This window comes from Rhodoplanes elegans (genome assembly GCF_016653355.1).
In the GTDB taxonomy this organism is placed as follows: domain Bacteria; phylum Pseudomonadota; class Alphaproteobacteria; order Rhizobiales; family Xanthobacteraceae; genus Rhodoplanes; species Rhodoplanes elegans.
In genome coordinates, this window is record NZ_NHSK01000074.1 from 106,602 (window position 1) to 160,494 (window position 53,893).

The 53,893-nt window shown below is 68.7% G+C and carries 64 protein-coding genes and 2 tRNA genes (2 of these 66 only partly in view); 44 read left to right on the plus strand and 22 right to left on the minus strand.

Features of this window, described 5'->3' with window-relative positions:
• The 9 genes from CCR97_RS08445 to CCR97_RS08485 all read left to right on the plus strand — a co-directional run.
• Window positions 1–979: the 3' portion of a phage major capsid protein gene (locus CCR97_RS08445; protein WP_111355244.1), read on the plus strand. It extends 284 nt beyond the left edge of the window; 979 of the gene's 1,263 nt are visible here — the last part of the coding sequence; the start codon falls outside the window, past its left edge; it ends in the stop codon at window positions 977–979.
• Between the two features lie 73 nt (window positions 980–1,052).
• On the plus strand, window positions 1,053–1,475 hold the full coding sequence (locus tag CCR97_RS08450; protein ID WP_111355245.1) for a hypothetical protein: 423 nt from the start codon (window positions 1,053–1,055) through the stop codon (window positions 1,473–1,475).
• Between the two features lie 77 nt (window positions 1,476–1,552).
• On the plus strand, window positions 1,553–2,926 hold the full coding sequence (locus tag CCR97_RS08455) for a class I SAM-dependent methyltransferase (RefSeq protein ID WP_111355246.1): 1,374 nt from the start codon (window positions 1,553–1,555) through the stop codon (window positions 2,924–2,926).
• A gap of 15 nt (window positions 2,927–2,941) precedes the next feature.
• On the plus strand, window positions 2,942–3,208 hold the full coding sequence (locus tag CCR97_RS08460) for a hypothetical protein (RefSeq protein ID WP_111355247.1): 267 nt from the start codon (window positions 2,942–2,944) through the stop codon (window positions 3,206–3,208).
• On the plus strand, window positions 3,201–4,424 hold the full coding sequence (locus CCR97_RS08465; protein ID WP_146618613.1) for an SGNH/GDSL hydrolase family protein: 1,224 nt from the start codon (window positions 3,201–3,203) through the stop codon (window positions 4,422–4,424). The genes CCR97_RS08460 and CCR97_RS08465 overlap by 8 nt, the downstream gene beginning before the upstream one ends.
• 44 nt (window positions 4,425–4,468) lie before the next feature.
• Window positions 4,469–4,684: a hypothetical protein gene (locus CCR97_RS08470; RefSeq protein WP_111355249.1), complete on the plus strand. Its 216-nt coding sequence runs from the start codon at window positions 4,469–4,471 to the stop codon at window positions 4,682–4,684.
• Between the two features lie 2 nt (window positions 4,685–4,686).
• A complete protein-coding gene (locus tag CCR97_RS08475; protein ID WP_111355250.1) occupies window positions 4,687–5,328 on the plus strand; it encodes a phage head-tail connector protein in 642 nt (213 codons plus the stop codon).
• Window positions 5,325–5,765 (plus strand): hypothetical protein, encoded by a 441-nt coding sequence (locus tag CCR97_RS08480; RefSeq protein WP_111355251.1) that lies wholly within the window; start codon window positions 5,325–5,327, stop codon window positions 5,763–5,765. The genes CCR97_RS08475 and CCR97_RS08480 overlap by 4 nt, the downstream gene beginning before the upstream one ends.
• Window positions 5,762–6,121, plus strand: coding sequence for a hypothetical protein (locus CCR97_RS08485; protein WP_111355252.1), 360 nt, complete (start codon window positions 5,762–5,764; stop codon window positions 6,119–6,121). The genes CCR97_RS08480 and CCR97_RS08485 overlap by 4 nt, the downstream gene beginning before the upstream one ends.
• A 4-nt stretch (window positions 6,122–6,125) precedes the next feature.
• Here CCR97_RS08485 and CCR97_RS08490 read toward each other — a convergent pair whose 3' ends face one another.
• Complete coding sequence (locus CCR97_RS08490) at window positions 6,126–6,425, minus strand: helix-turn-helix domain-containing protein (protein ID WP_244670326.1); 300 nt, start codon at window positions 6,423–6,425, stop codon at window positions 6,126–6,128.
• A gap of 148 nt (window positions 6,426–6,573) precedes the next feature.
• On the opposite strand from CCR97_RS08490, the gene CCR97_RS08495 reads away from it, so the two are divergent.
• The 4 genes from CCR97_RS08495 to CCR97_RS08510 all read left to right on the plus strand — a co-directional run bounded on the left by CCR97_RS08495 (window position 6,574) and on the right by CCR97_RS08510 (window position 9,534).
• A complete protein-coding gene (locus tag CCR97_RS08495) occupies window positions 6,574–7,359 on the plus strand; it encodes a hypothetical protein (protein WP_146618614.1) in 786 nt (261 codons plus the stop codon).
• Window positions 7,352–8,248: a hypothetical protein gene (locus CCR97_RS08500; RefSeq protein WP_146618615.1), complete on the plus strand. Its 897-nt coding sequence runs from the start codon at window positions 7,352–7,354 to the stop codon at window positions 8,246–8,248. The genes CCR97_RS08495 and CCR97_RS08500 overlap by 8 nt, the downstream gene beginning before the upstream one ends.
• Window positions 8,249–8,414: 166 nt before the next feature.
• On the plus strand, window positions 8,415–9,092 hold the full coding sequence (locus CCR97_RS08505; RefSeq protein ID WP_111355256.1) for a hypothetical protein: 678 nt from the start codon (window positions 8,415–8,417) through the stop codon (window positions 9,090–9,092).
• Window positions 9,093–9,096: 4 nt separating this feature from the next.
• On the plus strand, window positions 9,097–9,534 hold the full coding sequence (locus tag CCR97_RS08510) for a phage tail terminator-like protein (protein WP_111355257.1): 438 nt from the start codon (window positions 9,097–9,099) through the stop codon (window positions 9,532–9,534).
• Here CCR97_RS08510 and CCR97_RS08515 read toward each other — a convergent pair whose 3' ends face one another.
• Window positions 9,535–9,705 carry a hypothetical protein gene (locus CCR97_RS08515; protein WP_170145655.1) on the minus strand — a complete coding sequence of 57 codons (171 nt, stop codon included), beginning with the start codon at window positions 9,703–9,705 and terminating at the stop codon, window positions 9,535–9,537.
• 166 nt (window positions 9,706–9,871) lie between these two features.
• Between CCR97_RS08515 and CCR97_RS08520 the strand changes: the two genes are divergently transcribed.
• The 6 genes from CCR97_RS08520 (at window position 9,872) to CCR97_RS08545 (ending at window position 15,662) form a co-directional block, all read left to right on the plus strand.
• Window positions 9,872–11,335 (plus strand): phage tail tube protein, encoded by a 1,464-nt coding sequence (locus CCR97_RS08520; RefSeq protein WP_111355258.1) that lies wholly within the window; start codon window positions 9,872–9,874, stop codon window positions 11,333–11,335.
• Between the two features lie 121 nt (window positions 11,336–11,456).
• Complete coding sequence (locus CCR97_RS08525) at window positions 11,457–11,666, plus strand: hypothetical protein (protein ID WP_146618616.1); 210 nt, start codon at window positions 11,457–11,459, stop codon at window positions 11,664–11,666.
• Window positions 11,666–12,097: a hypothetical protein gene (locus CCR97_RS08530; RefSeq protein ID WP_201159426.1), complete on the plus strand. Its 432-nt coding sequence runs from the start codon at window positions 11,666–11,668 to the stop codon at window positions 12,095–12,097. Before CCR97_RS08525 ends, CCR97_RS08530 begins: the two co-directional genes overlap by 1 nt.
• 68 nt (window positions 12,098–12,165) lie before the next feature.
• The gene (locus CCR97_RS08535; RefSeq protein ID WP_111355259.1) at window positions 12,166–12,438 is read left to right on the plus strand and encodes a phage tail assembly chaperone; all 273 of its coding nucleotides are present in this window, start codon (window positions 12,166–12,168) and stop codon (window positions 12,436–12,438) included.
• Between the two features lie 6 nt (window positions 12,439–12,444).
• On the plus strand, window positions 12,445–15,228 hold the full coding sequence (locus CCR97_RS08540) for a phage tail length tape measure family protein (protein WP_111355260.1): 2,784 nt from the start codon (window positions 12,445–12,447) through the stop codon (window positions 15,226–15,228).
• A 2-nt stretch (window positions 15,229–15,230) separates the two neighbouring features.
• Window positions 15,231–15,662: a hypothetical protein gene (locus CCR97_RS08545; protein ID WP_111355261.1), complete on the plus strand. Its 432-nt coding sequence runs from the start codon at window positions 15,231–15,233 to the stop codon at window positions 15,660–15,662.
• A gap of 10 nt (window positions 15,663–15,672) precedes the next feature.
• On the opposite strand, the gene CCR97_RS08550 is transcribed toward CCR97_RS08545, so the two are convergent.
• Entirely contained in the window at window positions 15,673–16,107 is a 435-nt protein-coding gene (locus tag CCR97_RS08550; protein WP_201159427.1) for a translation initiation factor 2, read from the minus strand.
• Between the two features lie 70 nt (window positions 16,108–16,177).
• Between CCR97_RS08550 and CCR97_RS08555 the strand changes: the two genes are divergently transcribed.
• The 11 genes from CCR97_RS08555 to CCR97_RS08605 all read left to right on the plus strand — a co-directional run bounded on the left by CCR97_RS08555 (window position 16,178) and on the right by CCR97_RS08605 (window position 24,863).
• A complete protein-coding gene (locus CCR97_RS08555) occupies window positions 16,178–16,702 on the plus strand; it encodes a hypothetical protein (RefSeq protein ID WP_146618617.1) in 525 nt (174 codons plus the stop codon).
• A gap of 173 nt (window positions 16,703–16,875) precedes the next feature.
• Window positions 16,876–17,127, plus strand: a complete 252-nt coding sequence (locus CCR97_RS08560) for a hypothetical protein (RefSeq protein ID WP_146618618.1) — start codon at window positions 16,876–16,878, stop codon at window positions 17,125–17,127.
• The gene (locus tag CCR97_RS08565) at window positions 17,111–17,536 is read left to right on the plus strand and encodes an NlpC/P60 family protein (RefSeq protein ID WP_111355263.1); all 426 of its coding nucleotides are present in this window, start codon (window positions 17,111–17,113) and stop codon (window positions 17,534–17,536) included. The genes CCR97_RS08560 and CCR97_RS08565 overlap by 17 nt, the downstream gene beginning before the upstream one ends.
• Window positions 17,537–17,594: 58 nt before the next feature.
• Window positions 17,595–20,195 carry a host specificity factor TipJ family phage tail protein gene (locus CCR97_RS08570; protein ID WP_201159428.1) on the plus strand — a complete coding sequence of 867 codons (2,601 nt, stop codon included), beginning with the start codon at window positions 17,595–17,597 and terminating at the stop codon, window positions 20,193–20,195.
• 1 nt (window position 20,196) lies between these two features.
• Window positions 20,197–20,883, plus strand: a complete 687-nt coding sequence (locus tag CCR97_RS08575; protein WP_146618619.1) for a hypothetical protein — start codon at window positions 20,197–20,199, stop codon at window positions 20,881–20,883.
• A gap of 9 nt (window positions 20,884–20,892) precedes the next feature.
• Window positions 20,893–21,282 (plus strand): hypothetical protein, encoded by a 390-nt coding sequence (locus CCR97_RS08580; RefSeq protein ID WP_146618620.1) that lies wholly within the window; start codon window positions 20,893–20,895, stop codon window positions 21,280–21,282.
• A complete protein-coding gene (locus CCR97_RS08585; RefSeq protein ID WP_146618621.1) occupies window positions 21,282–22,253 on the plus strand; it encodes a right-handed parallel beta-helix repeat-containing protein in 972 nt (323 codons plus the stop codon). Before CCR97_RS08580 ends, CCR97_RS08585 begins: the two co-directional genes overlap by 1 nt.
• Before the next feature lie 77 nt (window positions 22,254–22,330).
• Window positions 22,331–23,560 carry a lysozyme family protein gene (locus CCR97_RS08590; protein WP_111355267.1) on the plus strand — a complete coding sequence of 410 codons (1,230 nt, stop codon included), beginning with the start codon at window positions 22,331–22,333 and terminating at the stop codon, window positions 23,558–23,560.
• Window positions 23,561–23,563: 3 nt separating this feature from the next.
• Complete coding sequence (locus tag CCR97_RS08595) at window positions 23,564–24,181, plus strand: hypothetical protein (protein WP_201159429.1); 618 nt, start codon at window positions 23,564–23,566, stop codon at window positions 24,179–24,181.
• A gap of 4 nt (window positions 24,182–24,185) precedes the next feature.
• On the plus strand, window positions 24,186–24,329 hold the full coding sequence (locus CCR97_RS08600) for a hypothetical protein (protein ID WP_170145732.1): 144 nt from the start codon (window positions 24,186–24,188) through the stop codon (window positions 24,327–24,329).
• Window positions 24,330–24,569: 240 nt separating this feature from the next.
• A complete protein-coding gene (locus CCR97_RS08605; RefSeq protein ID WP_111356248.1) occupies window positions 24,570–24,863 on the plus strand; it encodes a hypothetical protein in 294 nt (97 codons plus the stop codon).
• On the opposite strand, the gene CCR97_RS08610 is transcribed toward CCR97_RS08605, so the two are convergent.
• The 4 genes from CCR97_RS08610 to CCR97_RS08625 form a co-directional block, all read right to left on the minus strand.
• Window positions 24,864–24,938 (minus strand) — tRNA-Gln (locus tag CCR97_RS08610).
• A 138-nt stretch (window positions 24,939–25,076) separates the two neighbouring features.
• Complete coding sequence (locus CCR97_RS08615; RefSeq protein ID WP_111356249.1) at window positions 25,077–25,361, minus strand: hypothetical protein; 285 nt, start codon at window positions 25,359–25,361, stop codon at window positions 25,077–25,079.
• A 101-nt stretch (window positions 25,362–25,462) separates the two neighbouring features.
• Entirely contained in the window at window positions 25,463–25,624 is a 162-nt protein-coding gene (locus CCR97_RS08620; protein WP_170145733.1) for a hypothetical protein, read from the minus strand.
• A 33-nt stretch (window positions 25,625–25,657) separates the two neighbouring features.
• Window positions 25,658–25,891, minus strand: coding sequence for a hypothetical protein (locus CCR97_RS08625; protein ID WP_146618679.1), 234 nt, complete (start codon window positions 25,889–25,891; stop codon window positions 25,658–25,660).
• 104 nt (window positions 25,892–25,995) lie between these two features.
• On the opposite strand from CCR97_RS08625, the gene CCR97_RS08630 reads away from it, so the two are divergent.
• From CCR97_RS08630 to CCR97_RS08645, 4 genes are all read left to right on the plus strand, one after another.
• On the plus strand, window positions 25,996–26,136 hold the full coding sequence (locus tag CCR97_RS08630; protein WP_201159430.1) for a ribbon-helix-helix domain-containing protein: 141 nt from the start codon (window positions 25,996–25,998) through the stop codon (window positions 26,134–26,136).
• Window positions 26,133–26,327 carry a hypothetical protein gene (locus CCR97_RS08635; RefSeq protein WP_111356252.1) on the plus strand — a complete coding sequence of 65 codons (195 nt, stop codon included), beginning with the start codon at window positions 26,133–26,135 and terminating at the stop codon, window positions 26,325–26,327. The genes CCR97_RS08630 and CCR97_RS08635 overlap by 4 nt, the downstream gene beginning before the upstream one ends.
• A 496-nt stretch (window positions 26,328–26,823) precedes the next feature.
• Window positions 26,824–27,036: a hypothetical protein gene (locus CCR97_RS08640; protein ID WP_111356253.1), complete on the plus strand. Its 213-nt coding sequence runs from the start codon at window positions 26,824–26,826 to the stop codon at window positions 27,034–27,036.
• Window positions 27,033–27,269 (plus strand): hypothetical protein, encoded by a 237-nt coding sequence (locus CCR97_RS08645; RefSeq protein WP_111356254.1) that lies wholly within the window; start codon window positions 27,033–27,035, stop codon window positions 27,267–27,269. The genes CCR97_RS08640 and CCR97_RS08645 overlap by 4 nt, the downstream gene beginning before the upstream one ends.
• A 49-nt stretch (window positions 27,270–27,318) precedes the next feature.
• On the opposite strand, the gene CCR97_RS08650 is transcribed toward CCR97_RS08645, so the two are convergent.
• A complete protein-coding gene (locus tag CCR97_RS08650; protein WP_111356255.1) occupies window positions 27,319–27,762 on the minus strand; it encodes a hypothetical protein in 444 nt (147 codons plus the stop codon).
• A gap of 168 nt (window positions 27,763–27,930) precedes the next feature.
• Between CCR97_RS08650 and CCR97_RS08655 the strand changes: the two genes are divergently transcribed.
• Complete coding sequence (locus CCR97_RS08655) at window positions 27,931–28,350, plus strand: DUF4189 domain-containing protein (RefSeq protein WP_201159431.1); 420 nt, start codon at window positions 27,931–27,933, stop codon at window positions 28,348–28,350.
• A 134-nt stretch (window positions 28,351–28,484) separates the two neighbouring features.
• Here the strand turns inward: CCR97_RS08655 and msrB are convergent, their stop codons facing one another.
• Window positions 28,485–28,898, minus strand: a complete 414-nt coding sequence (msrB, locus tag CCR97_RS08660; protein ID WP_111360505.1) for a peptide-methionine (R)-S-oxide reductase MsrB — start codon at window positions 28,896–28,898, stop codon at window positions 28,485–28,487.
• A 266-nt stretch (window positions 28,899–29,164) separates the two neighbouring features.
• Between msrB and CCR97_RS08665 the strand changes: the two genes are divergently transcribed.
• Together CCR97_RS08665 and CCR97_RS08670 are read left to right on the plus strand one after the other, a co-directional pair.
• Window positions 29,165–30,484, plus strand: a complete 1,320-nt coding sequence (locus CCR97_RS08665; protein WP_170146097.1) for a DUF2336 domain-containing protein — start codon at window positions 29,165–29,167, stop codon at window positions 30,482–30,484.
• Window positions 30,485–30,665: 181 nt separating this feature from the next.
• Window positions 30,666–31,133, plus strand: a complete 468-nt coding sequence (locus tag CCR97_RS08670) for a nucleoside deaminase (protein WP_111356430.1) — start codon at window positions 30,666–30,668, stop codon at window positions 31,131–31,133.
• A 39-nt stretch (window positions 31,134–31,172) separates the two neighbouring features.
• Here CCR97_RS08670 and CCR97_RS08675 read toward each other — a convergent pair whose 3' ends face one another.
• From CCR97_RS08675 to CCR97_RS08690, 4 genes are all read right to left on the minus strand, one after another.
• Entirely contained in the window at window positions 31,173–32,306 is a 1,134-nt protein-coding gene (locus CCR97_RS08675) for an ABC transporter permease (protein ID WP_111356429.1), read from the minus strand.
• Window positions 32,307–32,526: 220 nt separating this feature from the next.
• Window positions 32,527–33,513: an ABC transporter ATP-binding protein gene (locus CCR97_RS08680; protein ID WP_111356428.1), complete on the minus strand. Its 987-nt coding sequence runs from the start codon at window positions 33,511–33,513 to the stop codon at window positions 32,527–32,529.
• On the minus strand, window positions 33,510–34,313 hold the full coding sequence (locus tag CCR97_RS08685; protein ID WP_111356427.1) for an HlyD family secretion protein: 804 nt from the start codon (window positions 34,311–34,313) through the stop codon (window positions 33,510–33,512). The genes CCR97_RS08680 and CCR97_RS08685 overlap by 4 nt, the downstream gene beginning before the upstream one ends.
• Entirely contained in the window at window positions 34,310–34,885 is a 576-nt protein-coding gene (locus tag CCR97_RS08690; RefSeq protein WP_146618691.1) for a TetR/AcrR family transcriptional regulator, read from the minus strand. The genes CCR97_RS08685 and CCR97_RS08690 overlap by 4 nt, the downstream gene beginning before the upstream one ends.
• A 382-nt stretch (window positions 34,886–35,267) precedes the next feature.
• Between CCR97_RS08690 and CCR97_RS08695 the strand changes: the two genes are divergently transcribed.
• Entirely contained in the window at window positions 35,268–36,125 is an 858-nt protein-coding gene (locus tag CCR97_RS08695) for a DUF1206 domain-containing protein (RefSeq protein ID WP_111356425.1), read from the plus strand.
• Window positions 36,126–36,153: 28 nt separating this feature from the next.
• Here CCR97_RS08695 and CCR97_RS08700 read toward each other — a convergent pair whose 3' ends face one another.
• Complete coding sequence (locus tag CCR97_RS08700) at window positions 36,154–38,304, minus strand: heavy metal translocating P-type ATPase (RefSeq protein WP_111356424.1); 2,151 nt, start codon at window positions 38,302–38,304, stop codon at window positions 36,154–36,156.
• 63 nt (window positions 38,305–38,367) lie between these two features.
• Here CCR97_RS08700 and CCR97_RS08705 point away from each other — a divergent pair, with 63 nt between their 5' ends.
• Complete coding sequence (locus tag CCR97_RS08705) at window positions 38,368–38,814, plus strand: MerR family transcriptional regulator (RefSeq protein ID WP_111356423.1); 447 nt, start codon at window positions 38,368–38,370, stop codon at window positions 38,812–38,814.
• Between the two features lie 196 nt (window positions 38,815–39,010).
• On the opposite strand, the gene CCR97_RS08710 is transcribed toward CCR97_RS08705, so the two are convergent.
• The 5 genes from CCR97_RS08710 to CCR97_RS08730 form a co-directional block, all read right to left on the minus strand.
• Window positions 39,011–40,138: an acyl-CoA dehydrogenase family protein gene (locus CCR97_RS08710; RefSeq protein ID WP_201159432.1), complete on the minus strand. Its 1,128-nt coding sequence runs from the start codon at window positions 40,136–40,138 to the stop codon at window positions 39,011–39,013.
• Entirely contained in the window at window positions 40,135–40,686 is a 552-nt protein-coding gene (locus tag CCR97_RS08715; RefSeq protein ID WP_111356421.1) for an OsmC family protein, read from the minus strand. Before CCR97_RS08715 ends, CCR97_RS08710 begins: the two co-directional genes overlap by 4 nt.
• A gap of 44 nt (window positions 40,687–40,730) precedes the next feature.
• Window positions 40,731–41,558: an ABC transporter permease gene (locus tag CCR97_RS08720; RefSeq protein WP_111356431.1), complete on the minus strand. Its 828-nt coding sequence runs from the start codon at window positions 41,556–41,558 to the stop codon at window positions 40,731–40,733.
• A gap of 47 nt (window positions 41,559–41,605) precedes the next feature.
• Window positions 41,606–42,853: an ABC transporter substrate-binding protein gene (locus tag CCR97_RS08725; RefSeq protein ID WP_111356420.1), complete on the minus strand. Its 1,248-nt coding sequence runs from the start codon at window positions 42,851–42,853 to the stop codon at window positions 41,606–41,608.
• Between the two features lie 63 nt (window positions 42,854–42,916).
• A complete protein-coding gene (locus CCR97_RS08730; RefSeq protein ID WP_111356419.1) occupies window positions 42,917–43,639 on the minus strand; it encodes an ABC transporter ATP-binding protein in 723 nt (240 codons plus the stop codon).
• Between the two features lie 341 nt (window positions 43,640–43,980).
• Between CCR97_RS08730 and acnB the strand changes: the two genes are divergently transcribed.
• Entirely contained in the window at window positions 43,981–46,572 is a 2,592-nt protein-coding gene (gene acnB, locus CCR97_RS08735) for a bifunctional aconitate hydratase 2/2-methylisocitrate dehydratase (RefSeq protein ID WP_244670327.1), read from the plus strand.
• Between the two features lie 121 nt (window positions 46,573–46,693).
• Here the strand turns inward: acnB and CCR97_RS08740 are convergent.
• From CCR97_RS08740 to CCR97_RS08750, 3 genes are all read right to left on the minus strand, one after another.
• A tRNA-Arg gene (locus CCR97_RS08740) sits at window positions 46,694–46,770 on the minus strand.
• Window positions 46,771–46,933: 163 nt separating this feature from the next.
• A complete protein-coding gene (locus CCR97_RS08745; RefSeq protein ID WP_170145751.1) occupies window positions 46,934–48,241 on the minus strand; it encodes a GGDEF domain-containing protein in 1,308 nt (435 codons plus the stop codon).
• A 138-nt stretch (window positions 48,242–48,379) separates the two neighbouring features.
• On the minus strand, window positions 48,380–49,594 hold the full coding sequence (locus CCR97_RS08750) for a GGDEF domain-containing protein (protein WP_111356416.1): 1,215 nt from the start codon (window positions 49,592–49,594) through the stop codon (window positions 48,380–48,382).
• Between the two features lie 245 nt (window positions 49,595–49,839).
• Here CCR97_RS08750 and CCR97_RS08755 point away from each other — a divergent pair, with 245 nt between their 5' ends.
• The 4 genes from CCR97_RS08755 to CCR97_RS08770 form a co-directional block, all read left to right on the plus strand.
• Window positions 49,840–50,967, plus strand: coding sequence for an S-(hydroxymethyl)glutathione dehydrogenase/class III alcohol dehydrogenase (locus tag CCR97_RS08755; RefSeq protein ID WP_111356415.1), 1,128 nt, complete (start codon window positions 49,840–49,842; stop codon window positions 50,965–50,967).
• A gap of 462 nt (window positions 50,968–51,429) precedes the next feature.
• Entirely contained in the window at window positions 51,430–51,873 is a 444-nt protein-coding gene (gene secG, locus CCR97_RS08760) for a preprotein translocase subunit SecG (protein ID WP_201159433.1), read from the plus strand.
• Between the two features lie 238 nt (window positions 51,874–52,111).
• Window positions 52,112–53,740 carry a CTP synthase gene (locus CCR97_RS08765; protein WP_111356521.1) on the plus strand — a complete coding sequence of 543 codons (1,629 nt, stop codon included), beginning with the start codon at window positions 52,112–52,114 and terminating at the stop codon, window positions 53,738–53,740.
• Between the two features lie 61 nt (window positions 53,741–53,801).
• Window positions 53,802–53,893, plus strand: partial view of a hypothetical protein gene (locus CCR97_RS08770; protein ID WP_111356520.1) — the 5' end (the start) only. Its footprint extends 148 nt past the window's final position; only the first 92 of its 240 coding nucleotides appear in the window; it begins with the start codon at window positions 53,802–53,804; its stop codon lies beyond the right edge, outside the window.

Consider the following 53,893-nt stretch of genomic DNA (forward strand, 5'->3'; position numbering starts at 1 on the left):
CGAGAAGAAGGGGCGGGTCGAGACTTGGCTGCGCGCCGCTTGGCGGGCTCATGCCGTCGGCAAGACCAACCTCTCGGCCGATGAGGCCAAGGCCCTCGACGCGGTCGAGACCGAGATGAAGGCCCTCAACGTCGGCACCGACACAGCCGGCGGATTCCTCGCGCCCACCGAGTATGTGCGCGAGATCATCAAGGGCATCACCGATGTCAGTCCGGTTCGCAGTCTCGTCCGGGTGCGCCCAACGGCGAACAAGGCCATCCAGATCCCGGCTCGCCGCGGTCAGTTCGCCGCGCAGCGCGTCGGCGAGCAGGGCACGCGCACCGAGACGACCGGTCTCACCTACGGTCTGGAGGAGATCACCGCGCCGGAGATGTACGCGCTGGTCGACATCTCCCGGCAGATGATCGACGACGCGGCCTTCGATATGGAGGGCGAGATCCGGATGGAGGCCGAGGAGCAGTTCGCCGTGAAGGAGGGCGCCGAGTTCGTCTCCGGCACCGGCGTCGGCCAGCTCGAAGGCATCCTGTCGAATTCGTCCGTCGCCGAGACCAACTCCGGCGCCGCGACGGCGATCGCCGCGGACGGCATGATCAATCTCTTCCACGGCATCAAGACGGCCTACACGCGGAATGCCACTTGGGTCCTCAACCGGACCACGCTGGGCTCGGTTCGGAAGCTCAAGGACACGACGAACCAGTACCTGTGGCAGCCCGGCGTCGCCAACGGCGTCCCGAACTCGATCCTGGGCGCGCCCTATGTCGAGGTGCCGGACATGCCGAACGAGGCGGCGAACGCCTACCCGGTGGCGTTCGGCGACTTCCGGCGCGCCTACACGCTGGTAGATCGCATCGTGATGGAACTGCTGCGTGACCCCTACACGCAGGCCACCAGCGGCAACATCCGCTTCCAGTTCTGGAAGCGGGTCGGCGGCAAGGTCACGCTCGCCGAGGCGATTCGGAAAATGAAGTGTTCGACCTGACGAAGGTCCGGCGCCGTCGGCCCCGGCCGGCGGCGTTCACCTCTCCCGCAATCAGAACTGAGGACAGATCGTCATGGACGACCTCTACAGCTCCCTCAAGGTGACCCGTGTCATCCCGCCCGTCGCGGTCGGCACCACGGGCACCGGCCAGACCGGCAAGATCATTGATCGGCAGGGCTACGTCGGCCCGGTCCTGTTCACCGTCGGCTACGGAGCCATCACGTCGAGCACCGCGGTGTTCACGGTAACGGTGAAGGAGGGCGATGTCACCGGCACGCTCACCTCCGTGGCCGACACCGACCTGATCGGCACCGAGTCCGCGGCCGGCCTCGCCGCCGGCGCCCGCACGTCGAACTCGACCAAGCTGGTCACCAAGAAGATCGCCTACAAGGGCGCCAAGCGGTACGTGCAGTGCAACGTGAAGAGCACTGCCACGGCCGGCACCCCGGTGCACGTCGACGCGTTCCAGCGCGCCGCGTCCGCCCCGGCGAGCTGATCACGACACTTGCCCCGGGCCGGCCCCGAACTCCGGCCCGGGGTTCCTCAGCGTCTCCGAACAGCGCAGGACACGAGATGAGCCTCGACAACGGCGAGCGCCAGGTCGCGCCGACCATCGACGGAATCCGGGCCGACCACGTCGCCCGCTACAGGTGGGCCGCCGAGCGGCTGCCGGCCGGCTCCCGCGTGCTCGACGCGGGCTGCGGCATCGGATACGGCGCCCGCATCCTGGCCGAGGCCGGCCACAAGGTCGTGGCGCTGGACCGCAGCGCCGAGGCGCTCGCCTACGGCCGCGAGCACTACGACCACGAGGGCATCGCCTGGCGCACCGGCGACCTGTCCGACCTCGGCGTGCTGCCCATGCTCGACGCCGTGGTCTGCTTCGAGGCGATGGAGCACCTCGCCGAGCCGATCGCGTTCCTGCGTGAGGCCCGCCGGGTTGCGCCGCGGCTCCTGCTCTCCGTTCCGAACGAGCTCGGCATGCCGTTCGGCCGCCGCGGCTACGCCTTCCACCACCGGCACTACACGCCGGACCAGCTCGGATGGCACCTCGCTCGGGCCGGATTTGAGCCGAGCCTCTGCGGGTGGCAGGCGGACGCGGTCTCGCCAGTCATGGAAGAGTGGACGAGCACCGAGAGCTACCCGCGAACCCTAGTGGTCGACGCCAAGCGCGTCGCCCCGGCGCTGAACCTCGGCCCGGAGCCGGCCACGCCAGAGCGCGCCCCGCGCCACGTCGTCATCCTCGGGCTCGGCCCGTCGCTGGAGACCTTCGTCGACCTCGTGAAGCGCATGGGCGGCGCCTCGGCGCTCTGCGACGAGGTCTGGGGCATCAACGCGGTCGGCGACGTCATCGCGTGCGACAAAATTTTCCACCTTGACGACGTAAGGATCCAACAGGCGCGCGCCGAGGCATCTCCGACTAGCAACATCGCCGCGATGCTGCGCTGGATGAAGCGCCATCCCGGCCCGATCTACACCAGCCGGACCCATCCCGACTTCCCCGGCCTCGTCGAGTACCCGCTTCAGGACGTGCTCAACTCGATCGGGTTCGCCTACCTCAACAGCACCGCGGCCTACGCCGTGGCCTACGCGATTCACATCGGCGTACAGGAGATCGGCCTGTTCGGCCTGGACTTCAGCTACGCCAACAGCCACCAGGCCGAGAAGGGCCGCGGCTGCGTCGAGTTCCTGCTCGGCATCGCACACGCCCGCGGCATCCGGATCGGGTTCCCCGAGACCACCACGCTGATGGACGCGTGCGCACCGAACGACGAGCGGCTCTACGGCTACGACACGGTCCACGTCGACCTCGCAGGCGGCGGCGACGAACCGATCACCGTGGCGCTCCGCGAGCGTGAGACGATCGCGACGGCGGCCGAGATCGAGGCCCGCTACGACCACGCCCGGCCCACCGTGCCGGCCGAGATGCTCGCCAAGGCCGCGGGCTGACGACAGGAGATCTACATGGCGGCTGCGCAACTGATCGCGACCGGGGACACGGCGACGAGCTCGTCCGACCAGACGGTCGCCGATGGCTCGACGCTGACCGTGGCGCTCAAAGGCGTCACGGGGTCTCAGGCCCGCGTCCTGATCGAGCTGAAGGACGACGGCGGCACCTACAACGTGGTTGGCGAACTGAACTCGCTGCAGCCCGCCACTGTGATCGCGGCGCCCGGCGTCTACCGCCTCACCCGCGTCGCCGGCGCGACCTGCGGGGTCTACAGTGGGTAGCCCGCTCCGTCCGGTGCTGCGGCCTCTGTTGAGGAGCCCGCTGCGCGATCCGCTCACCACGGGACAGGGTGTGCGGGTGACCCCCACGTTGCGAAACGTGGCCACGCGGTGCGCGATTCCGAACGTTCTGAGCACGACACTCAAGTATGCGAACGCGCGCCGCGCGCACTACGCTCGGGACGCGATTGCGTCGTTGCAGATCGTCATCCCGAATTTCTACGTCAAGGCGACTGCCGCGACCGGAGAGGCTGGGACCGGCGGCACCGCGACCGTGTCGGCGAGCATCGAGTATCCGCTCGGAACGCGCACACAGGTGCTGTTCTCCGGGGTCGCGACAGGTTCGATCCCGAACAACAGTTACATCGTTTCCGACGCGGTTGCTGTGTCGATTCCGAAGGATGCTCTATTTTACGTCTGGCTGCATTGGGAGAATGCGTCTGGGTTCCCTTATAGGAATTACACCGGTAACAATCCTGGCGTGTTCGCGAGCGACGGCTACGAGTATTCGGCCTCGTCGCTCGCGGACAAGACGATGAGCGGGACGATCGCCAACAATTCTCCAACCAACACCAATGTATTCGGCTGCTGCGCGATTATTGCGATGTCGAAGCGGCCGGCGGTGCTGCTGATCGGCGATAGCCGATGCCTCGGTACGCGGGACTCCAATGTCGCAGGGTTCGGCGACCTCGGTGAGGTGGAGAAGAGCATCGGCCCGTCGCTCGCGGTTGCGAATTACGGAATTTCGTCGCTCACGGCGCAGGGGTGGAACAACTCGCACGCGAACCAAGTCGCGTTGGCCCAGTATTTTCAGAACATCGTCATTCAGATTGGGGTCAACGATCTGTACAGCGGCGCATCGGCCGCAACTCTCATCACCAGAAACACGACGATCGCCGGAAACTTCACGGGAAAACGCATTTTCTATACGACGATCCCGCCAGAGACGACGTCGACGGACAACTGGGCGACGGAAGTAAATCAGACGCCGGTGTCGGTTGAGAACGACACACAGCGGAAATCTTACAACGCCTCGGTTCGGGCCGGGTTGTCCGGAGCGTACGGCTATTTCGAAATCGCCGATGTGGTCGAAAGCGCACGGGATAGTGGCATATGGAAAGCTGGCTACACGCCTGATGGTGTGCACGAAAACGCAACGGCGACGGCCGCGATCAAGGCGAGCGGTAACATCAACGCGACGGTTTTCGCGGCTACCTGACCCACCCACACCCCAATCTCAGTTGTGCCCCATCGCGAGGCAAGATGAAACTCACCATCCTGAAACCCTTCCCCTACGCCGCAGACCACATCAACGCCGTGATGGTCGAGCCCGGAGAGGCCGAGATCGCGGACGACGTGGCTACCGGACTGATCGTCGAGGGCTACGCGCGCGACCCTGCCAAGCCGCAGCCGATCCCGATGCAGCAGGTGCCGGTCGACAAGCCGGCGGCGCCCGCCGCCGAGAAGCGCAAGGCCTGACCATGCTCGTCGTCACCACCGCGGCGGCCCGGACCGATCTCACGACGCTGGAGCGGGTCAAATCCGACCTCCGGATCGAGGGCTCGGCCGAGGACGCCTACCTCCGCGGCCAGATCGCGGTGGCGACCGACCTGATCACGCGGCACCTCGGCGTTGTGCCGGCCGGCCGGTCCCGCACGCTCGGGCGCGAGACCTTGGTCGAGACGCTCCGCCCGGACCGCAGCCGCGAGCTCCTGCTCCTGTCGCGCACCCCCATCGTGTCGATCGCGTCGGTGGTCGAGGCTGACGAGACGGTGGACGCCGCGGAATACGAGATCGAGGACGCCGCGGCCGGTATGGTGCGCCGGCTCGACGCCGACGGCGATCCCGCGCTCTGGGCGACCGGCCGGATCGTGGTGACATACACGGCGGGGTGGCTGATGCCTGGCGATGCCAGCGCCGACCTGCCTGCCGCGATCGAGGCGGCCGCGATCGAGCTCGTCGGCTCGTTCCGCTCGGCGCGCGGCCGCGACCCGCTGGTGCGCTCCGAGAGCGTGCCGGGGCTCGGCGACACCTCGTATTGGATCCAGTCACCCATGGAGGCGGGCGAGCTGCCGCCGTCCGTCGCGACCAAGCTCGCCCCGTATCGGAGGATCGCGCTGTGATCAGCCCGCTCAACCTCGGCGACTCCGTCATCGGCGCAGCCACGGCGGCCGCGGGCGAGGTCATCACGTCTTCGGCCGACATCAACGGCGCGACGCAGGCCTACCTGGAGATCGAGGACGACGTCTCCGCGGTCCTGCTGTCGGTCAACTTCACGTACGGGTCTGGCGGGAGCACCCTGAAGGTCATCGTCGAGACCAGCGTCGACGGTGGCACGACCTGGACCGAGGTCTATCGCGCGGCCTTCACCACGGCGAGCGGCCAGCGCCTCGTCAACCTGTCGGCACTGACCCCGGTGAGCCCCTACACCCCGGCCGCGCTCAGCGACGATGCGGTCAAGGACGGCATCATCGGCCCGCGCTGGCGGGCTCGCAAGATCGTGAGCGGGACCTACGCGGGGAATTCGAGCCTGTCGGTTCGGATGGTGCCGCGGCGATGAGCCCGGAGGCGGCCCGCGCGATGTACGCGCGCCTGATGCAGGGCGGCCAGACCGTCACCATCAGGCGTCGGACCGGCGCCGGGTCGAACCCGCCAACCTTCGAGTTTGCGGTCCGCGGCCGGCATTCCGGCTTCGACCCGGCTTCGTTGGTCGGCGGCATCGTCCAGGGCGACAGTCAGGTGATCATCCTCGCGGAGGATCTTGCCGGCGTCGGGTTCGCACTACCGTTCCGGACGACCTATGACGCCGTGATTATCGACGGGCAAAGCTACAGCATCAAAGCGCCAGTGCCGCGCCGGGCGAGCGACGGGACGATCGTGGCGTACGAACTGCAAGTCACGGGTGGTGGGAAGTAATGGCTCACTCCCGCATCCTGACCCCAGCCCCACCGGTGCGGGTGTCGCCGGGGTCGAGGAAGACAACGCCGCCGCGTTCCAGGGCGCCCTGGATAGCGGCAAGGATCGTGGCGCGGACCGGCGGGACGTCGTCGGTCTGCTCGGTACGGGAAACGGTGGCGTAGGAGACCGACGCGGCCTCGGCGAGCTGGGATGATGTCCACCCCAACAACGCCCGTGCCGCCCGAATTTGCTTCCCCGTGAGCATCGCGGGCGGCTTGTACAGCGCGGCGTGGTGCCGGACAACAGCGGAATTCCTCGGCATTTCTCGGCCTTTCTCGGCAGAAGTGCGACGTTACGTAAAAAATGCGCTTGCAACGTAGCTGAAAGGCGATATCTTGTCACTACCGAGCACGATCGCTCATCAGCACGTCGAGGGTAGAGCGCAGATGCAAACCACTATGGCTGCAGCCATGAAGAGCACACCGGCCGGCCGGCTGATGGTCGCCGACGTCAATCTCCGGATCGCGGTCGAGAACGCGCTTCGCGCGCGCCGCGGCAGCGTCGATCAGGCGCTCGACCTGTTCCTGCGCACCAACGGGCGCGAGGCGCTCCACGATTATTTCGAGCTTGTCGCCGCCGACATGGCCGGCGCTGCTCTGCCGGGCGGGGGCCATATGTCGATTGGCTCCCAAAGAACTCGTGCCCTCGCCCGGCGACCGAATGACGACGACGCTGGCCAATGTTTCGGTGCCAACCACTCGGCGAGTGCCGGCGCGTCGTCACCCTCTGACGGACGGACCGACCATACCTGCGGTGTAGCCCACGTTGCGCCTGTCGGTTCTCCGTCTCTCTCTGACGGCGGTGCGGGCCAGCTCCGCATTGGCGCCCATTCACCTCGTGCCCGCGCCCCGTCACCCCTTCGCGAGCGGGCGGACCAAAGCCGCATTGTCACCCAGTCGCCGGGTGTCCGCCCCGCTCGCGATCCCTCTCCGACCCAACTTCGCGCCGTCGACGCGGTGAAGGGCGCCGCCGCAGATGCGATCTGGCGGGTGAAGAAGACCAGTGACGGCCGCGCGTGGGGCGAGATCGGGTATCACGAGCTGGCCGGGCTGGCGCGCGACGGCGGCATCGCCAAGGCGCTGATCGACCACATCGGCGCGGTCAACGACAAGCAACGGTTCGCGCCGCTCCCGACGCTGGTCTCGGCCGGCACATTCGAAACGCTCTGCCGCAACGCGGAGCGGGCCAATGTCTGAGGAGATCATCGCTCAGATCCGCGCGTGGCACCGGGAGCGGTGTTATGCCATGGAGCAGCGCAAGCGTTCCAACGCCGCGCTCGGCGCCTACCTGCGGACCGCGCTGGGCTGGCGCAAGGACGCGCCGGCCGAAGAGCGGAAGGCGATCGAGGCGTTGGCCAAAGATCTGATCATCTGCGGCAAGCTGGGTGCCAAGGCCGCGGCACTGAAGACGCCGAAGCAGAACCATCATGAACTGGCCGGGTCACCAGAGTACAAGCGGTTCGCCAAGATCATCAGCGCCTCGATCAAGGCGCGAGCGCCGTGGGACGCGATCGAGTCCGAGTCGGTTAAAGCTTTGGAGGTTCTTGCCGAGCAGTTGCCCGTGTGGGCGGCGTTCGGCGCAGAGATTCGCGGATTCGGTCTGAAGTCGCTGGCGACGATCGTCGGAGAGGCCGGTGACCTGTCGAACTACGCCACGGTCGCGAAGCTGTGGAAGCGGATGGGCGTCGGGGTCGTCAACGGCAAGCGGCAAGGTGGCCTCGCCAAGTCGGCCAGCAAGGACGAGTGGATCGAGCACGGCTACAACCGGCAGCGCCGGTCGCGCATGTGGAACGTCGGCAAGGCGCTGATCTATGCCGGCGGCGAGTACGCGGACCTGTATCGCGCACGGAAGGAAGTCGAGCGGCAGAAGGCGGCCGACGAAGGGCTGACCGTCGCGCCGGCCGGGTCGATCCCAAAGAAACGGGCGGCTGAGTTCCGCTCGCTCGGACACATCGAAAAGCGCGCTCAGCGCGTGATGGAGAAAGAGCTTCTGAAACGCCTGTGGAAGGCGTGGCGGCGGGCCAGCATCCAGGTGAACCCCGAGGAGAGAATGCCCGCCTCCGAAATTCTGATCGCGGCCGAATAGCCGCGCGCGGCGGACCATTGCTGAATTGCAAACCACTGGTGCGGTGTCCGCCGCACTAATTCGGCGAAAGCCGAACGCCAGACCAAATCACCTTTGAATCCCAGAGACCGAGTGTCTGGCAAGCGGGTCGCAGCGATGCGGCCCGCGCACCTATGGAAGGTAGGCAATGGCGCTGTCGGCCAAGATCGAGGCACTCGACCGCGACGTTGAACTGATCATTCAGTCCGACCTCTCGCCGGCGGCGCGCAGCCGCGTGCTGGCGCAGTTCGCACGGGAGCAGATCGGGATCGCGAGCGAGCAGAACCGCCGCGCTCTGGGCTCTGTCCCGCCGTTCACGACGTTCGTTGACGGGTCGGAAAGTGCCGCACTCGATCGGGTTCGCCCGGATGGCGTGATCTCGGTCGAGTACGAGTTGTTCGTCGATGTCCTGCGCTTCATCGCCGACGAGTTGGTCAAGACCTCGCCGAAACTCACCGGCCGCTACTCGAAGAGCCACATCCTGATGGCCGATGGCGACGAGATCGAGCTGACGGACGACCTGCCGGACGCTGCCGAGTTTGCGTTCGTGTCGACGATGCCGTACAGCCGAAAACTTGAAAAAGGCTTGTCGCGGCAAGCACCTGATGGAATTTACGAAGTGCTCGCCGCCAAGGCCAAGCGCAGGTTCTCCAACATCGCCACAATCCGCTTCGGCTTCCGATCGGTGCTCGGCGCCTCGGCGCTGAACACCTGGGCAGGCCGGACCCGCATGCGGCCGAACCGCACCAACAAGCAGTCGGCCCGCGCGTTCGGCGACTGGCTCCGCCGGCAGCCGGCTATCGTCGTCACGTTCAGGAACCGATAGCAGCATGGCCGCCGACGCCGTTTACGACGCGATCCGGGCCTACCTGGAGGGCACCGAGAGCACGCCGCCGGCGTGGACCGCGACCCGGATCCGCTGGGAAAACGAGGACTTCGTCAAGCCCGAGCCGCCGTCGCCGTGGATCGCTGTGGCACTCACCGGCGTGGTCTACGGCCAGCAAAGCATCGGCGCCGCGACTCAGGCGGATAACCGCTGGGACGAGGACGGGACGCTGTGGATCTCGGTGTTCGCCCCGGTCGGCCAGGGCGTGAGCGAGATCCGCGCGCTGTGCAAGCAGCTCGCGGACCTGTTCCGCGGGACGACTCTGCTCGGTGGTGCTTTGGAGTTTATGGACGCCGCGATCGGCACGAATGGGCCGGCTGCGGAAGAGGGGAATTGGTTCGAGCTGCTGGTCGCGATTGACTGGCGACGAATGGAGGCGTGATCACTTCGTCTTCATGAACGCTTCGACGGCCTCGGCCAGTGCAACAAGATCGACCTTCCCGTCGATCCCAAATTCGCGCGGGTCGTCGCAGTCGTACAGGTACGGGCCACCGCTGAACAGTGGGCCTGATTGCCGTTCAAGCTCGGCGATGATCGCGTCGAGGAGTGTCATTTCGGCCTCCTGTGAGGCGGAGAGAGTACCAAAATCCGGCCGCTTCGGCGAGCCGTAACGCCCTAACTGGCGCCTTGGGCAAGCGTCATCCGCGCCGTCGTGAGACGCCGCAACACCGCCGCCGTCGTGATGACGCCGGCTTCCTCCCTTTGATGGAGCCCAAACTATGACGTCGAGCAATCGTACGAGGGTGGCCGTCTGTCGTGAGTCGACGGTCGGGACGACGCCCAACACCCCGCGCATGCGCACGATGCGCATCACCGGCGAGTCGCTGTCGTTCACGCCGGAGTACGTCGACAGCGACGAGGTCCGCTCGGACCGCATGCTCGGCGACCCGATCAAGGTGATGCAGGCCAGCCAGGGCGGGCTCAATTTCGAGCTGAGCTACCCGGAGGACAACACCCCGTTGTCCGAGGTGATCCGGTCGGCGCTGTTCGCCACCTGGACCAACACGCCGACCTTCGACAACGACGGCACAGCCGACAGCGTGTGCACCCAGGTCACGGACTCCACCGACACCTTCACGGTCGCGTCGGGCGGCGCCGCGGCCGTCGCCGGACATCTGATCCGGACGACGGGGTTCACCAACGCGGCGAACAACGGGATCTTCAAGGTCGGGTCATCGACCGGGACGACCATCGTGGTCGCTGGCACGCCCACGCTCACCGACGAGGCGGCCCCGCCCGCCGCCGCGAAGATCAAGGTGGTCGGGTTCCAGGGCGCGTCCGGCGACATCACGGCGACCAGCACCGGGCTCGGATCGACGCTGCTCGATTTCACGACGCTCGGCCTCGCGGTCGGCCAGTGGATCAAGATCGGCGGCACAGCGACGGGCGACAAGTTCGCGACGGCTGCGTGCAACGGCTTCGCCCGCGTCACCGCGATCGCGGCACACGCCCTGACCTGTGACAACCTGCCGAGCGGATGGACCACGGATTCCGGCGCCTCGAAGACGATCAAGGTCTGGTTCGGCGACCAGATCAAAAACGGAACCACCGTCTCGTCGATGACGATCGAGAAGGGGTTCATGGGCCAGACCACGCCGACCTACATCTACAACACAGGCATGGTCGCCAACACGCTGGAACTGACGTTCCAGAGCCGGCAGAAGATCACGGGCTCGGTGAACTTCATGGGCATGGGCGGCGGACAGGACACAACGTCGCTCGATTCATCGCCCGACGCCGAGACGACGAATTCCGTGATGGCCTGCCACGCCAACGTCGGCCGGCTCGCCGAGAACGGGTCGACCCTCACCGATCCGAACTGGGCGCGCTCGTTCTCGCTCAACGTCAACAACAACATCGAGATGAAGGACGCCGTCGACTCGACGTCGCCGGTCGGGCACCGCGAGGGCGAGTGCACCGTGACCGGCAACATCACGACGTACTTCGGCTCGAACTCGCTGCTGGCCAAGCTCTACGCGGGCACCGCGACCAGCATCAACGTCAGGGCCGCAAAGGACAGCCAAGCCATCATCCTCCAGGTGCCGCGCGCCACGCTGCGCTCTGGCGTCCCGGCAGCGGGCGGGAAGAACCAGAACGTGGAGCTGTCGAGCGATTTCCAGGCGTCGAAGGACACGCTCACGTCGGCGCACGTCATCATCGACCGCATTCCCTACTACGAGTGACCCGTTCCGCGGCCCGAACGCCGCGGCCCCGCTTCGTGGTGGTCTCCTCCCACGAAGACCCTGCGCGCAGAGGCGGGCGGCGGGTTCGGCCGCCGTCCGCCACCTCCCGAACGAGGACAAAATGGCGACACACGAACAAAGGCGCGTCGCTCGTCGAATGGTCGACGCAATCGCCGAAGTGAACGCTGCGCTGGCTGAGGCGGCGAGCGTCGATCTGCATGTGGAATTCACGCCTGCTGTGGTCGGCCGCATCTCCGGGATCAAGCTCACGTGTTGCGAATCCCGCGAGCGCGTCGACCCGCTTCCCCCTTCCGAACACGGTGACGACTGATGGACCTCTCCCAGATCAAGACCAACTCGGCCCTCATCGAGCAGGGCGAGTGGATCGGCGACCTCCCCGAACTCGGCGACGTCGCGTTCCGGGTCCGCGGGCTCGGCAACGCTGACTATCGCGCCCTGCAGCACAAGCTGATCAACGAGATCCCGGCGCGTCTGCGCCGCAAGGGGCTCGGCGCCGACGACCAGGACCGGATCCAGACCGAGTGCCTGATCGAGACCGTGCTCACCGACTGGCGCGGCCTCACCTCCGGCGGCGCGCCGCTCCCCTATAGCCGCGAGAAGGCCCGCGAGCTGCTGACCGATCCCGACTTCCGCCGTCTGCGTGACGCCGTGTTCGCCGCGGCGTCGATGGTCGGCGAGGACGTGGCGGCGGCCGACGAGGCGCTGGAAAAAAACTCCGAGACGTCTTCCGCTGGCGCCTGACGCACCAGGCCGGCGCGGTCCTGCTCGCGGACTGCGCCGCGGAAGGCGACGAAGAAGCGGCCCGGGCCTTGGAGCAGATCCCGGACGAGCCCGAGCCGCTCCCCGGCGCCGAGCTCTATCTCTCAGCGTTCCACGACCTCTCCGGAGATCGACAGTACGGCGCGATGGGCGGGGCCGGTCCGATCCCATGGCTCGCGCTCGACCGATGGGCCGGGCGCGCCGGGCTCGACGGCGACGACTTCGACCGGTTGGTCCGCATGGTCCGGGCGGTCGACGCAGAGTGGCTCGCCGATCAGGCAGAGCGGGCCGAGGCGGAACGGCAGCGGCAGAAGCGGGACTAAGGCGACATGGAACTGAACGCGGTCAGGACGTTGCGGGTGGTCGGCCGGTCCGAAGGCGTGGACCGCGTCGCCTCGGACTTGCGGGATGTCGCAGATGCGCAACAGGCCGTCGCGGTGTCGTCGGACACCATGACGCGCCGGCAGACCTCGGCGGCGCGGTCGTTTGCGGCGATGAACGCGCAGGTCGACCCGGCGGTAAAGGCTCAGCAGGCATTCGAGCGCGCGCAGCGCATTGCCGACCGGGCGCTACAACAGGCAGTCATCACGCAGAACGAGCACGCGCGCGTGATGGAGCAGGCGCGCCGCCGTTATCTCGACATCGTGCCGGCGAACGAAAATCTCGCTCGCTCGACCGGACTTGCCGCGCACGAGATGACCAATCTCGGGCGACAGACCGCCGACGTGTTCACCATGTTGGCGATGGGCCAGTCGCCGTTCATGACGCTGGTCAGCCAGGGGCCGCAGGTCATCGACATCTTCAAGTCGACGAAGGGCTCGATGGCCGGATTCGGCCAGCAAATCGCAGCCCTCGTCACGCCTGCTCGGTTCGCGGCCGGCGCGGTTCTTGCGATCGGCACCGCGGCTGCGATGGCGGCGATGCAGTACGCCGACGCGCAGCGCGAGATGAAGATGGCGCTACTCGGCGCCGGCAGTGCGTCGGGGGCGACCGTGTCGGAACTCAACGACATCGCCACCACGCGCTCCGGTCTCACCGGCTACTCGATATCCGAGGCGCGTGCGCTCGCGACCGAACTCGTCAAGACGGGGAAGATCGGTTCGGCAGCGATCGGCGAAATCGTGTCGATCGGCCACGGGCTCGAAAAGTTCCTCGGCGTCTCCGGCCCGGAAGCGGCCAAGATGATGGCCGAGTCGTTCGCTGATCCGGTCAAGGGCGCGCAGTCGCTGAACGAGCGCATCGGATTCCTTGACGCCAAGACCCTGCACTACATCCAGACGCTGACGGAACAGGGCGACCGGCAGCGGGCGATCGCGACGCTCACCGACGCGCTCAGGCCGAAGATCGAGGCGGCAGAGGCGAGCACGTCGAAGTGGGCGCGGGCATGGAACGCCGTCGCGAATGCCGCCCCCGATGCGTATGACGCGATGGGGCGCGGCGTCGATCGCATCGTCTCCGGCCCGTCGACGCAAGAGCAGATCAGCCTCAAGACGATCGAAATGCTCGACGTGCAGCGTCGCGCGATGGAGATGGCGCGCAACCCGGCCTCCAGCTTCTTCATGTCGAAGGACCCGGCAGCCGGAGCGCAAGCGCGTGTCGCGCAGCTGCAGGCCGAGATTGACGCTCTCCTGAAAGTCGCCGAGGCGGAGCGCAAGGCGTCGGAGGAGAGCCAGTCGCGGGCGCGGTCGCTGTCCGTGCAACCGATCATCAGCGCGCTGACCCAGGAGGTGCAGCAGCGCGAGGAGTTGGAAAACAAGATCAAGGCTCTCGCGACGGCGATGGCGGATCCGAGGTTCGCCGAGTTCACCAAGAACATCGATCAGGCCGCGCTTGCCATGCAGCGTGCGCAGGGCGCTGTGGACACGCTGCTGTCTCCGATGGAGCGCGTGGCCGCGCAGACGAGGCTCGGCATCGACACGGCCAACGCGCGCGGCCCGAACGCGCAGGCCAACATCGCGGCGCGCCAGAAGGCGCTCGAACTCGCCGGGCAAGAGCTGACGACCGCCGAGCGCGCGGCTCAGATCGAGGGCGCGCGGCTCGTGTCGCTGGAGCAGTCGAATCGCGCCATCGCGGATGCGGTCAACGCCAGGACGCTGTCTGCTCAGCAGAGCGTGGAAACCGCGCGGCTTGAACTCGACCTCGTCGGCAAATCGGCAGCAGAGCAAGAGAAGATGCGTGGAGCCTTGCAGATCAGGCATCAGCTTGAGCAAGAGGCGCTGCAGACCTACGGGAATAGAGACGCCTACGACAAGGCTCACCTCGCGTCTCTGCTCCGGCAGAACGAGGCCACCGCGGAGTACAAGCGGCAGACCGCTGTTGCCCAGATCAACGACCAAATCAGGTTTGACCGCGAGACCGCGTTTCTGTCGTCGGAAGACGTCCAGATCGCGCAACAGCTCAAGTCGATCTACCCCGACGTCGCGGCGGCTCTGAACAGCTCCGAGGCCGCGGCGATCCGATTCAACAATTCCATGAAGTCGATCGGCGATGCGGGGCGCGAGGCGTTCGGATCGATCGCGCAGGCGATGGCGGATGGTAAGATCACGGCCGACGAGTTCTCATCGGTCCTGACGTCGCTCCAGTCTCGCCTGATCCAGATGGCAGCCAACAAGGTGTGGGACGGAATTTTCGGGACAGCCGCCGGTGCAGCTACAGGCGGCGCGGCGGGAGGCGGCATGTTCTCGTGGATCTCTGGCCTGTTCGGCTCGGCCAACGGCAACGTGTTCGCCGGCGGCAACATCATCCCGTTCGAACGCGGCGGCATCGTCGACAGGATGCAATATTTCCCGCTCGCGAACGGCGGGATCGCGTCGATTGCCGAAGGCAATAAGCCCGAGGTCGTGATGCCGTTGCGACGCACGCCGGACGGCCGGATGGGTGTGGCTGCGACGGGTGTGGGGGGTGGCGGGTCAACGAACTTTACATTCAACGTCGTCAACAACTCGTCGGCGCAGGTCCGCGTCGAGGAGGAGTCGGACGGCCGCGGCGGCCGCAAGCCACGCATCGTGATCGACGAGATGGTCGCCGGGTCGATGCGCCCGGGCGGCGCCGGGAACCGGTCGGTGCTCGGCGCGCTCGGCGCACGCCAGCGGCCGCGGCGAATGGGGGCCTGATCATGGCGGTCGCGGTCTGGCCGGGCGAACTCCCGGAGTACGTGCTGGTCGACGGGTTCTCGCTGACGCAGCCGGACGGCCGGCTGCGCACACCGACCGACACCGGGCCTGGCAAGACGCGCCTCAAGAACAGCGCGGCGATGACGCCAGTCGCGGCGCAGGTTTACCTCAAAGGGCCGAACGACATGGCCAGGTTCCGCCGGTTCTGGGCCGAGGATCTGGCCGGCGGCGTGCTGCCTTTCGTGGTCCGCGATCCGCGTCACGATGGTGCGCTGCTCGGCGACGAGGACGGGCTCGTCCTGGCCGACGAGGACGGCGCGCCGATCGAGGTCTCGGCCTATTGGCTGGCCGAGTTCGACGCGGCGCCGGCCGAGTCGCAGGTCGCGGGCTACTTCTCGCGGCTGTCGTTCACGTTGCTCGTGTTCCCGGGGTGATGGTGAGCCTTCAGCTCGTGGGCGAGCGGGGCGGGCGCACGGGGCTGTGCGGCGTGACCGGGGCGGAACGCTGCGCCGGGACGAGGCGGGCCGCCACAGGATTCGGCGTGTGGTCGAGCATTGCGCCGGAGTTGCCGTCGGCGAGCGCGCCGATCACGCCGCCGACGATGATGTTGCCGGCGCCCGCGACCGCACCGCCGGCGCCGACCTCGGACTTCACGGCGATGGTCTGCGGCTCGAATCCGGACTTCTCGAACGTGACGCTGAATTCGAACTTTCGCGGCAGCGGCATCTCGCACGGCGTGACGCAGGACAGGCCGTTCGAGAGCCGCGCCAGCGCGCCCTCCGGCTCAGACACGAACCGCACCTGTTCGTCGGTGCCACGAACCATGGTGGCGCAGCCGGCGCACATCAGCGCGGCCAGCATGACTGGCAATACACGCATGATCCCCTCCCGTGTAGACGCTGGACGCTACGACCGGCGCGAGCGCGGCACAATCGGGAGGCGGTAGCCCGTGCCGAATGAGATCCCGAGTGTTGTAAAACAGCAACTAAACGCCGAGCGGTCGACGACCGACTACGCCGTGCTGGTGACGATCGACGACGACACGCTTTCGGCGCCGCTCCGGTACACCGACAAGGCGGTGACGCGGCTGTCGAGCGACCCGATCCGCTACGGTCTGGTGTCGGCCGGCGAGACCTACGTGCACGCGCTGCTCGGCAGCGTGCTCCCGGACGACACGAGCGAAAACGCGCAGTCGACGACGATCACCATCGACAACGTCGTCGAGGACGTGTGGTCGTCGATCCGCGGGTTGACCGCCGACGCCACGGTCTCGGTCGCGCTGGTGATGATCGCCATGCCGGACGAGCAGTTCCTCGCCTACACCGGACTGCGGGTCGTGGACCGCTCGGTCAAGTACGAGGCGATCACGCTCGAAGTGTCCCGCCACGCCAACCGCTCGGGCGCTGCCGATCTGCTCTACCCGCTCAGCGGGGAACGGCAGACGAAGCGCAAGGCGCCGGGGCTTTTTAGGTGAGAGGCCCCGCGGCTTCGCGTCTCGGCCACGCGGTCCACCGAGACGGGCTCCGTACTGCCGCAATGAGCGCGCGCGAAGCCGCGAGACGACCCACCAATACAACAACGGCGAGCTGAATGAAACCCCCACCCGATCGTAAGGCGCCGGGGTTTTTTCGCTGAAGGAGAGTCACTATGGATCGTCGATCGTTCTTCCGGTTCGTCGGACTGGCGGCGCCGGCTGCGGCAACAGCACTGCTGCCGCAGCGAGGGTATGCGACGGGTGGCGTCGTAGGTCCGGGTGTGCGCCCGTTTATCCCAGGTGCCGGGCGGATTTGCGAGGCCGGGCCCGAGGCCGTGATGCCGCTGCGGATGACGATCGAGAACCGCGTCGGCGCGGCGATCATCATCTCAGCGATCGGCGGCAAGCGTGAAGCCGGTCACTGATCGCCACTGGTCGGCCGCGTGGCTCGGCATCCCGTACCTGGAGGCCGGGCTCACGCGGGCCGGCGCCTCGTGCTGGGGTCTGGTCCGGCTCGTCTACGACCACGAGCTCGGCATTACGCTGCCGAGCTATGCTGGCGCGCCGTGCGAGGCGGAGCGGGCCGAGATCGCCGGGGCGCTCGCCGGTGACGCTGCGGCCTGGCCGTGGCGCGAGGTGCCCGTGGACCGGGCCGAGCCGTTCGATCTGATGCTGTTCCGCTACGGCCTGACCGAGTCCCACGTCGGGCTGGTCGCATGGCCCGGGCATCACCTGCACGTCATGACCGGCATCACCAGCCGGATCGAGGCCTACCGTCGCGCGCCGTGGGACGGGCTGGTGTCGCGAGTGCTGAGGCACGTGAATGTCGGCTGATCTCCTCACCACGACGCGGCCGGCGCCGTTGCCTGACCTCGGGCTGGTGCGCGCCCGCGTGCTGCCCGACTTCGGGCCATCCGATCGCGCCGTCGACTGGGTGGCGCCACTCGGCGCCAGCGTGCTCGACATGGTGCTCGGCACGCTGCCCGGCCTGCCGCCGGCGATGTACGACCGGTTGCGGGTCACGATCGGCGAGCACGTGATCCCGGTCGAGCGCTGGGGCCGGGTGCGGCCGCGGCCCGGCGTCGTCGTGCTGATCCGGGCGATGCCGGGGGCGACGGACTATTTCCGCTCGGCGCTGTTCCTGGCTGTGGCCGTCGCGTCGATCGCGACCGGTCAGTTCTACGGCGTGGCGGCCGCAAACGCTGCCCTAGGCGCTGCCGGATTGACTGGTTTCACGGCGACGGCTGCGACCGTGAACCTTGCGACGTCGTTGATTTCCGCCACCGCGTTGTTCGGCGGAACTTTGTTGGTCAACGCGCTCGTTCCGGTCCGCGGCGCGGATCAGTCGAAGGACGACCGCGCCGTCTACTCGATCAACGGATTCCAAAACAGGCCGAATGCCAATGGGCCGGTTCCGCAATTGTGGGGTCGCGTGCGCGTTGCGCCGCCCTACGCCATGTTGCCCTACGGCGAGGTGGTCGGGCGGCAGCGCTGGATCCGTGCCGCCTTCCTGCTCGGTCAAGGCCGGATGGATTTATCGGCTGCTGCGCCGGCGATCGGCACCACGGCGCTGTCGAAAATCGACTCCGGCGACTATCAGATCACGTTGCGTGAGGGCACAACAGGCGACGATCAGCTCGTCTACTGCACATCTCAGGTGATCGAAGAGAATCTCAACATTCAGGTTCGGTACGACGAGGGGGCGCAGATTCGAACGACCGCGACCGAGGTCACGGCAGTCGAAGTCGAGATCTTCTTTCCGGGCGGGTTGTTTCACGTCAAGAACGACGGTTCCTACATTGCGTGGACCGCAACCGCCGTCGTCGAGACGCGCGAGGTGGGCGCAACAGAATGGAATACGCTCGGAACGGTCTCGGCTACGGCAATGGAGCGTCGGCCGTTCTGGGCAGCGCAATATTTTGCGCTCCCGTCGCGTGGTACGTATGAAATCAAGGTGACGCGCTACGCCGTCGACGATGGGTCGTCGTCGCAACAGACGGCGTGGTCGTGGTCCGCGCTGCGCTCGTTCCGACCGGAATATCCGCTCGCCTTCGACGCGCCGATGGCGGTGGCCGAGCTGCGCATGCGCGCCTCAGGCCGGCTGAACGGCACCCTCGACAATTTCAACCTGCTCGCGACCCGCATCGTCCCAGACTGGACCGGCAGTGCGTGGGTGACGCAGGCGACCCGCAACCCGGCCTCGATCGCGCGCGCCGCGCTGCAAGGACCGCAAAACGTCTGGCCGGAACCGGACGAGGCACTCGATCTCGATGCATTCCAGGACTGGGCCGAGTTCTGCGACAGCGAAGGTCTGGAGTTCAACGCCTACCAGGTCGACGAGATCACGCGGGACGATTTCCTCACCGACGTCGCCTCTGCGGGCCGCGCCATCGTGATCCGGCGCGGCTCGGTCTGGACGGTCTCGATCGACCGTGAAAGGACGACCTTCTACGACCTGATCAGCCCGCGCAACTCGTGGGACTTGACCGAGACCGACACACCGCCGAATTTCCCCGATGCCTTCGCGATCGACTTTCTGGACGAGACCAACAACTACGCGCCGAGCCGTCGCGTGGTGCGCTGGCCCGGCTTCGTCGGCGATCCTGTCGTGATCGAAGAATTGCGGTTGCCAGGTAAGACGCACCCCGACGAGATCTGGATCGAGGCGCGGCGACGGCAATACGAGGCAATCTATCGGCGCCGGTCGTGGACCGTGTCGCAGGATGCAGAGCACCTGATCCTGACCCGCGGCGACGCCGCTATCCTGGTGCATCCGGTGATCGACCGGAGGCAGACCGGCGGGCGTGTCATTGGCGTCGACTCCGGCGTCGTCTATGTCGACGAAGTGGTGTCGGTCGAGGCCGGGCTCGTTTATCGCGTTGCGTTCCGGGCCGCAAACGGCACCATCACGGATCGGCTGCTCTCGACGCCGGATACAGGGGAGACGCGGCGGCTGGTGCTGGCCGACGCCGGCACGGATCCGGCGGTTGGTGACCTCGCCACGGTCTACACCACGGCCTCGCCGGCGATCGAGGTCATCGTCCAGAAGATCGAGCGCGGCGACAATCACACGGCCGTGCTGACGCTGGTCCCGCACGCGCCGGAGATTTTCACGTCGACCGCGGCCGAGGTGCCGCCAGCGTGGGATCCGGCGATCGGAGACACGATCGGCGATTCGCTGATCCCAGCGCCGGCGACGCCTGTGATCACGTCGATGGTCTCGACCGTCGATGAAATCTCCTGGTTCTTCTCGGCAGGCGACGCGACCCCGGTGCTGCAGTATCAGCTCCGCCACCGCGAGCAGGGGACCAGCACTTGGACGACTGCGACGGCGCTCGGCGGTTCCGACTCCATCACGCTCGACAGCTCACCATACGGCTCTGCCGACGTCGTCGAGTTCGCGATCCGCGCCGTCGGCGTCAACAGCCTCACGTCGAGCTGGTCGGCGACCTACGAGCACACCGTCCCCGGCACCACCTTCGCAGAGGCATGACATGACTGATCCGATTCGATTGCCGAACAAGCCCATCGGCTCCGTGCCAGCGTTCACGATCGGACTGCAGGACGAGGGCGGCGGAAACTACAGCGTCAAGAAATTCCCATCGCTCACCACCAATCCCGGGCTCACCTATTCATCCCGCGCAGCACTGTACGCCGCCACGAAGCCGGCGAACACGCAAGCCTGGGTCAATGGCGACAGCATCCCGGCCTACAACGGAGTGTACGAGAGCACTGGATCGGGGTGGGTGCGAAAGAGCGACCTCCCGATCCCGTTCATCATCGCCGTGGACGCCGGAGCCGGCACGCCGAACGCCATCCTCGCGACGGCTGCCTACCCGATCGGCGAAAGCAACCTCGTGCTGCTCAACATCTACGAGACGAACACGGGGTCGCCTGTGACGGTGTCCTTTGACGGCGGCGGCACGACACTCACGATCAAGACCAATACGGGCAACGACGTCGCAACCGGTGGACTGGTCGCCGGCATGCACGTGCTCGGAAAGCAAGTCGGCGCGACGTTCCGGATCGTCACCGATCAAGTGTCCGCCGCGATCATAGCGTCGGCAGAAGCAGCGGAGGCGGCTGCGGTCGCAGCCAGAGATGCCGCGGTCGCGGCAGCGAGCGAGGCAGTCGCCGCGACGAAGTTCGACCCCCTTCTTTCCATCCAGATTCACGGCTGACAGGAGAGCATGATGTCGACGACGGCCAATTACGCATCGACCCCGCGGTGTGGTGCCGCTCAAGTCTCAGCGGCCAATACCAATCTCGACGGATCCGGGACGGTCGTCATGATCCTGACGGCAGGGTCATCGGGAAGCAGGATCGACAGAATCGACATCAAGGCCGTGGTGACGACGTCGGCAGGTATGATTCGACTGTTCGTGCACGACGGTACGAATTACAGGCTGTGGAAAGAGGTCCCCGTTTCTGCGGTGGAGAAGTCCGCGTCGGTCCCGGCATTCGGAACCACCATCGACATGTCGCACCAACCGCTCGTTCTTCCGTCGGGCTACTCGCTTCGTGCCGCGACCGAAAAGGCCGAGGCTTTCAACATCATCGCGACGGGCGGAGACTTCTGATGCACGCGGGACTATATGGTCGTATCGACAGGCTGCGGGCTCCGGCGTCGCCTCCGATCATTCGCAACCGGTTCGACCCGATCTATGCACATCGGGATTTCGGAATCGGAAACGGAAACGGTGCCGAGCCGGAGGATGCGGCGTTACAGAAGCTCTTCGACGACGGCGCAGGCCGGGTGATCGTGTTCGAAGGGCCTCTGTTGACGGTGTTCCACACTCGTCCTCTGTATGTGAGATCGAACACCCGGATCATCGGTAACGGCGCGACGATCAAGGCTCACCCCGTCGCGGATATCAATTGCACCGGCATCCATCTGACGTCGGAAACTTGGCTTGGTTCCGGCCCATCCAACGTCATAATTCAAGATTTGCGATATGACGGTAACGCGGTTTCACGTCGCGCTGCCGGCGTTCTGCTGCCATATCTCGGTGTCGGACAATTCGGGCAGGCGGCTGCATTCTACCTCATCAACGCCGAGAACTGCATCATCGACGCATGTTCGGTGATAAATGCCGTTTCTGATTGTTTTTATATGGGTGGCACTGTATCAGACGGCAGTTCCACCAATTCCCATTTTCGCAACTGCTATGCGAAGAATAGCAGCAGAAACGGTTTTTCGTTTGTCGGTACGCAAAATTGCACAGCGTCCGGGTGCGTGTCCAAGGACCACAATTACGGAAATAGCAATAGCAATATATCGTGCGGGTTCGATGTCGAGCCGGACGGCGCGGCGACGGCTAACTACGGCTTGATCTTGTCCGGATGCATTGCGACAGATTGCACGACGGCTGGTTTTGCATGTAACAATTCTGCTTATAATTATTCTGTTACATGGGCGTATCCTTACACAAGGTCGTGCGCGGTAGGATTTCATCGTGCCAGCGCTGGCGGAACAAAGATATTCGCTGCTCAATACAATTTCAACACTACGAACTTTGATGGCATCACGGAAAAGATTTCAGGCTTCTGAACGTCCGCGCTGGTGACAAGCTGAAACCCGCGCCCGGCCGGCTGCCGGGCGATCCCCTGAATCAACGGAGAACCGCCATGCCGACCTGGCGTGTCGCGCGCGCGTTGCTCGCGCTGCGTGACCAAATCGACGCCGCGCGCCCGCGGCGGAACAAGAGCCACGACGGGACGATCGGAGACACGTCGCACGCGGCGCGCGCGAGCGACCACAATCCGAACGCGGCCGGCGTCGTCACGGCGATTGACATCACCCACGACCCGTCCGGCGGCGTCGACACCTACGCGCTCGCCGACTGGCTGCGGAAGCGGCGCGACCCGCGCATCAAATACCTGATCTCGAACGGCCGGATCTGCTCGTCCACGGTCTCGCCCTGGACGTGGCGGCCGTACAGCGGCTCGAGCAAGCACGACAAGCACCTGCACATCTCCGTGTCGGCCGACCCGGCGCGCTACGACGATCCGGCGCCGTGGGACCTGTCGATCGGCGCCGCGGCCCCGGCCCGGCCGGCTGCCGCCGCCGACATCCGGTCTCGCATGGGCAAGGCGATCCTTGACTTCGAGGCGCGGCGCGACGCCAAGGGCCGCCTCGCCGTCTACCGGCTGCCTGCCGGCGACGGCGGTGGAACCTACGAGGTGGCCGGCATTAACGACCGCTATCACCCGGCCGAGGCCGCCGCGCTCAAGGCGCTGATCGAGGCCGGTCGGCACGCCGAGGCCGAGCAACGCGCGATCGGCTACGTGCTCGCCTACACGTCCGGCGTCGCCGGCTGGCACCCGGACCCGGGCGTCGAGTTCTTCCTCCGCGACACGGCATTCAACCGGGGCCCGACCGGCGCCGCGCGGATCCTGCAGCGTGCGGTCCGCGTCACGCAGGACGGCGTCGTCGGTCAGACCACTCGGTCCGCCGCGGCCGCGATGCCGCCGGCGGCCCTCCTTGATGCGCTGCGCGCGGCCCGAGAGGGCTACGAGCGCGACGTGGTCGGCTACCGCGCGCAGTTCTGGCGCGGGCTCACCAACCGCTGGGACAACGCACTGACGACCGCCAAGGCGTTCTCGGCCGAGTCCGGGTCGGGCCGAGGCGCGGCCAGTGCGGCGGCCGGCACCGCGGCGGCTGGGGCGGCTGCGGGCGCCGCCGCCGGCGTCGAGCAGGGCTGGGGCGCCACGGAGTGGACGCTGTTCGCCTTCGCCGCGCTGTTCGTCATCGGCCTCGGCGTCATCGCCTGGCACGTCTGGCGGCAGCGCCGGCGCACGGCGGCCGCCATGCCGGCCGAGCCGGTGTCCACCGATCTCGACACCACGGAGGAGTAGTCCATGGACTGGAAAGACCTCGGGGGGCAGCTCGCGCGAGCCGGCGCCCCCATCATCGGCGGGGCGCTCGGCGGGCCGCTCGGTGGCATGCTGGGCGGCGTGGTCGGCAACGTGCTGGCCGACGCGCTCGGCACCGACGCAACCCCGGAGGCGGTCGGCAAGGCGATCGCCACGGCGACGCCGGCCGAAGTGGCAGAGAAGCTCGCGGCGGCCGACGCCGAGGCGCACGCCCGTTGGCCGGCTCTCGCCGAGATCGCCAAGGCCGAGCACGAGGCGCGGGCCCGCGGCATCGAATCCGTCAACGAGACGATCCGGGCCGAGGTGCAGGCGGCGGCCGCGCGGCCGGACGGCTGGTGGTCGTCCTGGCGGACGATCCTCGCCTACGAGCTCGCGGTCGAATGCCCGGTCTGGGCCGCCCTGATGATCTGGGCGACCGTGACGGGCCGTGTCGCCGACGTGGTCGCGCTGTCCGGCCTGCTCACCACTTGGTGGGGCGCCCGCTTCGGCCTGCTCGGCGTGCACGTCTGGACCGGCTCGCACGAGCGCCTCACCGCCATCACGGGCCAGCCGGCGCCGTCCGTCGTGGGCGAGATCGTCAAAGCCGTGAAGGGCAAGAGGTGACACCATGATCTGGATGTTCGCCGCCGTCTCCATCTACCTGATGATCGGCTGCATGGTCGCAGTCCTGATAAGCCGCAGCTCCTGTCCGCACGGTGCGGCGTGGTCAGTCATTCTATGGCCGCTGTGGCTGTTCCCGCGATCTAGCTGAGAGAGAGCATGATCAAGATCGATACACTCATGCGCCCCGGCCAGCACGTCCCGGGCGTCACCCCTGTGCGCCTACCGCCGGCACCTGTCTCGCGGAACGAGCCGAGCCAGACCGCCACGACCGATGTGACGCGGCAAAAGTAGCCCCACCTCTCGGCTCGCGTCCGCGCGCCGCTCTCCCCTGTGTGCAATGTGCGTCGCCGGCCCGGCATATGGGTGCCCCCGAATGGATGACATGGAAATGGCCGAACCCTGCCCAGAGCCGCGGCGCCCTTGCCCTTTCGACGGCGAGGCCCGCGAGCGGATCGCCGTGCTCGAAGCCGAGGCTCGACACACACGGGAGACGCTCGATCGGATCGCGGCCCACGTCGAGCGGATCGACGACAAGGTCGAGAAGGTGAGCAACGAGTTCCTCGCGGCGATCTCGGGCGCCAAGAGCGGATGGTGGGTGCTGGTCCAGGTCGGTGGGCTGGCGTCGATGTTCGTCGCCGGGCTCTGGTATCTGGTCAGCAAGATTCCGTGGTCGAAGCTGTAGTGGCAAGCGCGGCAGGATTCGAACCTGCGCCCGCCGACGTCAAAGGTCGGTGCTCTACCGTTGAGCTACGCGCCTGTGGAATTGGTCAGGGAATTAGAAATCGCCCAACCACGACGCCGAGAACGTAGAATCCGAACAACGTCGCCCACATCCGAACCGGCGATATCGTGATCATCTTCCTCTCCTCCTGCTGCCCGCGCTCGCGGGCGGGGGTCACGTCCGTCGTTGCTGCTCCAACCGGATTAGAAGCCGGTCGATGCTATCCCGCAGCGCGTTGGCTGCTGTCTCGGTCGCCCACCAATCGCGGCGGCTCAGCCCGGCATGGAGCGCCTGCACGTGTCGCTGGCGGATATCTGCAATTATCGAGGAAACCGGGTATGGGTCGCCGAGGAACGTGTCGTTGAGGCCGTTCTGCGCCTCGCCATCAACGCCGGGGACCGTGACGCCGCGCAGCCGCTCGTTCTCCGCCCGCAACCGCTCGATCTGGTCGCGCTGCATTCTGATGTGCCCTGGTAGTCACGGCACTGCTCGTGGCCGGGGTCGCACATCGGGTGATCGGGTTCGTCGTCGTCATCGCTCATCTTGATGAGGCTCCTGCGTCAGATTGCGTCGGGATCGATTTCATCCGGGGCATCGCACTGACGGCACTGCTCCGGCTCGTACTCGTCAAGTTCTTCCTCGGTGCAATGGAACGCAGCCTTCAGCAGATTGCCGCACACGTTGCACCACACCCCGTCGTCGTTCCTGCTCCACCAGTCCATCCCTCATCCTCCATGCGCCAGCGGCGCTGGTGGTCAGTTCTCCGGCCCGTAGTCGTCGCAGTAGTAGTCCAGGACAACGTCATAGATCGCGTTGATTTCAGCACCGGTCAGCGGCGGCTTGAACTCGTCACCGGTCAGCACGGTGTTGAGCGGGACACCGTGCTGGTCCGCGGTGCGCTGCTCGTTCGTCGCCAGCCACCACGTGTCCGGGCCGCCGTCGGCCCACAGTTCGAAGGATGCACCGCGTAACTGGAACTCTTCGTTCAAGCATCGCTCGGCCATGTCGTTCCCCTCTTGACAGTCTCAAATAAACGTACCATAGAAATGCGATGGGACGCAAGCCGAAGAAGACAGAATTACGAGCCCAGGCGGTGAGCATCACGCTCGCCCCCGGTCAGCGTGACAAGATCGACGCCGTCGTGGAACGGGGCGAGGTCTCGTCACGATCGGAGTTCATCCGCCGCGCGGTCGAGGTCGCGCTCAAGCGGGCGGAGAAGAGGAGAGAGGGATGACGGAAAAGTGGCTGATCTACATCGTCGGGTACGGGTACTTCGAGTTTGAAGGAACCGAGGAGCAGGCCGAGCAGAAGCGACGCGACAAGGCGTCGTGGGAGCGCGCCAACGGCTACAAGTGCCGAATGAGCGATGCCGCCGCGGTCGAGAAGCTCAAGGCGCGTGCCGTTCGCGATTGTGAGGTGGTCTAACCGCCCCGCCCGCGCTGGCGGCAGGGTGAGGAGGAGCGCCGGAGGAGCCGGCGAAGGAGGGGTGATGCCGACGTGCATCGTGGATGATGCGTTGCGGCTCTTCAACGAGACGCGGGCGTCGATCGGACTTGCGCCAGTCGATCGACTCCCCAATAGGCGACGCGGCGTTTGGTGCGAGAAAGCGATGTGGGCGAGTGTCGCCCGCCGCCGGCAGGCCGACCAGCACCCGTAGAGGGAGGAGAGGGGATGGAACTGCCACTGCAAGCGCAACAGCGGTTGTGCCGGCCGCGTCCGAAGCGCCATCTTCCCCTGAGATACGCCAAGCCGTACCCGATCGTGCTTGACGACATTCGCCGCTACAGGCTGCGGCGCCTCCCGATCGTGCGGTCGTATCGTGGGAGTTTCCTCGCTGCGTGGTTTCTTTCCTGGAATCGGAGGCGGGCCCGAAAACGTCCCCCAGCAAAATCAACGGCGAGCCGTTAATCACTTCCTAACCATGACCCGCTGCGTCCACTACGTCGGCTTCCGTGACGACGCCTATCTCCGGGCCCGGCGCGTGTTCGGCGGGCCCGCCTTCATTCACAAATGGTGGGATCGCCGCGCCGCCCGCGAGATCGGCCCCGACGACCTCGTGGTATTCGCCACCGGAGAGCACGATCAGCCGCCCCGGCCGTGGAACGCGCCGGACGTCGAGGAGGACAGGGGATGAGCGAAGTGTGCGACATGCGCCACGCGAAGCTGATGCAGGAGCTTCGCCAGTCTGGCGTTACGATCGAGGACATCGCCCGGGCGTGGGCGTCGATCGACGGGAAGCGAGACGCCTTTGACGCAGAGAAGGGCAAGAGCGTGTCCGATGACATCACCGGCCACTATCTCGGCTATCTTTCAGAGGCCGAGGAGCTTGTGACCAGGGCCGCTAAGTACGCGCGCGAGCGGCGCTGAGTTGGGGCGGCGCGCTGGACCATCGAGGAGGGACGAGGGACAACGACCCTCAGCGCCCCTCTCGCCTGGAGAGGAATGCCTTGGCGATGTCTGCGAACACCTCCTCGCCCCAGTCCGACAATGCGGCGTTGATGCTGGCGAGCACGATCCGGCAGTTGCTCTGAACGTACCCGCGGGCCGGGACGATGCGGTCGATCGACGGGGCGTAGGGATCCCAATTCGTCGCCCTCTTCACTTCTTTGAAGAACGGAATACCGGTGACGGCGCACCGCAATCCGTTTCGCTCGACCTCGGCCAACGCCCAATCGAGCGTCAAGTCGCTCTCCACAGCTTTCGAAACTTTCCGACACTTGGCCGCGGCCACCCTGACCCGTAGGGCGCCCTCGATCCGCTGACGCAGGCTGCGTTCGATCGTGTGTGCCGCGGCGGTCACCTTGCGCGCGCGGCTTCTGGCGCGGCGGGGAAAATCCGGGGAATGGGCAACCGTCGTCATTTATCCCTCTGATATTGCTTATCGTTGCCGGCTCTCCCCCAAGAGCCGGCCGCACCCCTTTTTGGAAGGGCCTCGCGAGAGCGGGGCCCTTTTTCGTTGGAGCCGGCTGATTGCGGTCTCATCCCGGGAGTGTGACGATACCGCCGATTCATCGTCGCGGAGATCGAGATGCCGGGTAACGCGAAGATCGGAGCAGGTCGCGCGCGGGAATTCGTCGCGACGGCGAGGGCTCGGGTCCTCGTCGGCTTCCTCGCCGGCGCCGTGCTCGTCGCCGGAACGGTTGCGGCGGCCGCAGCGGAAAAGTTCGGGGCGATCGCGTTCTCGACCGACTCGGGCCGGGCCGGCTGGTCGTTCGACTACGACAGCCGGGCCCGCGCCGAATCCGAGGCGCTCGCCAGTTGCGGGGGCGGGTGCAAGATCGTCATCTGGTTCAAGAACGCCTGCGGGGCGCTGGCGACCGGCGGCAACAACGCCTACGGGGCGGCCTGGGCCAACAGCCGGGCCGAGGCGGAGCAGAAAGCGACGGGCTTCTGCAGACAGCGCAGCGCGAGCTGCAGCATTCGCCGCTGGGTCTGCACGACGCGGTGACCGATGAGACGGCAAACCGAGACAAAGGGCACCGCAGTGAGGGCAGGCCGCGGTGACGGCACGAGGCCGTCACCGCCGATGCGTTCGTGGCCGTGGCGGTCGCCGGGCCGCCACGCCGGCCCGGCGCACGTCCCTCACTCCGGCTCGAAGGTCAGCGCCACGCCGTTGATGCAGTAGCGCTGGCCGGTCGGCGGCGGGCCGTCCGGGAAGACGTGGCCGAGATGGCTGCCGCAGCGGCTGCAATGCACCTCGGTGCGCACCATGCCCCAGCTCCGGTCGGTCGTGGTCTCGACCGCGCCCGGCACCGGGTCGTTGAAGCTCGGCCAACCGGTGCCGCTCTCGAACTTGGTCTTGCCGACGAACAGCTTCTGGCCGCAGCCGGCGCACACGAAGGCGCCGGCGCGCTTCTCGTGCAGGAGCGAGCAGCTGCCCGGCGCCTCGGTGCCGTGCCGGCGCATCACCTGGTACTGCTCGGGGGTCAGCAGGCGGCGCCACTCCTCCTCGGTGCGGGTCACCGGATAGGTCTTGTCGGTCGTGCGCGTGTCCATCGGGGGTCTCCTGGTCGGGCCGGCCGGGGCGCCCGGGGCGCGTCCGTGAGCGGCGTCACGCCCACATGTAGTGGTATGCGCGCGACTTTGCACCATGGCGCGGGCGGGCGAGGGAGGGCGGTCGGCCCGCCGTGGCGGGGCCGAGAGGCGCCGGAGAAACACAAGATTACGACAAATCGGAATCTTTCATTTTACCGAATGTCATGGGGCGCGGTGGCATCTTGGGAGGGTCGGAGAACGTGCGTCGTCCGACGGGAGCCGAATCCATGACTCAGAACCGCCAGTATCCGCGCTACCTGACGCTGAAGATGGGCCAGATCACGGGCGAGGAACTCGTCCGCGACTGCGCGGTCCTCAACGTGTCGCGCGGCGGCGCCTGCGTCCTGGTCTCGGACATCGAGAGCCTGCCGGAGACGTTCAGCCTGAGCTTCGACGGCGACACCCGCGAGTGCGCGATCGCCTGGCGCGAGCGCCACCGGGTCGGCGTCGCCTTCACGGACGGCGAGCTCGACGAGAGCGCGCTGCCGGACCCGCAGGCGCTGCGCACCGCCGAACGCGGCGACGACGTGCTCCGCGTCGCCGAGCTCTTCCTCCGCGGTGTTCATGCCTACACCGAGCAGCAGCTCGAGCTGTTCGACACCGTGATGCACCATCTGCTCGACAACACCACCGACAGCGCGATGGCGCAGCTCTCGGTCCGCATCGCGCCGGTGCAGCGCGCCCCCGTCAAGGTGATCCACCGGCTCGCCGAGGACGACGACATCGCAGTCTCCGGCCCGGTGCTCGAGCGGTCGCCGATTCTCGCCGAAGACTTCCTGGTGCGCATCGCTCGCGCCAAGAGCCAGGCGCATCTCTTCGCGCTCGCCGGCCGCATCATGGTGCCCGAGAAGGTGACCGACGTGCTGGTCGAGCGCGGCGACACCGCCGTCACGCACCGTGTCGCCGCCAACGACGGCGCGCTGATCTCGCGCGGCGGCTTCCAGCGCCTCGCCGGCCGCGCCCGCCAGGACGAGGAGCTCGCCCGCCACATCGTCCATCGCCGCGAGCTGCCGGCCGACATGTTCGCGGCGCTGGTGCGGCTCGTCGCCGAGCCGGTGCGCCAGCAGCTCCTGCGCGATCCCGATCCCGACGTGCGCCGCCGCATGGCGCAGTGCATGCTGCCCACGACCGCCGCCGACGAGGAGGCGCCGAGCCGGACGCCCGCCCGCACCCGGCCGACCGAGGCCGATCGCGACGAGAGCACCGCCAAGCTGCGCAGCCAGCTCGTCGCCGCGGCGCGCGACAGCCGGCTCGAGGAGACCGTCGATACATTGGCCCGCCTCACCAAGGTGCCGGCCGAGGCGATCCGCAATCTGGTGCGGCTCGGCTTCGAGGACGGCGCGCTGGTGCTGTGCAAGGCGGCCGGGCTCGGCTGGCCGGACGCCAAGAGCGTCTTCACGGTGCTGATGACCCGCAACGCCCGCGTCGACTACAAGGCGGCCTTCGATCGTTACATCACGTTCTCGGGCGACATCACCGAGCGCGCCGTGCGCTACCTCAAGGCCCGCAAGTCGCCCTCCACGACGGAATTCCGCCGCATGCTGTGACGGATCCGGAGGTTTCGCACGGTCGCCCCGCGCGAATGCCTTCCGGTCGAGCGCGCGCCCGCGAGGGCGCGCGCTCTTTCGTTTCAAGAGCAGGGTCCGAACGCGCGCTTGCCGGCTCGGTCGGCCGCCTTATGATTTCCCCGACAGAGATCGCGGAGCGGACACGCGCAGGGGGAGGCACATGGACGAGCTCGGCTTCATGCGGCGCGCCATCGCGCTCGCCGACGCGTCGGTCGCGAGCGGCGGAGGGCCGTTCGGCGCCGTCCTGGTGAAGGACGGTGCCATCGTCGGCGAGGGCGCCAACCGCGTCGTCCCGGACGGCGATCCGACCGCCCATGCCGAGGTGGTGGCGATCCGCGACGCCTGCCGGCGACTCGGGACGCACGTGCTCGACGGTGCGATCGTCTACACGAGCTGCGAGCCGTGTCCGATGTGTCTCTCGGCCCTGTGGTGGGCACGGGTCGGCGAGATCGTCTACGGCAACGACCGCCACGCCGCGGCGGCGATCGGCTTCGACGACCAGGCGCTCTACGACGAGGTCGCGCGCCCGCTGGCGGCGCGAAAGCTGCCGCTGCGCCGCCTCGCCGCCGCGGAAGCGGCCGAGACGTTCCGCTGCTGGGAGACGAAGGCCGACAAGGTGCGGTACTGAGCGGCGCGGGGCCGGACCTCGCCGCTCAATCCAGGTCGCTCAATCCAGCGTCCGCCGGAACCGCGTAACCGCGATGGTCATCGCGATCAGCATCAGCACCACCAGCGACAGGGTGTCGTAGCGCAGATCGGCGAGCGTCGAGCCCTTGAGCATGATCGAGCGGACGATGCGCAGATAGTGCGTCAGCGGCAGCGTCTCGCCGACATACTGGGCCCATTGCGGCATGCCGGCGAACGGGAACAGGAAGCCGGACAGGAGCAGGTTCGGCAGGAAGTACATCATCGCCATCTGCATGGCCTGGAGCTGGTTCTGAGCCAGCGTCGAGAACGTGTAGCCGACCGACAGGTTGGTGGCGATGAACAACGTCGTCAGCGCGGCGAGCAGCGCGAGATTGCCGAAGATCGGCACGGCGAACAGGAGCGTGCCGGCGCCGACGATCAGCGAGCCCTGCAGGAAGCCGATCACCACATAGGGCGCGATCTTGCCGAGCATGATCTCGACCGGCGAGATAGGCATAGCGAGCAGCGTCTCCATGGTGCCGCGCTCGGTCTCGCGCGTCACCGCGAGCGCCGTGAAGATCAGCATGGTGAGGGTCAGGATGGTGCCGAGCAGGCCCGGCACGATGTTGAGCTGGCTCACAGCCGCCGGATTGTAGCGGGCATGGGCGCGGACCTCGAACGGCGGCGGCGTGAACTCCGGGATGGACCGGTCCCAGCGCAGCGCCGTGGTGGTGACGCTCGACAACGCGGCGAGCGCCGCGCCGGAGCCGACCGGATCGGTCGCATCCGCCGCGACCAGGATCGCGGGACGGTCGCCGCGGCGCAGATCGCGCTCGAAGTTCGCCGGGATTTCTATGCCGAACAGCACCGTTCCGGATTGTAGAAGTCTATCGAACTCCGCCTCGTCGTGCACCTCCTTCACGATCGTGAAGTATCGCGTGTTCTCCAACGCGCGAAGGATCGAGCGGCCGACGTCGCTCTGCTCCTGCAGCAGCACCGCCGTCGGCAGGTGCCGGGGCTGGGTGTTGATGGCATAGCCGAACAGGAGGAGCTGCATCAGCGGAATGGTGATCATGGTGGCGAGCGACACCCGGTCGCGCCGCAGCTGAAGCACCTCCTTCAGCAGCACGGCGCCGACCCGCCGCAGGAACATCACAGTGCCGGTGTGGATCATGACCGGCTCCGAGTGTTCTGGAACGGCCGCGTGTCCCGACCGGAGTCGCCCTCATGGTGAGGAGCGCTCCGCAGGAGCGCGTCTCGAACCATGTGGCCCCGACGCCGAGGCCGTCCTCGCCCTTCGAGACGGCTGCTTCGCAGCCTCCTCAGGGTGACGACGGAAGGCGGCGTGGATAGCCGGGACGAGCCCGGCCATGACGCGCGATGGGGGCGGGACATCACGCCCTGCCTCCCTGCTGCGCCCGGCCCATCAGGTCGATGAACACGTCTTCGAGCGACGGCTGCGCCTGCTCCCACGCGAGTGCCGGATCGCTGCGCAAGTCGGCGATCGCGGCATTCACCTTGTCGTGGTCCGGGCCGGAGACGTGCAGGCTGGTGCCGAACGGCGCCACCATGGCGATGCCGTCGCGCTTCGACAGCGTCTCGGCGAGCGCGACGAGGTTCGGCCCGGACACCGTCCAGGTGGTCAGATGCGACGCCGCGATCACCTCGGGCACGGTGCCCTGCGCCAGCAGATCCCCGTAGGCGATGTAGGCGATCTCGTGACAGCGCTCGGCCTCGTCCATGTAATGGGTCGAGACCAGCACGGTGAGGCCTTGCGCGGCGAGCGCGTGGATCTCGTTCCAGAACTCGCGCCGCGCTTTTGGATCGACGCCGGCGGTCGGCTCGTCGAGCAGCAGCAGCTTCGGATCCGGCAGCGTGCAGGCGCCGAGCGCCAGGCGCTGCTTCCAGCCGCCCGACAGCGCGCCGGCGAGCTGCTCGGCGCGCCCTTCGAGGCCGAGCCGGGCGATGGCGTCGCGCGCCGCGCCGCGCGGGTCCGGCAGGCCGTAGACGCGGGCGACGAACTCCAGGTTTTCGCGCACCGAGAGGTCCTGATAGAGGCTGAAGCGCTGCGTCATGTAGCCGACGTGACGCTTGATCTCGGTGGCATCCTTGCGGATGTCGAAGCCCAGGCAGGTGCCGCGGCCGGAGTCGGGCGTGAGCAAGCCGCACAGCATCCGGATCGTCGTCGTCTTGCCGGAGCCGTTGGGCCCGAGAAAGCCGTAGATCAGGCCGCGCCGCACCTGCATGGTGAGATTGCGCACCACCACGGTGCTGCCGAACGATTTCGTCAGCCCCTCCACGTCGATCGCGATGGCGTGGGGATCGTCCGCCGGAGGTTGCGACGCGGGCGAAGCGGCCGGTGCGGGGGCAGGGGCCGTCATCGCGCCGCCCCGGTGGTGACCGGCGCTGCGCCGCCGATCGCGACGTCGACGGGTTGGCCGACCCGCACGGCCTCCGGCTTGTCGGGGATCGCCTCGATCAGGAAGACGAGCTTGTCGCGCTCCTGCAGGCTGTAGATGACCGGCGGCGTGAACTCGGCCGAGCGGGCGATGAAGCTCACCTTCGCCGTGATGTCGCCGGCGCAGCCGTCACAGCTCACCTTGACCGTGTTGCCGTAGGCGAGGCGAGGCAGCGTCTCTTGCGGGACGTAGAAGCGGACCTTGAGATTGCCGGGCGGCAGGATGGCGAGCACCGGCTTGCCGGCCGACACCATCTCGCCGGGGCGGAAGTAGATCTGCTGTACCGTGCCGGTCACCGGGCTCACGAGAACCCGCCGATCCAGATGGGTCTTGGCCGTGACGAGCCGTGCCCTGGCGGTGCGCAGCGCCGCTTCGGCCTCGTCGTAGTTGCGCTGGGTGCCGGACTGCGTTTTGAGGAGAGTCTGCGCCCGCGCATAGGCGGCTTGCGCGTTCTCGAGCTGCGCCTCGTACATGTTCACCTCGGCGCGCTGCAGCGCGTCGTCGACCGTGAACAGCGGCGCCTTGGCCTCGACCTTGTCGCCCTCGCGCACCGAGAGCGTCTCCACCCGGCCGGCCTCGTCGGGGCCGACGAAGATCAGGTTCGCCTCGATCCAGCCCTGATAGGTTTTCGGAGCGTCGTTGCAGCCGGCGAGCACGGCACTCAGCACGGCCACGAGAAAAAGACGCGCCGCGGCGGCGATGCGGTTGCGAGGCCGGGTCATCGCGGCTCTCCCCGATCGAACAGGATGTCGAGATGGGCGCGCAGCATCGCTTCCGGATCGATCGGCAGGAAGCGGTCGAACAGGCTCGACCAGATCACCGACATGAGGCCCGGGGCGACGACGAGCTGCGGGAAGTCGACCAGTCGCGGATTCACCTCGCCACGCGCGGCGGCCTCGACGAGCAGCGCCCGGACGGCGGCCAGCGCCGGCATCACGACGTTGCGGTAGTGGAACTCGGCGAGGCGCGGAAACCGCGGGCCGTCCGAGAGCACCAGCCGCAGCACCCGTCGCCGCTCGGTGCCGAGCACCTCCTTGGCGAACACGGCGAGCAGATGCTCGAGGGCGGCGCGCGGCGGCAGCTCCTGGTTCGGCAACGCCTTCAGGTCGGCGACCAGCGGACCCATCATGGTCGTGATCAGCTCCTGGAACAGCGCCTCCTTGTCCTCGAAGTAGAGGTAGATGGTGCCCTTGGCGACGCCGGCGCGCCTGGCCACGTCGTCGAGCCGCGCCGCCGCGAAGCCGCGCTCGCTGAACTCGTCGAGCGCCGCCGCCAGGATCGCCGCGCGCCGCATCGCGGTCTTCTCGGCCCGGACGCCGCGGGGCGCAGGGGGCGCGCCGGGAAGGGGGGCGGGAGGCGGCTCCGGTGCGCCACCGGGGGCTGGCGGCGCGCCGGCTTTGACGGCCGGAGCGGCGGCGGCAGGGCGGATCTCGCGCTTTTCGGATCGGGGTGCGCCTGTCGGCTTTCGGCGCTTCGGCGTATCCATGATCAGCATCTCTGACTGACTGGTCAGTCATATTTATGACTGCACGTCTCGGGTTGCAACCCCAGGGCGGCTCGAAATGCGCGTCTGCGCAATCATACGGACGGGATCGGACCAGCCTTCGCGCCGGGCGCGACCGGAACAGGTTTCGGCAGTTCCGGTTGACCATTGGCGACATCCCTGGAGGACGCCCATGCAGGCCAACACCGTCGAGCGTCTGGCGCGGCTTGGCTACGCGGCGCGCGGCATCGTCCATCTCCTGGTCGGCGGTTTGGCCGTGCTGGCGGCGCTCGGCCGCGGGGGCGCGACGACGGGCTCGAAGGGCGCGCTGCAGACGCTGCTCGAGCAGCCGCTGGGCACCGTGTGGCTCGGACTCGTCGCGGCGGGGCTCCTGTGCTTCGCGGCCTGGCGGGTGCTGCAATCCGTGCTCGACGCCGACCATCTCGGGCGCGACCGAAAGGCTCTCCTGAAGCGCGGCACCTACGGCATTTCGGCGGTGCTGAACGGCGCGCTTGCGCTCGCCACCCTCGGCTGGGCGTTCGGCTACGCGGCAGGGTCGGGCGACGGCGAGGCGTCGGCGCGCGACTGGACCGCCTCGGTGCTGTCGGTGCCGGCCGGGCAGTGGCTGCTCGGCATCGTCGGCCTCGGCATCGCGGCCGGCGGTCTTGTCTTCGTGGCCCGCGCCTGGAAGGGCGGCGTCACCGAGGGGCTCGCCTGCGACGGCGACGCGGCGCGCTGGGTCGAGCCGCTCGGCCGCGCCGGCTTCGCGGCCCGCGGGGTGGTGTTCGGGCTGATCGGCGCGTTCCTGGTGGTCGCCGCCGTCACGGCCAATGCCCGCGAGGCGCGCGGGCTCGCCGGAGCGCTGCGCACCCTCCAGGACCAGCCCTATGGCTGGATCCTGCTCGGCGCGACGGCGCTCGGCCTGTTCGCCTTCGGGCTCTTCCAGTTCGCCGTCGCGCGCTATCGCCGCATCGACACGGGTGCGGCAGGCCACGTCACGAATCGGATCGAGCGCGGAGCCCGCCGCGCGGTCGGCACGATCGGCGGCTGATCTCGTATCCGCGCCTCACACCCGCTCGTCACATCCGCCAGGCCAGCAGCCGCATGGCGTTGGCCGTCACCAGCACGGTGGCGCCGGTGTCCGCCAGGATCGCCGGCCACAGGCCGGTGATGCCGGCGATGGTGGTGACCAGGAATACGGCCTTCAGCCCGAGGGCCACGACGATGTTCTGGCGGATGTTGGCCGTCGCCGCGCGCGACAGCGCGACAAGGCGGGCGACGTCCATGACGCGGCCGTGCAGCACGGCGGCGTCGGCGGTCTCCAGCGCCACGTCGGTGCCGCCGCCCATGGCGATGCCGACATCGGCGGCGGCGAGCGCCGGGGCGTCGTTGATGCCGTCGCCGATCTTGGCGACCGCGCCGCCGCTCGCCTGCAGCTCGCGCACGATGCGCTGCTTGTCCTCGGGCAGCAGCCCGCCGCGGGCCGGAATGCCGAGATCGGCGGCGATCGCGGCGGCGGTGCGCGGATTGTCGCCGGTCAGCATCACGGGAGCGACGCCGGCCGCTTCCAGGGCGCGCAGGCCGGCCTTGGCGTCGGGGCGCGGCTCGTCGCGCATCGCGATCAGGCCCGCGACCGCGTCGCCGGCGAGCAGCACCGCGACGGTCTTGCCGTCCTGCTCGAACGTTTCGACGTTGGCACGCAGCGCCTCGGAGAACGCGGCGCGCGCCGCGGCGGCCCGGGCCGAGCCGAGGAACAGCGGTTCGCCGCCGAGCCTTCCGAAAACGCCTTCGCCGGCGAGCGCCGTGACGCCGGCGGCCGGCGGCACCGGCGCGCCCTCCGCCTTGGCGCGCGACAGGATCGCCAGCGCCAGCGGGTGATTGGAGCCGGTCTCGAGCGCCGCGGCCATCGAGAGCACCTGCCGTTCGCTGCGGCCGACTGCGACAAGGTCGGTGACGCGCGGCTTGCCCTCGGTCAGCGTGCCGGTCTTGTCGAGGGCGGCGTGCCTGATCGTGCCGAGCGTCTCCAGCACGGCGCCGCCCTTGACCAGCAGCCCATGGCGGGCGCCGGCCGACAGCGCCGCTGCGATCGCGGCCGGCGTCGAGATGACCAGCGCGCAGGGGCAGCCAATCAGCAGGAGCGCGAGGCCCTTGTAGATCCACTCGCCCCACGCCGCGCCGAGCAGCAGCGGCGGGGCGACCGCGACGATCGCGGCGACGGCCACCACGGCGGGCGTGTACCAGCGGGCGAAACGGTCGATCAGCCGCTCGGTCGGCGCCTTGGCGTCCTGCGCCTCCTCGACCAGCCGCACCACCCGGGCGATGGTGTTGTCGGTGGCCGTCGCCGTCACTCGCACGCGCAGCACCGCGTCGGTCACGATGGCGCCGGCGAACACGGTGTCGCCGGGCGCTTTCTGCACCGGCACGCTCTCGCCCGTGACAGGGGATTCGTCGACCGCGGCACGGCCGTCGACCACCACGCCGTCGGCGGCGATGCGGTCGCCGGGCCGCACCAGGATCACGGCGCCCACCGCGAGAGTCGCGGCCGGCACCTCCTCGGTTACGCCGTTGCGCTCGACCAGCGCGGTCTTGGGCACCAGGGCGGAGAGGCTGCGGATGCTGGCGCGGGCGCGGCCGGCCGCGACGCCCTCCAGAAGCTCGCCGACCAGGAACAGGAAGACCACCATGGCGGCCTCCTCGGTCGCGCCGATCAGCACGGCGCCGACCGCCGCGATGGTCATCAGCATCTCGATCGAGAACGGCGTGCCGGCTCGGGCCGCGGCGAGCGCCCGACGGGCGATCGGCACCAGCCCGATCGCGAGGGCCGCCAGGAACGCCCAGGTCTCGATCGCGGGAACGAGCTGCCCGGCCGCGTAGGCGGCGGCGAGCGCTGCCCCGCAGGCGAGCGGGAGCGTGGCCTTGCGGCCGCGCCACCACGGCCCGTCCTCCGCGTCGCCGCGGTCGTGGGCGTGGTCGTGCGCCGCGTCGGCCGCGTCCGCCGCGGCCGGCGCGTCGAGCGGGGCGACGTCGTAGCCGAGCGCCGTCAGGCTCTGCCGCAGCGTCGGCAGCGATGCCGTGCCGGGCGGATGCGTCACCGTCATGGTGCCGCTGGTCGTCGAGACGGCGACGGCCGCCACGCCGGGCAGCCGGCTCACCGCGGTCTGCACCTTGGCGGCGCAGGAGCCGCAATCCATTCCCGTCACGCGATAGCGCGTCTCGACCACGTCCGACATCGAAGGCCCTTTCAAATCCTGGGCCTCGTCCTACATCCTCTAGCGACTAGAGGAGCAAGAGCCATGACGCAACACGGGGCCGAGACGGTCGACGAGGCAGTGCCGATCGGCGAGGCGGCGCGGCGCAGCGGCGTGAAGGTGCCGACCATCCGCTACTACGAGCAGATCGGCCTTCTGGCCGCGCCGGCCCGCACCGAGGGCAACCGGCGGCTCTACACGGGCGCGGAGCTGCACCGGCTCGCCTTCGTGCGCCACGCCCGGGAGCTCGGCTTCGACGTCGAGGCGATCCGCACGCTGCTCACCCTCCAGGACCGGCCGGAGCAGCCCTGCGGCGAGGCCGACGCCATCGCCAAGGCGCGCCTCGCCGAGGTGCGGGCCCGCATCGCCAAGCTGAAGGCGCTGGAGGAGGAGCTCACCCGCATGATCGACGAATGCGCCTGCGGCCGCGTCGCCGACTGCCGGGTGATCGAGATTTTGGCCGAGCCGCACCGCCACGGTGCGCTGGCGTGAGGGGGACTGCCGCGCGGCCCAGGATCAAGGCTGCGTGCCCCGGACAAGGCGCGTCAGGCCGGAGGCCTGATGCGCCGCCGAGCCGGGGCCCAGGGCCGCACGACGGGCCGTACGGTGAGCGGTCCGCCACCGCCTCGTCAGCTCGCCCCTGGGTCCCGGTTCGCGGCGCGTCGCGCCGCGCCAGGGACACGCGGCCTCACACGCCGCGCGAAAGCTCGGTCAAGATGTGCTTCACCGAGGGCGTGACGATCGCCACGAACTGGGCCTCGCGCTGGCGGCGGTGGACTTCTGAACGGCGCATGTAGCCGCGGGCGCCGAGCGCCAGCACGGCGGCCTGCGTCGCCTCGAGCGCCAGCCAGGCGCCGTCGAGCCGCGCCCTCAGCACCTCGAGGAACGCGCCGCGTGACGGATCCTCGTGTGACGCCGCGAGCACTGCGGCGCGCGCGGCGAGCGCATTCGCGCGGGCCTCGATCGCGTCGGCATCGAGCGGCAGCACCGCCACGGGCTTGTCGCCCAGGAGCTTCGCGTCCTTGCGCATCAGCGCCGCCGCCGCGCGCGCCGCCCCGAGCGCCATGCCGAACTGCAGCAGGACGAAACCCTGGCGGATGGTCGGGACGAAGCGGGCGGCGTCCTCGGTGATCACGGCGTCGTCCGGCACGAAGACGTCGCGCAGCAGCACCGCGTAGGTGCGGGTGCCTTCCAGCGCCAGGAACGGCCCGACCTCGACCAGCGACACGCCGTCCGCCGCGCAATCGAAGACCGCCATGATGCGTTGCCCGCCCTCGCCGTCGCCGACCGCGAAGACCGAGGCGAACAGATGATCCGGCCCGAGATTGGAGACCCAGGGCAGGCGGCCCGACACCCGCCAGCCGCCCGGCACCCGCTCGCCCGTGAAGGCGAGCCGGTCGAGCTTCGAGAAGGTCTTCATCGGGTTTGACAACCCGGTGCCGCCGAGCGTCTGGCCGGCCGCCACGGCGGCGAGCCATTTCTGCCGCGGCGCCGGGTTTTCCGAACGCGCCAGATACCAGGCCAGCGCGCCCTGGCACCACGTGCAGAAGGCGGTCGAGCCGCAGGCGGTGCCGACCGTCGCCATGTCGGCGATCGCCGCGACGAGGCCGCCGGCCGGATGCGCGCCGGTGTGATGCGCATAGGCGCCCGCGGCGCCCAGATGGCGCATCACCGGGTCGGGGTAGAGCCCGTCCTCGTCGATGGCGCGGGCGAGTGGCACGAGGTCGCGCGCCACGATCTCGGCGACGGAGCGGCCCGCCGCCCCGGCGAGCGGCGGCGACGTCGGCGGAGCTGCGATCTCGACCCCCAGGCTCATGCGCGCGAAACCTCGACCGGCACCGGGTTCTTGACGGTGCCGAGCACCGGCGACCATTGGGCCGCGTGGGCGATCACCTCGGCGATCTCGGCGTCGGTCGCGCCGTCGACGTCGAGATGCGCCTTCAGCCGCACCGCGGTGAGGCCGACGGGCTTGGGCGACAGATCGCCCGTGCCCCACACCGAGGTGATGTTGATGTCGCCCTCGAGCTCGACCGAGATCGCCTTGATGGTCCAGCCGCGCGCCACCGCATTGGCCTGCAGGCCGACCGCGACGCAGGAGCCGAGCGCGGCGAGCAGCGCCTCGGTCGGGTTCGGCGCCGTGTCGTCGCCGAGCAGACCGGGCGGCTCGTCGACGATATGGGCGTCCAGGTCGCGCACGTAATTGAGATGGCGGAAGCGCTTTCCTTCGGCGACGGTGCGGACCTTGACGGTTCGAACCGCGGACGGGTCGGACCGGCCCTTGTCGCCCAGCGCCTTCAGGCGCTCGGCGTCGATCGGCTCGAACGGTGCGGCGAGCGTGGTCTTCACGGCGACGGCGCTGCTCATGGGGGCTCCTTGTTGCTTCCTTCGGGGTGGGGGCGAGGACGGCGTCAGGCCGTCGGGGTCCAGCGGGCGCGGTCGAGCAGGGCGGCCGCGAGCGCATCGAGGGCGAAGCCGATCAGGCCGATCAGCAGAACGAGCGCGGCGAGGCGGTCGTATTCGAGCGTGTCGCGGGCGTCGTTGATGGCGTAGCCGAGGCCCGAGGTGACGCCGAGGAACTCGGCCGGCACCAGCACGATCCAGGCGACGCCGAGCGCCAGGCGAAAGCCGGTGAGGATGTCGGGCGCCACGGCCCGCACGACGATCACCTGCACGAGGGCAAAACCGCGGCCGCCGAGCGTGCGGCCGACCGCGATCCAGGCGGGGTCGATGCGCTTCACGCCCGCCGCGGTCGCGAACACGATCGGCCAGATCGAGGCCGCCGTGATCAGGAACACGATGGCGCCGTTCCAGGTCGGGAAGGCGAGCACGGCGACCGGCATCCACGCCAGCGGCGAGACCATGCGCAGGATCTGGAACGGCAGCTGCACGGCGCGCTCGAGCAGCGGCGTGAGGCCGATCGCGATGCCGACCGGGATGCCGATCAGCGCCGCGACGGCGAGGCCCTGCAGCACGCGCGAAAGACTGGGGGCGGCGGCCTTCCAGGCGTCGCCCGACGTGATCAGCTCGCCGAAGGCGGCGAGCGCCGGGGCGGGCGCGAAGCCCGTGAAGGCGACGAGCCGCGGGTTCGACGCGATGACGAGGCCGCCGAGCCACCACAGGGCGAACAGGCCGACGAGGCCGGCGGCGGGCGGGGCCGCCCAGCGCAGATAGCCGGCGAGCTGATCGCCCGACAGCCCGGCGCGCTGCAGCCGGGTGCGCGGCTCCGCGATCGTCATGTCCGCGGGCGTCCTGTCCAAGACCGTCCTGTCCAGCACCGTCATGGTCATAGTGTCAGGATCTCCTCGCGCACGAACGGGCTCGCGCGGTCGACGCTCGGGTCGTCGACCCAGCCCGGGTTCGTCTTCAGCGACGCCTCGACGAAGCGCAGGTCGTAGAGGTCCTTCGCCACGAACTCAGGATCGAGCGCCTTCAGGAAGGCGGTGTCGCCCTCCACCACGGTCTTCTGCATCGCCTCGATGATCAGCTTGGTCGCCGAGGGGTAGGGCCAGGGCTGGAAGTCGATGCGGCCGGACTTCCAGTCGCGATGCCGGATCGCGCCGGAAGCGTCGTAGGCGGCGCCGTAGTCGGTCATCGCCTTGAGCACCACGTCGCCCGGCACCGGCAGGTAGCCCTTGCCGTCCTTGGAGAGCAGCTTCGCCACCTCGGGCTTGTTCTTCGAGGCGAAGATCTGCGCCTTGACGATGGCGTCGGTGATCTTCTGGGTCCAGTCGGGCCGCTCCTGCGTGTCGCGCTCGTGCACGGCGACGACGCAGCAGGGATGGTTCTTCCAGATGTCGCCGGTGAAGCGCAGCATGCGGGCGCCGACGCGCAGCTCGCCGAGCGCATTGAACGGCTCGGCGACGATGTAGCCGTCGATCTTCTTCGCCGCGAGCGCGGTCGGCATCTCGGGTGGCGCGAGGATCTGCAGCGCGACCTCGCCGGGTGCGACCGTCGCCCCCTCCGGCTTGATCACCGGCGTGAGCCCGACCTGCCGCAGCCCGTACTGCAGGACGACATTGTGCATCGAGTACCAGAACGGCACGGCGATGCGGGCGCCGGACAGATCCTTGAACTCGCGGATGGTCGTGTGGGCACCGACGACGAGGCCGGAGCCGTTGGTGTGCGCCCAGGCGAGCAGCTTCACCGGGAACTTGTTGTTGTAACGCATCCACACCGGGATGGGCTTGAGGAAGTGGACGACGTTGAAGCGTCCGGCCGCGAAGCCCTCGACCAGCGCCGACCAGCTGCGCACCGGCGTCGGCGGCTCGACCTTCAGGCCCTCCGCCTCGAACAGCCCCTGCGCGTGCGCGACGAGGAGCGCCGCCGCATCGGTGATCGGCAGATAGCCGATGCGCACCACCTCGTCGGTGGAGGCGTGCGCCGTCGTGCCGATGCCGGCGGCGGCGAGCATCGCGCCGAGCCCTCCGCGGGCGAGTGCGTCGAGCGTGCCGCGCCGCGTCCAGTCGGCCCGGAACCACTCCTGTGAGAGGGCGAGCGGGTGGTCGGCGCCGGTGGCGTCGTCGTGGCTCATCGAAAATGCTCCGATCGGTGTCGTCGGTGTCGTCGTCGGCCGCGCCGGCGGCGGGCGCGTCGGTCAGGCGGCGTCGAGGCGGGCGACCACGCGGTCGCGCGTCGCCGCGTCGATGCCGTTCGCGATCGCGAGATCCTCGGCGACCCGGCCCGGATGGCCGGACAGCAGCACGGCGCGCGTGCACAAGGCTTCGGCGTCGGCGAGATCGTGGCTGACCAGGATCAGTGTGGTGCCGGCGTCGAGCGCGAGGCGCAGCACGTCGGCGCGCAGCGCCGCGCGGGTGCCCATGTCGAGCGCCGAGAACGGCTCGTCGAGCAGCAGCACGTCGGGCCGCGGCGCGAGTGCACGGGCGAGTGCGACGCGCTGCTGCTGGCCGCCCGACAGCTCGGTCGGCAGCGCATCGGCGCGGTCCGACAGGCCGATCTGGGCGAGCAGCGCGTTGACGCGCAGCCGCGCCGCGTCGTGATCACGTCGCATCAGGCCGGAGAAGCGCAGACCGAGCTCGACGTTCTGCCGCACGCTCGCCCACGGCAGCAGCGCCGGCCGCTGCAGCATCATGGTGACGCCGGGCAGGGGGCCGTCGACCGGGCGCCCGCCGATGGTGACGGTCCCCTCGGTCGGCTTCGCCAGTCCGGCGATCATCTGCATTAGCGTGGACTTGCCGGCCCCGGACGCACCGAGAAGCGCGACTCGCTCGCCGGCCGCGACCGCGAGATCGATCCCGTCGAGCACGACGCGACGGCCGTAACGGTGCGACAGCCCGGTGATGGTGACTGGAAGAGACACGGGGGTTCTCCGTTGGTCACGAAAATATCCGGATGCGCGTCTCTTCAAGCAAGAGTAGTGCCATGCGTTGTTGGAGCGGAATCGACATGGTTCTTCTCCGCCCGGCCCGCTGCGGAGAAAACTCGGTTCTTTCAGGGGAAACACGGCGCGCCGCCGGCCGCGGGCACCCGACTCCCGCGGCCTCGTCCCCTCGGGCAGGAGCCGGATCGGGGGCGGGCTGCTGCCCGGCGATGCGGCAATCGCGCGTCCGCGGGGCGCGATGCTCTCGACAAGACCGTCGGCATGGGCCGATATCCCGCCGGCGTCTTCGGCGACGTGATGCGCCGGCCGGAGACGCCGCGATGCAACTGCCAAGGAACACAGAAGCCATGCTGCGCGCCTACCGTGAACATGCCGCCGAACGTGATCGCCTCGGAATTCCGCCGCTGCCGCTCTCGGCCGAGCAGACGGCCGCGCTGGTCGAGCTGCTGCGCGCGCCGCCGGCCGGAGAGGACGCGTTCCTGCTCGAGCTCCTCACGCATCGCGTGCCGGCCGGCGTCGACGACGCCGCCAAGGTGAAGGCGACGTTCCTGGCCGGGATTGCGGCGGGCGAAGAAAAGTCGGCGCTGATCTCGCGGCTGCGGGCGACCGAGCTGCTCGGCACCATGCTGGGCGGCTTCAACGTGGCGCCGCTGGTCTCGCTGCTGTCCGACCCGGAGGTCGGCGCCGCCGCCGCCGAAGCGCTCAAGCACACCCTTCAGGTGTTCGATGCGTTCGACGCCGTCGCGGCGCTCGCCGATCGCGGTGACGCCAACGCGAAGGCGGTGCTCGCCTCGTGGGCCGAGGCGGAGTGGTTCACGTCGCGGCCGGAGGTCCCGGCTTCGCTCGAGATCGTCGTGTTCAAGGTGACGGGCGAGACCAACACGGACGACCTGTCGCCGGCGCCCGACGCCACGACGCGACCCGACATCCCGCTCCACGCCCTGGCGATGCTGAAGAACCCGCGGCCCGGAATCACGCCGGACGAGCCCGGCGTGCGCGGACCGACCAAGCAGCTCGGCGCGCTCGTCGCCGGCGGCCGCCCGGTCGCCTATGTGGGCGACGTCGTCGGCACCGGCTCGTCGCGCAAGTCGGCCACCAACTCGGTCCTGTGGTTCACGGGCCGCGACATCCCGTACGTGCCGAACAAGCGCTTCGGCGGCGTCTGCCTCGGCGGCAAGATCGCGCCGATCTTCTACAACACCATGGAGGATGCCGGCGCGCTGCCGATCGAGCTCGACGTCTCCAAGATGGAGATGGGCGACGTCATCGAGCTGCGCCCCTACGAGGGCAAGGCGCTGAAGAACGGCGACGTGATCGCGACCTTCACGGTGAAGTCCGACGTGATTTTCGACGAGGTGCGGGCCCGCGGCCGCATTCCGCTGATCATCGGCCGCGCCCTCACCGCGAAGGCGCGGGCGAAGCTCGGCCTGCCGCCCTCGACGCTGTTCCGCCAGACCGCGGCGCCGGCCGGCAAGGCCAAGGGCTTCTCGCTCGCCCAGAAGATCGTCGGCCGCGCCTGCGGCCTGCCGGAGGGGCAGGGCGTGCGCCCGGGCAGCTATTGCGAGCCGCGGATCGCCACGGTCGGCTCGCAGGACACCACCGGCCCGATGACCCGCGACGAGCTGAAGGACCTCGCCTGCCTCGGCTTCTCGGCCGACCTCGTGATGCAGTCCTTCTGCCACACGGCGCCCTATCCGAAGCCGGTCGACGTGCGCACCCATCGCGAGCTGCCGGGCTTCTTCGCCAGCCGCGGCGGCGTCGCGCTGAAGCCCGGTGACGGCGTCATCCACTCCTGGCTCAACCGCCTGACGCTGCCCGACACGGTCGGCACCGGCGGCGACAGCCACACGCGCTTTCCGATCGGCATCTCGTTCCCGGCCGGCTCCGGTCTCGTCGCCTTCGCGGCGGCGACCGGCGTGATGCCGCTCGACATGCCGGAGTCGGTGCTGGTGCGCTTCAAGGGCGAGATGCAGCCCGGCATCACGCTGCGCGATCTCGTCAACGCGATCCCCTACGTCGCCATCCAGCAGGGCCTGCTGACGGTCGAGAAGAAAGGCAAGAAGAACGTCTTCAACGGCCGGATTCTCGAGATCGAGGGTCTCCCCGATCTGAAGGTTGAGCAGGCCTTCGAGCTCTCCGACGCCTCGGCCGAGCGTTCGGCGGCGGCCTGCACGGTGCGGCTCGGCACCGCGCCGGTGATCGAGTATCTGCGCTCCAACGTCGCCCTGATCGGCCGCATGATCGCCGACGGCTACGGCGACCGGAACACGCTCGAGCGCCGGCGCGATGCCATGAACGCCTGGCTCGCCAATCCGACGCTCATCGAGCCGGACGCGGAGGCCGACTACGCCGCCGTGATCGAGATCGATCTCGCCACCATCACCGAACCGCTGCTCGCCTGCCCGAACGATCCGGACGACGTGAAGCCGCTGTCGGCGGTCGCGGGCGATAAGATCGACGAGGTGTTCATCGGCTCGTGCATGACGAACATCGGCCACTTCCGGGCCGCGGCTCACGTGCTCGCCGGCGAGACCGACCTGCCGACCCGGCTGTGGGTGGCGCCGCCCACCCGCATGGACGCGCAGATCCTCACCGAGGAGGGCTTCTACGCCCCGCTCGGCAAGGCCGGCGCCCGCATGGAGATGCCCGGCTGCTCGCTGTGCATGGGCAACCAGGCGCAGATCCGGAAGGGATCGACCGCGGTGTCGACCTCGACCCGCAACTTCCCGAACCGGCTCGGCCTCGACACCCGGGTCTATCTCGCCTCGGCCGAGCTCGCCGCGGTGAGCGCCCGGCTCGGCCGCATCCCGACCATGGACGAGTACCTGAAGGGGACCAGCACGGTGACGGCGAAGGCCGCCGACATCTACCGGTACATGAACTTCGACCAGATCCCCGAATTCGCCTCCTGACGACCAGGACGCCCGGTATCCCGCGCCCCGCATAGGGCAGGGGTGCCGGCGTCCAGGAGCGGGAAAACCGTCGGGCGCCGCCCCCGACCGTGGCGACGCGCGACGTGTGAGACAAGTCGAATGGCGCGCTCGGAGAGATTCGAACTCCCGACCCTCAGATTCGAAGTCTGATGCTCTATCCGGCTGAGCTACGAGCGCGTCGGCCCGGCGGGGGTCGTCGAGCGACGGGCCGGGCAGGACGGTCTTATAGCCGATCGGAGCGAAAAATCGACTCCGCCTTCGGGGGGAGATTCCCGGCGGAACAATCCCGAGGCGAAATCCGCGAGCGGCGCACGGTCCGCGACCGCGCGAACCTCCCGGGTCACGCGACGGCCGATTCGCCGTGCCGGCCGGGGCCGCTGCCGGAGGGACCGGCCGTGCGGGCGCCGGCCGCGGCGTCGCGGGCGTCCTCGCGCAGCATCGTCGCGGGGTGCGACAGGTCGGTCATGTGACCGGCCGGCGCGGCGGCCAGGAACGGGCCGGCGAGCGTCTCGACCCGGTTGCGGCCGTTCGCCTTGGCCCGGTAGAGGGCGCGGTCCGCCACCGCCATCAGGGCGGCGAGGCTGCCGCCGACGTCGCTGGTCGTCGCCACGCCGACGCTGACCGTCGAGGTCGGCCGCACCGCCCCGAGATCGAGCCGGCACGCCTCGAACTCGATGCGAATGCGCTCGGCGACCGCGAAGGCCTCGGCGAGGCTCGCGCCCGGCAGCAGGCAGGCGAACTCCTCGCCGCCGGTGCGGCCGAGCACGTCGGTCGGCCGCAGCACCCGTTCGGCGGTGTCGCAGAAGGCGCACAGCACCCGGTCGCCGGCCTGATGCCCGAACGTGTCGTTGACGTGCTTGAACTTGTCGATGTCGAGCATCAGCAGCGCCGCCTCGCCGCCGTCGGCGAGCAGCCGGCGCAGGATGCGCTCGCCGCGCTCGAAGAAGGCGCGCCGGTTGGCGACGCCGGTGAGCGGATCGACCAGCGCGGTCCGCTTGTGCTCGAGCACCAGGCGCTCCTTCGACATCGCCATCACCAGGAAGGCGAGCGAGAAGGAGAACAGCACGAGGCCGGCCGCCCCGAGCGGGACCAGGGTCGCCGTGAACGAGTTCTCGGGCGCCGGAAACACGAGCTTCTCGGCGATCGGGATGCGGATCAGCACGCCGAAAGCCTGCAGAAGAAGGATGAAGATGGTCGGCCAGCGCGAGACCAGCTCGGGATTCTTCGGTCGCAGATACTCCGACGCCGTGAGCAGCAGATAGGAGGAGATCAGGATCGCCGACACGCGGATGCGGAGCGGCATGTCGGTCCAGTAGAAGTCGAACTGGCACGCCACCATCCAGCCGACCGAGACGGCGAGCAGCACCGAGAGGCGCGGCTTGCGCCCCTCGAAGGTGCGGGCGCCCGTCCACATCATGCCGTAGCCGAACAGCTGGATCGGATTGCCGATGACGATCGAGATCTCGGGCGGGATCACGCCGCGCAGCACCACGAGCCCGGTGCCGACGACGACAAGGAGCAGCCCGCCGCCCCACCAGGCGAGCGTCTTCGACGTGCGGTCCTGCAGCCACGCGAACAGCAGCATGAAGCCGCTGATCGCCGCAGCGAACGCGGTCACGGCGAAGAGGGTGGGCTGATCAATGTGCATCGAGCATCCGATCGCGGCGTCCATTTGGCACGGCGCGAGGGTTCCGTTCTAGCCGATTCCGATGAGAGTCCTGTTCCCGATTGCGTAAAAGTTGGACCGGCTCCGACAAGGATTCGTCAACCATCGCGCCCCGTCCGGTCATGCCATGGTGAGATTGGCCGGCGCGCGGCCGGCGGCCGCCGGAGCGGCCGATCCGATGCCGCGCTCCGGCGAGATCCACTCCACACGATTGCGGCCGTTCGCCTTGGCCGCATAGAGGGCGCGATCCGCGCACTCCATCAGGGCCGCGAGGTCGTGCGCGCGGGGACCGGTCGCGGCCACCCCGATGCTGACCGAAACCGGATCGGCGGTGCCGATCGTCGGACCCTGGCCGGCGAACCAGTCGCGGATCCGCTCCGCGATCTGCACCGCGTCGGCCACGTTCGCGCCCGGCAGCAGACAGGCGAACTCCTCGCCGCCGGTGCGGGCGAGCAGATCGCTCGGGCGGAGCAGGGCGGAGGCGCCATTGCAGAAGAGCTTCAGTGCGGCGTCGCCGGCGGCGTGCCCCAGGCGGTCGTTGATCCGCTTGAACAGGTCGAGGTCGATCATCAGCACGGCCACCGGATGGCCGTCGGCGAGCATCCGGGCGAGCGTCCGCTCGCCGCGGTCGAAGAAGGCCCGCCGGTTGGCGATGCCGGTCAGCGGATCACGCAGGGCGTCGCGGCGGAGCTCGATCTCGACCCGGTCCTTCACCATCGCCATCACCAGGAACGGCATCGAATCGGCGGCGAGGAACAGCGCGATGGTCCACAGCGGGAACACGATCCCGACCTGGTCGGCCGGCACCGGGAAGACGAAGTAGGCAGCGAAGGGAATGCGCACCGCATACAGGGCCGCCTGGAAGGACAAGAGGCCGACCGTAAGGCCGCGCGACACCGACCGGAGGTCGGGCATCCGGGCATACACCCGGGCGGTCAGCGCCAGGATGACGACCGCCAGGACCGAGAAGGCCCGAAGGCGGAGTTCCTGCGAGTCCCGGAACGCCGGCAGTTGCCACAGCATCACCCAGGCGACGGCCCCGAACGAGCCGACCGCGAGTCGCGGCCGCGCCCCGGCGAACACGCGGGCGGCGCACCACATTCCGCCGTAAGCGGCGAGCCAGAGGCTGGCCCCGGCGACGATCGAGACCGCATCCGGCACCACGCCGCGGCCGACGACCACCACGGCCGCCACGGCCAGCAGCAGGGTCGCGCCGCTCCACCAGGCGAGCGTCGCCGCCTTCCGGTTCTGCCACCACGCCACGAGCAGCATCGGGCTGCTGGCCGCGGTCGCGAGGATCGCGACGGTGTACAGGGTCGGTAGGTCGAAGCGCATGCTCGTCGTCTCGGCCCACGCGGCGCTACGTGGGTAGCGGGGGAGTTACAACCCTGCCGGTCTAGGCGGTTTCGATCAAAGGTAGCCAGGGAGGGTGAAGATCCGGTTTCGACCGTCCCGCGATCCGTCCGCCGCGGACGTGCGCCACGGACTTGGCCGTGACGCCGGTGGGCGGGGGTTGGGCCCGGGTCGAATCCGCTGCTATGGGTCGGGATCGCTCGGCGAGCCATTCGAGGAGAGACAGCATGGACGTGAAGGCGGCGGTGGCGTTCGAGGCGGGCAAGCCTCTCGAGGTGACGACCGTGCAGCTCGAGGGACCGCGCGACGGCGAGGTCCTGGTCGAGATCATGGCGACCGGCATCTGCCACACCGACGAGTTCACGCTGTCGGGTGCCGACCCGGAGGGCCTGTTCCCGGCGATCCTGGGCCACGAGGGCGCCGGCATCGTCCGCGCGGTCGGGGCCGGGGTAACCTCGGTGAAGCCGGGCGACCACGTCATCCCGCTCTACACGCCCGAATGCCGGCAGTGCCCGTCCTGTCTCTCGCGCAAGACGAACCTCTGCACGGCGATCCGCGCGACCCAGGGGCAGGGGCTGATGCCGGACGGCTCGTCGCGCTTCTCGCTCGAGGGCAAGCCGATCCACCACTACATGGGGTGCTCGACCTTCGCCAACTTCACGGTTCTGCCCGAGATCGCGGTGGCGAAGATCCGCGAGGACGCGCCCTTCGACAAGGTCTGCTACATCGGCTGCGGGGTGACGACCGGCGTCGGCGCCGTGATCAACACGGCCAAGGTGGAGCCGGGATCGACCGCCGTGGTGTTCGGCCTCGGCGGCATCGGGCTCAACGTCATCCAGGGCCTGCGCCTGGTCGGCGCCGACATGATCATCGGGGTCGACATCAACAACGACAAGAAGGCGTGGGGCGAGCGCTTCGGGATGACGCATTTCGTCAACCCCAGGGAGATCGGCGGCGACCTCGTCCCGTATCTGGTGAATCTCACCAAGCGCGGGGCCGACCAGATCGGCGGCGCCGACTACACGTTCGACTGCACCGGCAACGTCACGGTGATGCGCCAGGCGCTGGAATGCTGCCACCGCGGCTGGGGCGTCTCGGTGGTCATCGGGGTGGCACCGGCCGGCGCCGAGATCCAGACGCGGCCGTTCCAGCTCGTCACCGGGCGGGTGTGGAAGGGCTCGGCCTTCGGCGGCGCCCGCGGCCGTACCGACGTGCCGCGCATCGTCGACTGGTACATGCAGGGCAAGATCGAGATCGACCCGATGATCACCCACACGCTGCCGCTCGCCGAGATCAACCGGGGGTTCGACCTCATGCACGCCGGCGAATCGATCCGCAGCGTCGTGGTGTACTGAGCGAGGGCTCTGCTCGTTCCATCGTCGTCCCGGGGCGCGGCGAAGCCGCGAGCCTCGTTCCTCAACAGCGGCCCCAGACTTCGGGTGCCCCGGACAAGGTGCGTCGGGCCGAAGGCTCGACGCGCCGCAGAGCCGGGGCCCAGGGGCCCCGGAGACGGCGGTCCGGCAAAGCCATCATGCGATCGCCCCTGGGTCCCGGGTCACGGCGCGATGCGCCGCGCCCGGGACACGAGGCTCGTTCCATACCGGGACCATTGGGGCCTGCGACCCCTTCCGACCCGCTCGCCATAGCCCGTCTGCCGCTTTTCCGGGCCGGACGGGTGGAAAAGCGCGGCGGGATCGTGTAGACGCGGCGCGCCGCCCTTATATGTCGCCGGTCGGCCCCCGCCCGTGATCGCGAGGCGGGGCTAGCCTCGGCCGGATGTCCGGGATTTTTCAGCGTCGTTTCGAGCGGACCGTTCCATGCAGACCGTCGTCATCGTCATCCACCTGATGATCGTGCTCGCCCTGATCGGGCTGGTGCTCCTGCAGCGTTCCGAAGGCGGGGCGCTCGGCATCGGCGGTGGCGGCGGATTCATGAGCAACCGCAGCTCCGGCAACGCGCTCACCCGGGCGACCGCGGTCCTGGCGGCGGCGTTCTTCGTCACCAGCCTCCTGCTGTCGGTGCTGGCCGGCATGTCGCACCGGCCGACCACGGTGATTCCGGCGGCCGACGGCCCGGCCGCCCCGGCGCCCGGCGCCCCGTCGCCGCTCGGCACCGGCGGCGGCGTGCTCGACCAGCTCCAGCGCGGCCAGCCGGCCGCCCCGGGCGCCCCGGCCGCGCCCTCGGCTCCGGCCCCCTCGGCGCCCGCTCCGGCCGCTCCCGCACCGGCGCCGTCCGGTCCGGAAGTGCCGCGTTCGCAGTGACGGCGGCCGGCCCCGCCGGCACGCATTCGGGCGGCGGCCCAGAGGGCCGCGCACCCCTGATCACCATCCCGTCATCCACCGCCGGGCGAGCCTCGCCCGGCGCCCGAGGATCTGGAGCCAAGCCATTGCGAGATGGCCTGAAAATTCATGCCGTTCCGGTGCCGGAGCGGATCGTCGGGTCTGCCTTGCGTGCAAAGACCTCGTCGAATCGTTCCAGCTTGGCTAGAGGTTGAGCCCCATGACGCGGTACATCTTCATCACCGGCGGCGTGGTCTCCTCCCTCGGCAAAGGCCTCGCTTCAGCGGCGCTCGGCGCGCTCCTGCAGGCGCGCGGCTACTCGGTCCGCCTGCGCAAGCTCGACCCGTATCTGAACGTCGATCCGGGCACCATGTCGCCGTACCAGCACGGCGAGGTGTTCGTCACCGACGACGGGGCCGAGACCGATCTCGACCTCGGCCATTACGAGCGTTTCACGGGCCGCCCGGCGACCCGCCAGGACAACATCACCACGGGCCGCATCTACCAGGAGATCCTCTCCAAGGAGCGGCGCGGCGACTATCTCGGCGCCACCATCCAGGTGATCCCGCACGTCACCAACGCCATCAAGGACTTCGTCCGCGAGGGCAGCGAGGGCTACGACTTCGTCCTGGTCGAGATCGGCGGCACGGTGGGCGACATCGAGGGCCTGCCGTATTTCGAGGCGATCCGCCAGTTCGGCATCGAGGTGCCGCGTGGCAGCGCCATCTACATCCATCTGACGCTGCTGCCCTACATCCCGTCGGCCGGCGAGCTGAAGACCAAGCCGACCCAGCACTCCGTCAAGGAGCTGCGCTCGATCGGCATCCAGCCCGACATCCTGCTGTGCCGGACCGACCGGCCGATCCCGAAGGAGGAGCGGCGCAAGCTCGGCCTGTTCTGCAACGTCCGCGAGAGCGCCGTCATCGAGGCGCGCGACGCCGACAACATCTACGCCGTGCCGGAGGCCTATCACGACGCCGGCTTCGACGCCGAGGTGCTGCACGCCTTCGGCCTGCCGGCCGACCGCGAGCCGGACCTGACCCGCTGGCGCACCATCAACGAGCGCATCCGCAACCCCGAGGGCGACGTCACCATCGCCATCGTGGGCAAGTACACGGGCATGAAGGACGCCTACAAGTCGCTGATCGAGGCGCTCAGCCACGGCGGCGTCGCCAACAAGGTGAAGGTCAATCTCGACTGGATCGAGAGCGAGGTGTTCGAGCGCGAGGATCCGGCGCCGTTCCTCGAGCACGTCCACGGGATCCTGGTGCCGGGCGGCTTCGGCCAGCGCGGCGCCGAGGGGAAGATCCGTGCCGCCCAGTTCGCCCGCGAGCGGAAGGTGCCGTATTTCGGCATCTGCTTCGGCATGCAGATGGCGGTCGTCGAGGCGGCCCGCAACCTCTGCGGGATCGCCGAGGCGAACTCGACCGAGTTCGGCGCCACCTCCGAGCCGGTGGTCGGCCTGATGACCGAGTGGATGCGCGGCAACGAGCTCGAGACGCGGGCGCAAGGTGGCGATCTCGGCGGCACCATGCGGCTCGGCGCCTACCAGGCCGAGCTCGCTCGGGGCAGCAAGGTCGCGGGCATCTACGGCGCGACCGAGATCTCCGAGCGCCACCGCCACCGCTACGAGGTCAACACCGGCTACAAGGACCGGCTGGAGCAGCACGGGCTGCGTTTCTGCGGCATGTCGCCGGACGGGCTGCTGCCCGAGATCGTCGAGTATGTCGACCATCCGTGGTTCATCGGCGTCCAGTTCCATCCCGAGCTGAAGTCACGCCCGTTCGCGCCGCACCCGCTGTTCGCCTCCTTCGTCGGCGCCGCGGTCGAGCAGAGCCGGCTGGTCTAGCCGGCGCGGCCCGGGCCACCGGCGGGCCGGGCGCGGGCGCAATGCAGGAAGGACACCGTCGATGAAGCACCTTCTCGCCGTCCTGGTGGCGCTCCTCGCGATCCTGTCGTGGACCTTCGCCGGCACCATCGTCGAGCTGGAGACCTACCGGTC

Coding starts and splice junctions, on each gene's coding strand:
- CCR97_RS08450 (WP_111355245.1), top strand. CDS start 1,053: ATGGACGACCTCTACAGCTCCCTCAAGGTGACCCGTGTCATCCCGCCC.
- CCR97_RS08455 (WP_111355246.1), top strand. CDS start 1,553: ATGAGCCTCGACAACGGCGAGCGCCAGGTCGCGCCGACCATCGACGGA.
- CCR97_RS08460 (WP_111355247.1), top strand. CDS start 2,942: ATGGCGGCTGCGCAACTGATCGCGACCGGGGACACGGCGACGAGCTCG.
- CCR97_RS08470 (WP_111355249.1), top strand. CDS start 4,469: ATGAAACTCACCATCCTGAAACCCTTCCCCTACGCCGCAGACCACATC.
- CCR97_RS08475 (WP_111355250.1), top strand. CDS start 4,687: ATGCTCGTCGTCACCACCGCGGCGGCCCGGACCGATCTCACGACGCTG.
- CCR97_RS08485 (WP_111355252.1), top strand. CDS start 5,762: ATGAGCCCGGAGGCGGCCCGCGCGATGTACGCGCGCCTGATGCAGGGC.
- CCR97_RS08490 (WP_244670326.1), bottom strand. CDS start 6,425: ATGCCGAGGAATTCCGCTGTTGTCCGGCACCACGCCGCGCTGTACAAG.
- CCR97_RS08495 (WP_146618614.1), top strand. CDS start 6,574: ATGAAGAGCACACCGGCCGGCCGGCTGATGGTCGCCGACGTCAATCTC.
- CCR97_RS08500 (WP_146618615.1), top strand. CDS start 7,352: ATGTCTGAGGAGATCATCGCTCAGATCCGCGCGTGGCACCGGGAGCGG.
- CCR97_RS08505 (WP_111355256.1), top strand. CDS start 8,415: ATGGCGCTGTCGGCCAAGATCGAGGCACTCGACCGCGACGTTGAACTG.
- CCR97_RS08510 (WP_111355257.1), top strand. CDS start 9,097: ATGGCCGCCGACGCCGTTTACGACGCGATCCGGGCCTACCTGGAGGGC.
- CCR97_RS08515 (WP_170145655.1), bottom strand. CDS start 9,705: ATGACACTCCTCGACGCGATCATCGCCGAGCTTGAACGGCAATCAGGC.
- CCR97_RS08520 (WP_111355258.1), top strand. CDS start 9,872: ATGACGTCGAGCAATCGTACGAGGGTGGCCGTCTGTCGTGAGTCGACG.
- CCR97_RS08525 (WP_146618616.1), top strand. CDS start 11,457: ATGGCGACACACGAACAAAGGCGCGTCGCTCGTCGAATGGTCGACGCA.
- CCR97_RS08530 (WP_201159426.1), top strand. CDS start 11,666: ATGGACCTCTCCCAGATCAAGACCAACTCGGCCCTCATCGAGCAGGGC.
- CCR97_RS08540 (WP_111355260.1), top strand. CDS start 12,445: ATGGAACTGAACGCGGTCAGGACGTTGCGGGTGGTCGGCCGGTCCGAA.
- CCR97_RS08545 (WP_111355261.1), top strand. CDS start 15,231: ATGGCGGTCGCGGTCTGGCCGGGCGAACTCCCGGAGTACGTGCTGGTC.
- CCR97_RS08550 (WP_201159427.1), bottom strand. CDS start 16,107: ATGCGTGTATTGCCAGTCATGCTGGCCGCGCTGATGTGCGCCGGCTGC.
- CCR97_RS08560 (WP_146618618.1), top strand. CDS start 16,876: ATGGATCGTCGATCGTTCTTCCGGTTCGTCGGACTGGCGGCGCCGGCT.
- CCR97_RS08575 (WP_146618619.1), top strand. CDS start 20,197: ATGACTGATCCGATTCGATTGCCGAACAAGCCCATCGGCTCCGTGCCA.
- CCR97_RS08580 (WP_146618620.1), top strand. CDS start 20,893: ATGATGTCGACGACGGCCAATTACGCATCGACCCCGCGGTGTGGTGCC.
- CCR97_RS08585 (WP_146618621.1), top strand. CDS start 21,282: ATGCACGCGGGACTATATGGTCGTATCGACAGGCTGCGGGCTCCGGCG.
- CCR97_RS08590 (WP_111355267.1), top strand. CDS start 22,331: ATGCCGACCTGGCGTGTCGCGCGCGCGTTGCTCGCGCTGCGTGACCAA.
- CCR97_RS08595 (WP_201159429.1), top strand. CDS start 23,564: ATGGACTGGAAAGACCTCGGGGGGCAGCTCGCGCGAGCCGGCGCCCCC.
- CCR97_RS08600 (WP_170145732.1), top strand. CDS start 24,186: ATGATCTGGATGTTCGCCGCCGTCTCCATCTACCTGATGATCGGCTGC.
- CCR97_RS08605 (WP_111356248.1), top strand. CDS start 24,570: ATGGCCGAACCCTGCCCAGAGCCGCGGCGCCCTTGCCCTTTCGACGGC.
- CCR97_RS08615 (WP_111356249.1), bottom strand. CDS start 25,361: ATGCAGCGCGACCAGATCGAGCGGTTGCGGGCGGAGAACGAGCGGCTG.
- CCR97_RS08620 (WP_170145733.1), bottom strand. CDS start 25,624: ATGGACTGGTGGAGCAGGAACGACGACGGGGTGTGGTGCAACGTGTGC.
- CCR97_RS08635 (WP_111356252.1), top strand. CDS start 26,133: ATGACGGAAAAGTGGCTGATCTACATCGTCGGGTACGGGTACTTCGAG.
- CCR97_RS08640 (WP_111356253.1), top strand. CDS start 26,824: ATGACCCGCTGCGTCCACTACGTCGGCTTCCGTGACGACGCCTATCTC.
- CCR97_RS08645 (WP_111356254.1), top strand. CDS start 27,033: ATGAGCGAAGTGTGCGACATGCGCCACGCGAAGCTGATGCAGGAGCTT.
- CCR97_RS08650 (WP_111356255.1), bottom strand. CDS start 27,762: ATGACGACGGTTGCCCATTCCCCGGATTTTCCCCGCCGCGCCAGAAGC.
- CCR97_RS08655 (WP_201159431.1), top strand. CDS start 27,931: ATGCCGGGTAACGCGAAGATCGGAGCAGGTCGCGCGCGGGAATTCGTC.
- msrB (WP_111360505.1), bottom strand. CDS start 28,898: ATGGACACGCGCACGACCGACAAGACCTATCCGGTGACCCGCACCGAG.
- CCR97_RS08665 (WP_170146097.1), top strand. CDS start 29,165: ATGACTCAGAACCGCCAGTATCCGCGCTACCTGACGCTGAAGATGGGC.
- CCR97_RS08670 (WP_111356430.1), top strand. CDS start 30,666: ATGGACGAGCTCGGCTTCATGCGGCGCGCCATCGCGCTCGCCGACGCG.
- CCR97_RS08675 (WP_111356429.1), bottom strand. CDS start 32,306: ATGATCCACACCGGCACTGTGATGTTCCTGCGGCGGGTCGGCGCCGTG.
- CCR97_RS08680 (WP_111356428.1), bottom strand. CDS start 33,513: ATGACGGCCCCTGCCCCCGCACCGGCCGCTTCGCCCGCGTCGCAACCT.
- CCR97_RS08685 (WP_111356427.1), bottom strand. CDS start 34,313: ATGACCCGGCCTCGCAACCGCATCGCCGCCGCGGCGCGTCTTTTTCTC.
- CCR97_RS08690 (WP_146618691.1), bottom strand. CDS start 34,885: ATGCGGCGCGCGGCGATCCTGGCGGCGGCGCTCGACGAGTTCAGCGAG.
- CCR97_RS08695 (WP_111356425.1), top strand. CDS start 35,268: ATGCAGGCCAACACCGTCGAGCGTCTGGCGCGGCTTGGCTACGCGGCG.
- CCR97_RS08700 (WP_111356424.1), bottom strand. CDS start 38,304: ATGTCGGACGTGGTCGAGACGCGCTATCGCGTGACGGGAATGGATTGC.
- CCR97_RS08705 (WP_111356423.1), top strand. CDS start 38,368: ATGACGCAACACGGGGCCGAGACGGTCGACGAGGCAGTGCCGATCGGC.
- CCR97_RS08710 (WP_201159432.1), bottom strand. CDS start 40,138: ATGAGCCTGGGGGTCGAGATCGCAGCTCCGCCGACGTCGCCGCCGCTC.
- CCR97_RS08715 (WP_111356421.1), bottom strand. CDS start 40,686: ATGAGCAGCGCCGTCGCCGTGAAGACCACGCTCGCCGCACCGTTCGAG.
- CCR97_RS08720 (WP_111356431.1), bottom strand. CDS start 41,558: ATGACGATCGCGGAGCCGCGCACCCGGCTGCAGCGCGCCGGGCTGTCG.
- CCR97_RS08725 (WP_111356420.1), bottom strand. CDS start 42,853: ATGAGCCACGACGACGCCACCGGCGCCGACCACCCGCTCGCCCTCTCA.
- acnB (WP_244670327.1), top strand. CDS start 43,981: ATGCAACTGCCAAGGAACACAGAAGCCATGCTGCGCGCCTACCGTGAA.
- CCR97_RS08745 (WP_170145751.1), bottom strand. CDS start 48,241: ATGCACATTGATCAGCCCACCCTCTTCGCCGTGACCGCGTTCGCTGCG.
- CCR97_RS08750 (WP_111356416.1), bottom strand. CDS start 49,594: ATGCGCTTCGACCTACCGACCCTGTACACCGTCGCGATCCTCGCGACC.
- CCR97_RS08755 (WP_111356415.1), top strand. CDS start 49,840: ATGGACGTGAAGGCGGCGGTGGCGTTCGAGGCGGGCAAGCCTCTCGAG.
- secG (WP_201159433.1), top strand. CDS start 51,430: ATGCAGACCGTCGTCATCGTCATCCACCTGATGATCGTGCTCGCCCTG.
- CCR97_RS08765 (WP_111356521.1), top strand. CDS start 52,112: ATGACGCGGTACATCTTCATCACCGGCGGCGTGGTCTCCTCCCTCGGC.